Source organism: Rhizobacter sp., from assembly GCF_032229685.1.
GTDB lineage: Bacteria > Pseudomonadota > Gammaproteobacteria > Burkholderiales > Burkholderiaceae_C > LMDS01.
The window spans coordinates 111866-165172 of record NZ_JAVTWP010000030.1 but is presented as its reverse complement, the minus strand read 5'-3'; the positions used below and the strand labels follow the sequence as shown (position 1 = coordinate 165172).

The following is a 53307-nucleotide window of genomic DNA, read 5'->3' as shown; positions in this document are numbered from 1 at the left end:
AGCTGCAGGGCCGGTGGGTGCTGGTGCGCATGAAGGCCCGCGGTGCAAGGCAGGAGCCCTGGCTGCTGATCAAGGAAAAAGACGCCTTCGCGCGCGCGGCCGGCGAGTTCAGCGTGGTCGACGAAAAGCCCGACAGCGTGGGCGCGCAGCCGCTCGCACCGGCAACGGTGGAGCGCGCGCCGACCCTGCCCGAAGACGCGCCGAAGGCCGCCTTGCCGGCTCGCCTGGCGCCGCAACTCGCCACGCTGGTCACCACGCCGCCCGGCGCGGGTGACGAGTGGCTGTACGAGATCAAGTTCGACGGTTACCGCATGCTTGCGCGCATCGAGGGCCGCAGCTTGCAGCTCTTCACGCGCAATGGTCACGACTGGACCGCCAAACTCGCCCCGCTGCGCAAGGCACTGCTGAAGATGAAGCTGCCGAACGGCTGGTACGACGGAGAAGTCGTGGTGATGAACAGCGCCGGCGTGCCCGACTTCGGTGCCCTGCAACAAGCCTTCGACGCGTCGAAGCCGGCGAACGTCGTGTATTACCTCTTCGACTTGCCCTACTGCGACGGGCGCGACCTTCGGCGCTGGCCGCTCGAAGCGCGGCGCGAGGTCTTGCGCCGCCTGCTGGAGCCTGCGGGCGGCGACACCGTGCGCTTCAGCGAGGTTTTCGATGCGCCAGCCGCCAGCGTGCTCGCATCAGCCTGCCGGCTCGGCCTGGAAGGCGTGATCGCGAAGCGCCGCGACTCGGTCTATGCCTCGCGCCGGTCGGCCGACTGGGTCAAGCTCAAGTGCGTGCAGCGCCAGGAGTTCGTGGTCGGCGGGTTCACCGATCCGCAGGGCGCACGCACCGGCATCGGGGCGCTGCTGCTCGGCGTGCACGACGAACACGGCGTGTTGCAGTACGCCGGGCGTGTGGGCACCGGGTTCGACGAGAAGACACTCTCGAACCTGACGAAAGAGCTCGACAAGCTGCGCAGCAAGAAGCGGCCATTCGATACCACCAACACCATCGAAGGCCGACCGCATTGGGTCGAGCCGCGGCTGGTGGCCGAAGTGTCGTTCGGCGAGTGGACGCGCGGGCAGCACATCCGCCACGCCGTGTTCCGCGGCCTGCGTGAAGACAAGAAGCCCGCAGCGGTCGTGCGCGAGAGGCCGGCGCCGGCGATCAGCGGGCCCGGCAAGGGCGCGGCGGCAGGCGGTGCACGTTCGGCCCTGGCGGGTGTGCGAGTGACGCACCCGGAGCGGGTGATCGACGCGGAAAGCGGTGCCACCAAGATCGAATTGCTGCGCTACTACCAACTCGTCGGTGCCTTGATGATGGTGCACCTGAAGGGCAGGCCGGTGTCTCTGGTGCGTGCGCCCGAAGGTGTCGGCGGCCCGCTGTTCTTTCAGAAGCACGCCGAAGCGCAGGCCATGCCCGGCATCCGCCAGCTCGACCCGGCGCTCTACATCAGCCACCCGCCGATGCTCGAGGTCGCCAATGCGCGCGGGCTTCTGTCGGCCGCGCAGTGGAACGTGATCGAGTTCCACACGTTGAACACCGGCACACGTTCTTTCGAACACCCCGACCGCATGGTGTTCGACCTCGACCCGGGTGAAGGTGTGGCCTGGGCGCAGGTCAAAGAAGCGGCTGAACTGGTGCGCGCCTTTCTCGAGCAGCTCGGGCTCACGTCGTTCCTGAAGACCAGCGGCGGCAAGGGCCTGCACGTGGTGGTGCCCTTGCGCAGGGTGCACGACTGGGACACGGTCAAGGGCTTTTCGCAGGGCGTGGTCGCGCACATGGCGCAAACGCTGCCGAAACGCTTCGTCGCGAAGAGCGGGCCGCGCAACCGCGTCGGCAGGATCTTCATCGACTACCTGCGCAACGGCCTGGGTGCGTCGACCGTGTGCGCCTGGTCGGCGCGCGCACGGCCGGGGCTCGGTGTGTCGGTGCCGCTGGGCTGGAACGAGCTGGCCTCGCTGCGCAGCGCGAGCCAATGGCACATCGGCAACATCCACGAGCGGCTGGATGTCGGCAACGCGCCCTGGAGCGCCTACGCCAAGTCGGCCAAGGCGCTGAATGCCGCGATGAAGCTCTTGGGCTGGCGACCTGCCACGGGCTGAGGCGGCGGGGTCAAGCGCGTTTGCGTGCCGGCCGCTTGGCGACGGGCTTCTTAGCCGGCGCCTCGGCCTTGCCCGAAGGCCCTGGCTTGCGTTTGGCCAGGCTGCGTGCGAGCAGCTCGGTCAGGTCGACCACGTTCGAGCTGCCGGCGTCCGGCGCGGCGTCTTGGAGCGCCGTGACCTTCTCAGTCTCGCCGGCTTCGAGCTTCTGGTTGACGAGTGCGTGCACGGCCGCGCTGAAGGTGTCGGCATGGTCTTCCGGCTTCCAGGGCGCCGTCATGTCGCCGATGAGCTGCGTGGCCATCTTCAGCTCGCCGGCATTCAGCTTCGCGGCGCTCTTGCCCGCGGGCGGCAGCTTCAGCTCGTCGGGCGAGCGCATCTCGCTCGCCCAGCGGATCGTGTTCAGCATCAGCGCCGGGCCCGAAGCGATCAGCGCGGCCAGGTGTTCCTTGGTGTGCATCACGACCCGCGCGATGCCGATCACACCGGCTTCCAGCATCGCCTCGCGAAGCAGGGCGTAGACCTTCTCGCCCTTGCCGGTGGGCTCCAGAAAGTACGGCCGGTCGAGCAGCACGAAGGCGATCTCGCCGGCTTTCACGAACGATTCGATCTCGATGGTCTGTGTGGCCTTCGGGTAGGCGGTCTTGATCTGCTCGTCGGTCAGCACGACGTAGTCGCCGTCGTCCTGCTTCACGCCCTTGACGATGTGCTCGCGTGCAATCTCCTTGCCGGTGCGCTTGTTGACGCGCTTGTAGCCCACCGGGTCCATCGAGCGTCCGTCGAGCCAGTCGAAGTCGACGCCGGCTTCCTGCGACGCCGGGTACAGCGCGACAGGCACGTGCACCAGGCCGAAGCTGATCGCTCCTTTCCAGATCGCGCGTTGCATGAAAGCTCCTCGGGTTGTTGTGGCTGCTGATTGTTCCGGCTGCCGTGCACGGCGACCGTAGGAACGCGGCGAAGTCGCTGTAGGAGAGGGCCACGCGTTGCGGGGCGCGTTCCCGAGGCGACACCGCTGTAGGCCGCATCCGACAACAAGACCTGCCTTGCGACGATGGTCTTGCGGGCGGCAGCTGCCTAGCATGCAGCGCATGAAAGCATCTGCCCGATTTCTCGTGTTGCTCGGCGGCTCGCCGCGCGCGCTGCTGCTCGATGCCGACCAGCGCCTGCTCGGCGAAGTCATCGAAGACGACGGCTTCATCGTCGACAGCTTGTTGCGCACCGCCAAGGCGTGCGCCTTGCCCTTGCTTCCTTTGCTGCTCGCCAGCATGTTGCCGCCGCTGGCCGGGCAGGCGGCGCGCTGCTTCGAACTCTGCTGAGTTCGGCGATGAGCGCTGTTGCACCGGCCGAAGACGCTGTGGCCACGCCGCGTGGCCTGGTCTACGTCAACGATCAGGGGCCGGGCATCTGCCGCATGCGGCGTGGCAAGGGTTTCAGCTATCGCGGGGCAGACGGGCGCCGGCTCACCGATGCCGCGCAGCTCGCACGCATCCGCAGCCTGGCGATCCCGCCAGCCTACACCAAGGTGTGGATCTGCCCCGTGCCCGAAGGTCATCTGCAGGCGACGGGGCGCGATGCGCGCGGGCGCAAGCAGTTCCGCTACCACGCCGACTGGCGCCGCGCGCGCGACGAGACCAAGTTCGACCGCATGAGCGCGTTCGGCGCGGCGCTGCCGCGCATCCGGGCGTGCGTGGCGCGTGACCTGGGCTGGCCTGTGGGCCAGCAGGTGCGGCGCGAGACCGTGCTCGCGACGCTCGTGCGCCTGCTCGACACCACGCTCGTGCGCGTCGGCAACGACGAGTACGCGCGCAGCAACGGCTCGTTCGGGCTGACCACCTTGCGCAACGGCCACGCCGTCGTGAAGGGCGGCGCTCTGAGGCTGCGCTTTCGTGGCAAGAGCGGCGTCGTGCACGAGGTGTCCGTGAACGACCGGCGTGTCGCGCGCGTCGTCGCGCGTTGCCAGGCGCTCGCGGGGCAGCAGCTGTTCGAGTATCTCGACGAAACCGGGGCCGTGCGTTGCATCGGCTCGGCCGACGTGAACGACTACCTGCGCGCGGCCAGCGGCGGCGACTTCACGGCCAAGGACTTTCGCACCTGGCACGGCAGCGTGATCGCCCTGGGCCTGGCGATCGCGGACCGTGAGGGCGCGGACTGCGCCGGGCCGCCGAGCGCCGCGCACGTCAAGCGCCTGCTTTCGCAGGTGGCGGCGCGCCTGGGCAACACCGTGGCCGTGTGCCGCAAGGCGTATGTGCACCCGCGCGTGCTGGCCTTGCTGTCGGGCGAAGCGCCGCCGCCCAACCCGCGCGGCCAAGCACCGCGTTCGCGCGCCCGTGGTCTGACCGTGGGCGAACGCGCGCTGCTCGAATTCCTGCGCGAATGAGCTCGAGGCTAGACTCGAGGCCACAGGAGAAAACAATGGCTTCAGTCGAAATCGAGATCGGCGCGCGTCTGTCCATGATGCAGGGCGTGCTGGAGCACATGCTCGCCGGCAGCCTGGCGTCCGACCCCGAAGGTGCGCGCAACCTGCAGTACCTGAAAGACAGCGTGAAGAGCGCGATCATCGACCACGCCCAGCTCAGCCGGACCGTGAGCGAAGCCGAGAAGGCCCAGTACTTCGACGAAGTGGGCAAGGTGACCGAACGCTTCTTCGCACGCACCGAGACCATGCGGGCGCGCCTGGTCGACGCGAAGCAGGCCGGCTGAGAGCCGCCTGCTCGCCGGCATCCGGTAGAGTGACGCCATGTTTGCGCGTTTCAGGGTCTTGATCGTCTGGCTGCTCGCGTTGGCGCTTCCGGTGCAGGTGCTGGCGAGCGCCACGATGCTGCACTGCGGCCCGAGCCACCAGCGCATGCACGCCGTGCAGCTCGGCACGGCGCCGGCGGCATCGGCCCACCACGATCACGCACAGCACCAGGCGATGGCTGCGGCCCAGCCCGCAGGGAAACAGGGCGCGCCATTGGCCGACCTGGGCAAGTACAAGTGCAGCGCCTGCGCCGCCTGCGGCTCGGCGTGTGGCTTGCCGAGCAGCATGCCCGCGGTGGCCGTGCCGCAGTTCGGCACCACGGTGTTCGTGGCCCTGGTGCCTGCCGTCGAGGCTTTCGCCGTCGACGGCCCCGACCGACCGCCTCGAAACCTTCTCGTGTAGCGGCGGCGCGTGCTTTTGCACGCGCATGCGCCGTTCGGTGGCTCCCCGTGCCGCGCTGCCGGCACGGGCCCGTTCTGCCTTCGACACGAGGACACGATGGTTCATTCCCACTTGTGCCGGCGCACGCCGGCAGAGGCCGTGTGCGTACATCGCGCGGCCAGGCGCCAGCGCGTTGCGTCGCTGTTGATTTGTTGCTCGTTGATCGCCGGTTGCGCCACGCCGGCAAGCGAGCTCGGCTTCGGGCCGGTGCAGCAAGCCGCCAAGGAGCGGCTCGGCCAGGACCTGCAGTGGCCGCGCACCGCCGCCGAGCGTGACCGTGTGGACCAGCGCGTGGCCGAGTTGCTTGCCGCGCCGCTGACCGTGGACGCGGCGGTGCAGGTCGCGCTGCTGAACAACCGCGGCTTGCGGGCCGGCTTCCAGGAACTCGGCATCGGCGACGCCGAACGGGTGCAGGCCGGGCGGCTGCCGAACCCCGGCATCAGCGTCGGCCGACTCCGGCGTGACAGCGAAGTCGAGCTCGAGTGGGGCGTGCACTTCAAACTCGCGCGTCTGCTCGCGCTGCCGATGGTCGGCCGCATGGAAGCGCAGCGCTTCGAGCAGATTCAGGGCCGGGTCACGATGAGCGTGCTCACGCTGGCCGCCGAGACCCGCCAGGCCTGGGTGCATGCGCTCGCCGCCGAAGAGACGGTGCGCTATATGCGCCAGGTGAAACAGGTGGCCGATGCGAGCACCGAACTCGCGCGCCGCATGGAACAGGTGGGCAACTTCAACAAGCTGCAGCGCGCGCGCGAGCAGGCCTTCAGCGCCGATGCGGCGTTGAACCTGGCGCGTGCCGAGCAGTGGCAGCGCGGGGCGCGCGAACGGCTGATCCGCCTGCTCGGCGTCTCGGCAGAGCAGACGCAGTTCAAGCTGCCAGAGCGCCTGCCCGACCTGCCGAAGGAAACGCTGGCCTGGCCCGACGTCGAACGCGCCGCGCTCGACCAGCGGCTCGACGTGCAGGGTGCGCGGCTCGACGCCGAGCGCACCGCGAAGAGCCTCGGCCTGACGCGCACCACCCGCTTCGTCAACGTGCTCGAAGCCGGCTATCTGCGCAACACCTCGAACCAGGCACCCGACCAGCGCGGCTGGGAAATCCGCTTCGAGCTGCCGCTCTTCGACTGGGGCGATGCGCGCGTGGCGCGGGCCGAAGCGGTCTACCTGCAGGCCGTGGACCGGGCCGCCGAAACCGCCGTCAACGCCCGCTCGCAAGTGCGCCAGGCCTATGGCGCGTACCGCTCGGCGCACGACATCGCGCGCCACCACGCCGAAGAGATCGTGCCGCTGCGCAGGCAGATCGCCGACGAGAACCTGCTTCGCTACAACGGCATGCTGATCGGCGTGTTCGAGCTGCTGGCCGACGCGCGCGCGCAGATCGCGAGCGTGAACGCGGCCATCGAAGCCAGGCGCGATTTCTGGCTCGCGCAGGCCGAGCTCGACATGGCACTCATCGGCCAACCCGCGCTTGCAGGCACATCGGCCCCGACGATGGCGGCTGAAGCTGCCGCGGCGGCCCACTGAAATTCAAGGAAACACCATGGTCTCGAGACGTTCTCTTCTCGGCGGTGCGGGCGCGATCAGCGCTGCGGTGGCCGCCTCCACGGTCAGTAAGGTGGCGATGTCCGCCTTGCCCGAGCCTGTCACCCAGACCCGGCCCGACACGATGCCGCCGCTCGTGCCGAACACCGGCCGGCCCTACAACCCGGTGGTCACGCTCAACGGCTGGACCTTGCCCTGGCGCATGAACCAGGGGGTGAAGGAATTCCACCTCGTGGCCGAACCGGTGGTGCGCGAGATGACACCCGGCTTCAAGGCCCGCCTGTGGGGCTACAACGGCCAGAGCCCGGGGCCGACGATCGAGGTGGTCGAAGGCGACCGCGTGCGTGTCTTCGTCACCAACAAGCTCGGCGAGATGACCAGCGTGCACTGGCATGGCCAGCGTGTGCCCAACGGCATGGACGGTGTGGCCGGCCTCACGCAGCCCGGCATCGCGCCCGGCAAGACCTGTGTGTACGAGTTCGTGGCGCGCCGCCCCGGCACCTTCATGTACCACCCGCATGCCGACGAGATGGTGCAGATGGCGATGGGCATGATGGGTTTCTGGATCACGCACCCGAAGAAGGCCCACGCGAAGAGCGTGCACCCCCTGATCGACGAGGTCGACCGCGACTACGTGTTCCTGCTCAACGCCTACGACATCGAGCCCGGCAGCTACACGCCGAAGATCATGACGATGCTCGACTTCAACCTGTGGAGCTGGAACAGCCGCGTGTTCCCGGGCATCGATCCGCTGGTCGCGCGCCGGGGCGACAAGGTTCGCATCCGCGTCGGCAACCTGACAATGACCAACCACCCGATCCACCTGCACGGCCACGAGTTTGTCGTGACCGGCACCGACGGCGGGCCCACGCCGAAGAGCGCACGCTGGCCCGAGGTGACGACCGACGTGGCGGTGGGCCAGATGCGCCAGCTCGAGTTCGTGGCCGACGAAGAAGGCGACTGGGCCTTCCATTGCCATAAGAGCCACCACACGATGAACGCGATGGGCCACGGCGTGCCGACGATGATCGGCGTCGACCACCGCGACGTGGCGCAGCAGATCACGAACCTGGTGCCCGACTACATGGTGATGGGCGAGCGCGGCATGCACGACATGGCCGAGATGCAGATGCCCTTGCCCGACAACACGGTGCCGATGATGACCGGCACCGGCCCGTTCGGCGCCGTCGGCATGGGCGGCATGTTCAGCGTGCTGAAGGTGCGCAAGGAGCAGAAGGCGGGTGATTACAGCGACCCGGGCTGGTACAAGCACCCGCCCGGAACGCTCGCCTACGAGTGGACCGGTGCGCTCGACGAGCCGGCGCGTGTGAAGGCCGAAGGCCACGGTGCCATGCCGCCGCTGGCGCGCCCGGCGCAGGACACGGAAGTCAACATCAGGAAGCCCGCCGGCGGGCATGCCCATCACTGACCGCCGCAGCGGCCTTCAGCCCGCGTGCAGCGTGCCGTTGCGTGCGGCGGGCTGCGCGTCTTCGAGTGGCACGAAGATCCAGAGCAGCAGGTAGGCCATGAAGCCGGTGCCGGCGCACAGCGCGAGCAGCGCGAACATCAGGCGCCAGAGCCAGGGCGCCAGGCCCAGCACCTGCGCCAGGCCACCGCACACGCCGCCGAGCCAGCTGTCGCTGCGGCTGCGGCGCAGGCGGTTCATCGCGGCGACGGCCGGGTCGGGCCGGGCAGGGCCGGCATCTGCGAGTACGCGCGCCTTCGCGGCGCGGAATTCTTCTTCACTGAGCACGCCACCCTGTTGCAGCGCGCCGAGCCGTTCGAGTTCTTCGCTGATCGACATGAGGTGCTCCTGGCGGTGGGTGGGGTTCAGCGCGCTTCCTGCGGCAGGCGCTTGCCGGTGACCACGACCGTTTCGAGCTGGACCACCCGCACCGCCTTGGCGGCCGGTGCGTCGTGGCGCGGCGTGGTGGCCACGGCGAGCGACGTGGTCGAGACCACGGCGAACAGGACGGCGATGGTGGTGATGCGGCTGATCATGGTGGGGCTCCTTCGGGTTCGGTGTGTTGCGTTGGAGTGAACTCTAGGCACGACCGGCCCACGCTCCCACCCGATTGCGACGAACTGCAGCGTGTGGCGCATGGGCTGCAGGGGCGGCTGACGATTGGCGCCGGGCAGGGCTCCAAACGCCGCTTGGGTACAGTCGACCCACACCAAACGGAGACCTTTCGATGATTCACGTTCTTGCCATCATCACCGCCAAGCCCGGCATGCGCGATCGCATTCTTGATGCCTACCGCGCCAACGTGGCCGCCGTGCGGGCCGAAGCCGGCTGCATCGCCTACGAGGCGGTGGTCGACGTGGCCGAGGCCAGCACCGGCTTCGCGCAGTTCGGGCCCGACGCTTTCGTGGTGGTCGAAAAATGGGCGTCGATGGACGCGCTGCGTGCGCACGCCGTGGCGCCCCACATGAAAGCCTATGCGAGCCAGGTCAAGGACCTGACCGCGAGCCGCGCGATCCACGTGCTGCAGCCGGCCTGAACGGCCACTGCGTTCAGGGCTGCGCAGGCCCGCGAGCTCCAACCAGTTCGTCGGCCTTCGAGCGGTAGTAGCCGATGCCGGCATCGAGGGCACGCTCGGCGGTGCCGAAGTCGGCTCGTGTGCCGAGGTGGGCGTCGGGCACCGCCACGGCTTCGATTCGCCCGCCCCAGAAGACCTCGAAACCCTGCAGCGCGAGCGCCTCGGGGCCGTGAACGAGTTCGACGCCGGCGGCGTGCATGCGGGCGGCGTCGGGTGCTGCCGTCCCCTGTTTTTGCAGCAGTTCCTGCCGTGTGGTGGCGCCGTGCGCATACATCAGCAGGCGCTCTGAAGCAGCGTGCGGCGCCAGCGGGCTGAAGAACAACGAGGTGATGTGCCGCAGCTTGGCCGCGTCGACCACTTCGGTCACCGCCGTGGTGCGCTCGGGCGCCCACTTCAGTATCGGCTGGTTCGGCTCGGCGTGCGGAGCCAGCCAGAGGTAGCGCAGCAGCGGGTCGCGCGCCTGGGCCTGATGCAACTGCTCGCACCATTCGCGCCGGCCCAGCAGGTTCGCCGCACTGGCCAGGGCGTCGTGGCCGGCGGTGATGGCGTGGAGCGCCGCGAACAACACCCGTTCGGCGTCGGCGGCGCGGGCATGGCGGCCGTGTTCGCGCATTTCGTCCCGCCAGGCACCGGCCCAGCCCAGCAGGCGTTCGGCGGTGTCGAGGTGGGCCTGGCCGGTTTGCTGCATGGTTCCCGAAGTTTCGCCGATGCGCGGGCGCCAGGTGTCGCCACCCGGAGCCGCGGGGCGATGGACAGTCGGAGCCTGAGGCCCGATCTTCCGAGAGCCGAGCCGCGTCGACTCAGTCGTTGCCCGGTGCAGGGCGACCGTCGCTGCGCAGCAGCGGCGCCGGCAAGGTCTCGACCAGAACCTCGCGCAGGTAGTCGGTCAGCGACTCGCGCGTGCCGGTGCGACCGACCGGGCGCCAGCCGGCCGGCGCCCGGCGCGTGATCGGCCACACCGCGAACTGTTCCTGGTCGTTGACGATCAGCTGGTGCGTGACGACCTGTTCTTCGGCTCCGCTCACCGGCCGACCTCGAGGTCGGCGTAGCGCTCGGCCGCATCTTCGGGTTCGAGATCGCACGCCGCTTCGAAGGCGGCGTCGCCGAGCATCACGGCCGAGGTGGTGTCGATCTCGTGCCGAATGAGCATCACGCGGTAGGCGAAGCGGCGTGACCACTCGGGGCGGGGGCAGGTGCGCGAGGCAATGTCAGTTTCCATCAAAGACTCCGGCTGGTGTGATCGCAGTGTCTTTGCAGCAGCGAACGCCGACTGTAGGACGATGTCCAAAGCAGGGTTCGGACTGTTCCGATCGTCGGCGTCTGCAGGAGGCCGTTCCCACACAGCGTGGCGACGCATTCCTACAGCCGGGCCGCACCGCGGCCCGAACAATGCAGGCATGGAACAGCACCAGTCCCACGCATGGATCGAGCAGTTCTGCGTTCAGTTGCTGCGCAGCCGGCCCGACCTGTCATGTCGATTCGTGGTCGCGCGTGCGATCGCGAGCTTCCCGCATGCTGCCGACCTGCACCCCGACGAAGCCGCCAGGCTGTTCGCGGCGGCATTGCCGGGCAGGGACGCTCACCCTCGGAGCGAGCGCGCAGACGAGTGAACGCGGTGGGCCGGCGGACCGCACCAGGCTTTCGAATCAGGCGCCGTGAGGCAGCGGCGCATCGCAATACGAACGCATGAAGCACGTCAACGTGCTGCCGGCAGGCCACCTGCGCGCCGGGCTCTTCCAGGCCCTGGGGCGCCAGCAGCTCAAGCGTGATATCGCCGTGTCGGTGACGCACTTCGTGTCCATCCCGGCCATCGTGGCAGCCACCGACCATTGCGCCACCCTGCCACGCCTGATCTGCCGCCATCTCGAACACGACCCGCGCCTGAAGCGGTTGCCCATGCCGGTCGACCTGGGTGCCTTCCCGATGCACATGGCGTGGCATGTGCGATATCGGCTGGATCCAGCGCACGCCTGGCTGCGCACCCTGGTCGCCGAACTGGCGGGCGCGCTCTGACCCGCGGGGCGCCTCAGGCCGAGGGCATTCTGTCGAACTTCGGCAAGCCTGGGTCGAGCTTGTCCCAAGCGTGTCCACGGACCGCATAGGTCACCACCTGCGGCTGAAAGCGCCCTGGGTCGTCGAGGCTTGCGGCGTGCACCGTGAAGATGTCCGGCATGGCAGAGAAGGTCATGTACACCGGGGACCCGCAGGTCGGGCAGAAGGCCCGGGTCTTGGTGTTGCCGCTGTCACCGCTGAGGTTCCAGAGCGTGGCTTCGCCGCTTTGCCGCACGCCGCCCCGCGCGAAGGTGAGGTACGAGCCGTGGCCCGTGCCGCTTTGGTGCTGGCAGTCGAGGCACTGACAATGATTCTGAAAGAGTGGCTCGCCCGCGATCTCGTAGCGGACCGCGCTGCACGCGCAGCCACCGGTGTAGGTTTGGCTCATCGGAATGACCTGTTTGCTTGACTCGGGTTTCGATCGGTTCTGGGTTTCTCGCCGGCGATGTTGCCCACCGTGTGAACCACCTTGTTCCAGCCTTCGCCCATGACCTTGAGGGCCGATGCATTCTTCGGCACGACGAAGCCGGCGTGGACGAGGCGCAGCTTCGTCCCCTGCTGAACCTTCGACAAGGTCCAGGTCACCACCGTCTGCAGGCGCGAGCCGTAACCCACGTTGGATTCGTGCCCACCCTCCCAGCTGTAGGCAAGGCGCTCGTTGGGAACGACGTCGAGCACGCGGCACTCGATCGTTCCGTCCCACTCGCCGGCGGGCTTGGTCTTGAAGCTGAATTGTTTGCCCGTCACGGGCTCGAAGCCCGTGGGCGCCATCAGCCAGCGGCTGATCAGTTCGCCGGTGGTGAGCACCTTCCAGATGACTTCGGGTGCGTGGGCGAATACCTCCTCGACCACGATGCTTTGAGTGGGCGTCGTCGTTGTTGCGGCGTCGTTCATGGATCCATCTCCTTCAGAAGCGTCTTGAGATTCGCAAACCGTTCGCGCCAGAACACGCCGTAGTGACTCATCCAGTCGATCAGCGGCGCCAGCCCCTTGGGTTGGGCGCGGTAGAACACGTTGCGGCCTTGTGAGCGGTCGGCGATCAGGCCGGCCAGCTTCAACGAACGAAGATGCTGGGAAACCGCCGATTGCGACACACCGCTGCCACTGGCGAGATCGCCAACACTGATTTCGCCCGACTGGATGATTCGCTCGAACACGGCACGTCGGGTGGGGTCTGCGAGTGAACGCATGACGGTGTCGATCGAGGCGGGGCGGGGCATGTCAAAAATATTAGCAGCGGCTAACGTATAAGTCAACACTTCTGGAAAATCGAACCTGCCCTGGATCGCGGATTAATTAAACCAACTGGTTGACAGTTGGAGCGGAGCCCCATACATTCAACAACATGGTTGAACAAAGAGGTCCACATCAAAGTCCCCGGCTCGACGCCGTCTTCCACGCCCTGGGTGATGCCACCCGGCGCCAGATGCTGCGTGATCTGAGCGAAGGCGAACGCACGGTGACGCAGTTGGCCGAGCCCTTCGACATGTCGCTGGCGGCGGCGTCCAAACACATCAAGGCGCTCGAAGGCGCCGGCCTCATCCGCAGGGAAGTGCGCGGCCGAACGCACATCTGCCGCATCGACGCACAGCCGCTTTCAGACGCGAACGAATGGTTGAGGTTCTACGAGCGCTTCTGGAACAGCCGCCTCGATGAACTCGAACGACTCTTGCGCGGTGGCAAACCCCGCACCACCGACCACCCCAAGCCGAAAGGAAAACGATGACGACGACCTGCCAAACCGACGAGTCCTCTTTCGGGGTTCTCGCCAGCCCATCCACCCTCGTGCTCAAGCGCACGCTGCCCGGCCCCGTGGAGCGCGTCTGGTCCTACCTGATCGACAGCGACCTGCGGCAGCAATGGCTGGCCGCAGGGCCCTTGAACCCGCAGCCCGGCGCCTCTTTCGAGCTCGTGTGGCGCAACGACGAGCTGTCGGAGCAGGGCGACGAGCGACCGGAGGGTTTCGGCGCAGAGCACCGGGCCACCTGCCGCGTGACCGAGGTCGACACACTGCGCAAGCTCGGTTATCACTGGCCCGGCGTTGGCGACGTGACGTTCGAGCTCGAGCCGGTCGGCAGCGAGGTCGTGCTGACCGTGACACACCGCCATCTGGCCAATCGCCATTCGACCTTGATGGTCGGTGCTGGCTGGCACACGCACTGCGACATCCTCGTCGCACGCATGAACCGGCAGAAGCCCGGTTCTTACTGGACCGACTGGGTGCGTCTGCGTGATGAATACGACCGCCGGATCCCGGCATGAACGCCTGAATGGAACGCACCATGCGCAAACTGATTGCAGCGATGAAGGTCTCCGTCGACGGCAAGACCGAGGGGCCCGAGGGCTATGCCGACTGGGTCGAAGGCTGGTCCGAAGACTACGGATTGACCGAGCGCATCGACACCTGCCTCCTGGGGGGCCGCATGTACCCGGGCTACGAGCAGTACTGGACAGCGATTCGCGATGCACCCGATCAGCCTTTGCCGATGACGGGCCAACTGCCGCTGCCGGCCGAAGTCGAGTGGAGCCGCTTTGCCGTCCGCACACCGCACTACGTGCTGTCGAAGACCTTGAATGCCGTGAACTGGTCGCACACCCGGATCCTGCGAAGCGTCGAAGAAGTGGCCGCGCTGAAGCAGCAGCCCGGCAAGGCCATCTACCTGATGGGTGGCGCCACCCTGACCGCCAGCCTGATCGATGCCGGCCTGGTCGACGAGATGCACTTCATCACTTACCCGCTGCTGGCCGGGCCAGGGGCGGCGCTGTTCCAGCAGCTGGGGCGCCGCCGGCAACTGCAGATGCTGGACATGCGCCCTTTGAGCGGGGGTCGTTTCAGTACCTCTTACGCGATTGCTTGAGTCACGCTTGCGGCGGACGGCCCGACTGTGCAGACCATCGACGCGGGCTGGCGAAGACCCCGCCACCTACGCGAAGTGGCAATTCGGCGACACACCACTGTCGGCCGCTCGATCGACAAGCTTCACCGCACGGCTGCAGCGCCTCGGCGTGTCGGTTCACCGAAGCGCCTCGTCGACGTGTCTAGGACGCGCTGACGAACGCCACGTCGCACTCCAGGCCTTCCACCGTGGCCAGCGCTCGCAGACGCTGGATGTAGGGTGCGAGGCGCGGGTCCTGGCGAAAGGCGGCGATGTCGTCTGTGCTGCGCCACTGCGAGTAGTTGATGGCGCGCCGCCCATCCCGGGCCGTCAGCACGCTCGACGAAACAAAACCGGGCATCTTGCTGAAGAAGGTCTCCGTGCCGTCGCGCAGAACATCGAGCAGGCTCTGCAAGCTGCCCGGCTCCACCATGAACAGGTTGACCAGCGTGATCACGCGGGCGTCGCTGCGAATCACGGCCTGCATGCTGAGCCCGCCCACGGTTTGAGCACGAACAAGGCTCGCGGTCAGCGCGATGCCGGTCGCAACGGCGCCGGTGGCGACGATGTTTCGGCGAGAAGCCGAATGTTTGGTGTGTGTCATCAGCTGGGCTCCTTGTTGCAATTTTTGCGGCACGCAAGACGGCCAGGCGATCGTTGGAGCCGGGTCCGTCGAGGCTCACCCAGCCCAAGACTTGCCGCATGACGAACCGGCGAAGTTGGACGAAACATTCCCGCGGCTCCTTCAGCCAAGCACCACCCAGTCGACCGACTCGAGCGCATAGGGTGCGAACAGGAAGTCGCGGATGCCTGCGATGTGTGCATCGCGCCAATCGACCAGCACAAAGTGCCCCGGCTTCTGCGCCGCGTCGCCGTCGAACACCAGCATGGCCGGGCGGCCTTCGACCGCGCCGAGCGAAAAGCGCCAGGTCGTCACTTCGGCGTAGCGGGTGAAGTAGGGGGCGATCTTGTCGCGTCCTTCGAGCTGCAGCCGGTTCACCAGGTCGAGCTTCACGTCATCGGCGAGCATGGTGCGTATCGCCTCGAAGTCGCCGCCCTGAAACAGCCGCACAAAGGCGGTGATCTTCTGCCGATCGGCATCGGACATCATGGGCAGCCGGGCATCGCCGGGGGCCCGCGCCAGCTGCCTCAGGGCCGCCCGGCCGCGCTGCAGCGCCGACTTGGCGGCCGCCTCGGAGCAGCCGGCCACGCCGGCGATCTCGTCGACCGAATGCCCGAGCACGTCCTTGAGGATGACGGCGCAGCGTTGCAACTCGGGCAGGCGAAGGAAGGTCTGGAAGCTGATCGCGACGACATGCGCCTCGGGCAGCGGTGCAGCCTCGACATCGTCGGTCAGCGGAACGACCGTGTAGCGGGACCTCTCGCGCAGGAGGTCGAGGCTCGTGTTGTGGGCGATGCGGTACAGCCAAGCCTCGAAGTTCTCTACTTCGAGGCCGGCGGCGCGGGCGTTCAGGGCCTTGACCAAGGTGTCCTGCAAGACGTCTTCGCCGCTCACCGTCGATCCCGTCATGCGGGCACAGTACCGATGCAGCCGCGGGCGCAGCGCCTTCAGGCGAAGCTCGAATTCTTCGTTGTTCATGCGTCGCGGCATCGCGTGGTGGTGTGCCGGGTTCCGCCACGAACCTGCCCCGCAGGCGAAGTCTGCGCCCCGGGCCAGTGCGTTGCGAAAGCCTTCACACCGGAGGGTTCTCTGTGGACCGCGCTCGATCGAGGCATCACTGTTCTCCTGGCTTGCACATGACGCAGCTCGCCCGCAAGCGTCATCAACGGCTGACGCTCCAGACGGCCGAACCTGCCATCGACACCAGACTCGCCAGTTCGGCAATCTTCGGAAAGTAGGCCTGCATGCGAGGGTCGAGGCGCATGGCGTCGATGGCGGCGGGCGTTTCCCACTCGGAGTAGATCGCCACGCCGCTGCCGTCTGCGGCGGCGATCAGCCGGGTGGTCTTCCAGCCATGCAGCGTTCGGACCACGGCGTCGGTATTCTCTTTCAGGAGCGCGAACAACTCGTCCTGTTTGCCCGGCTTGGCCTGGAGCAGATTGATCAGAATGACCGGCTCGTCAGACATGGCAGACCCCTTTTGTGTTTCGGATACGCCATTGACGATTGCGCGACCCAAAACGGATCGGTCGGCCGCACAAATCAGGGCGAGAGCAGACATGCGCCATCGTTCTGACCCCTCTGTTTCGACCTGCGCGGTTGCCTGGGTGCCGCATGAAGGCTTCTCCAAGGGCATGGGAGGCGCCCGCCGTGTGCACAGCCGATGTCCGGGAGAGCGTGTCGGCAGCGTTGCACGGAGTGGGCCCGGTCGAAGTACGGGCCGATGTCCATTCAGCCTGTCTACGTTTTCCCATGACGCCGCACACCACTCGTCGAACGACTTCGAATGCCTTGAAAAGGCTGAGTGCAGTCGGTCTTTGCGTTGCCCTGCTGGACGTTGCGTTGGTGCGCTGCGGTGAGCGACAGGGGTGTGCTGGCGGCGGGGACCGCATTCTGGGCCGCGCGGGCGCCGCGTCTGGGCCTGTTGTGCAGGACAACGCTGGCGTGAGTGCGTGCGAGTTGGCTGTAGGTCCCATCGACACAGGCCCGAAGAACAGGTGGTGCCTGGCACGGCGGCACGCGCAGGCGGGCGCGAAGCGAGCGGACCGCTCAAATTCAGCCTGTCGATAGGACTCGGCGCCGCCGGAAAGACAAAAGCCCCGCGTTCGCACGCGAGGCTTTGTGTTTTTTGGCTCCCCGACCTGGGCTCGAACCAGGGACCTACGGATTAACAGTCCCTGGGGATGGGATTTTCTGGGGTTTCCTGATACAAGTTGCTCCCGACATAGTCTTTACAAATCAATCACTTGCGTCCAAAGTCATTCCAAGCCGTTTCAGACCATCCACGCCAAAACTGGCACCAGACTGGCACCAGAACAGCTACGGACTATGGCAAAAGATCAACTTTCAGGTGCCGCAGCAGCGATCAAATCGCTCGACGGCGGCGCTTTCGTTACTCTTCACAGCAGGCTTGATCGAGGCGGTGCTTTGCAGGCTCGCAAGCTGGCCAACGGAGCGGTTCAGCTCTACTGGCGGTACTCGCACGCGGGCAAGACCAGCCGAGAGCCGATCGGTGTCTACGATCCGGTGGCACCCCCGAAGAAGCTGCAACCGACGCAACGTGGCTACGGCATCGCGGCGGCGCTTGAAAAGTGCAGGGCTCTTGCCGATGTGCACGTCGAGCGCGCCGACACGGGAGGTCTGCAGGAGGTCAAGGCAGAGAAGCGCAAGACATTCCTCGCCCAGAAAGCGGTCGAGACCGAGAAGTCCACGCGGACGCTGCAGAAACTTCTCGACGCCTATGTGGCACACCTGAAGACGCAGGGGCGCCGCAGCCATGTCGACGCGGCACAGATCTTCAAATTGCATATCACCGTCGCGTGGCCTGCCGTGGTGGAGGCGCCAGCTGTCGACCTGACGCCTGACCAGGTTCTCGACATGCTGCGACGGTTGATCGAAGCTGGCAAAGGCCGGACCGCCAACAAGCTGCGTTCCTACATGCGAGCTGCCTACCAGTGCGCGCAGGACGTCAGGACCACGGCGTCGATCCCTGTGGTCTTCAAGGGCTTCGGTATTGTTTTCAATCCAGCCGCCCAGACCCGGCGTTCGCCGCAGTTTGATCGCGCCGACAAGCGCCCATTCTCCAAGCCCGAGCTTCGCACCTATTGGAAGCTGATTCGGGACAGATCTGGAAGCGAAGCTGCGGTCTTGCGTTTGCACTTGCTGAGCGGCGGTCAACGCATTGAGCAGTTCGTGCGGTTGCGCTCAGGTGATGTGACCGATGACTCGGTGACAATTTTTGACGGGAAGGGGCGACCAGGACAGGGCCCGCGTCCCCATCAAATCCCGTTGCTTGACGAGGCACGTCAAGCGCTCGCAGTCTTGAAGCGGGAAGGGGTCTACGCAATCTCGACAACGGGAGGCAAGAAGCCAATCAGCGTTCGCACGATGGCCGGCTGGGCTCGCGCGATCGTCGGGAACGACATCGAAGGCTTCCAGTTGAAGAGGATTCGATCTGGGGTTGAGACGCTCCTTGCCGCAAACGGGGTCAGTCGCGACATCCGAGGCTATCTTCAATCGCACGGTCTGACCGGTGTGCAGGCGCGCCACTACGACGGGCACGACTACATGCCGGAGAAACGAAAGGCGCTGGAAATATTGGTGCGCGAGGTCTGCGCCCCATGAGCTGAAAAGTGCGTTGGACGACGGCGTTCGAATCTCGAATGTCCGTTCCGTCGTGCCCTCGTGTTCGTTCCAGGTATGTCAGCCGCCAAGGGTCGCGGCAAGGCGAACAATAACTCGGCGCGCAGGCAGAAGAGGTAGGCGATCAGCGACAGCGCGAACATGGCGAGCGCTGCGCGGACGGCCGGACGCCGGCCGGGGAGCGCTAGCTGCACGACATGAAACACGAGCACACCGCCTACCGCGCCGCGCAACAGCAGTTCCCAAACCCAGCCACTGTCCGACAGGCTTGTAATGGACGGGATTCTTGCGTGTCACGCGCATCACGACGAAATCCCTAAGAGCGAAGAAGCAGCTCAACTGCGAAAAACCTGCCTGAAAGTTGCACGCTGCACAGCGGCTTCAAAGAGGCGTGGAGAAGTTGAAGGGCCTCCCTCCTGATGATTGCGAAGGTAACTACCGTGCCGCCGGCCGCTTCGTTTTCAGATTCGCCTTCGGTGCCGCCATCCGGTTCTTCTGCGGGCGACGTGCCCCGGTTCGTGTGGCGCGGCGTTCCTCTTTCCACTGAAACCTCCCAGTCAGTGCGCGCCGCGGATGTGGCGGTGAGTCGAGGCCGCAACTCCGCCGGCTGCCGCACTGTCCAGCCCGTTCAGGATGCCGCATTCGTCGATGGAATGCGGTGAAAGACATCGCGCCCGCAGTTCCTTCAAGTCCGCTTCGAGCGCGCGAAGTTCGCGGATGCGGTGGGCGACATGCCCAATGTGAGCGTCGAGAAGCTTGTTCACTTCGCTGCAATCCACTGGCGGCGCATCCTTGAACTGAAGCAGCGAGCGAATCTCGTCGAGCGTCATGTCCAGATTGCGGCAATGCCTGATGAACGACAGCCGCTCGGTGTGCGCCGTCGTGTACAGCCGGTAGTTGTTGTCGGCCCGCTCTGCGGCAGGCAACAAGCCCTCGCGCTCGTAGAAGCGGATCGTCGCGATCGGTGTGCCGGTTATCTCCGCCAAGTGGCCGATTCGCATGTCCCTACTTCCAGAAAATCAACCGCTTGACTCTACACCGGCTTCAGGGTTCTTAATGGGCGTTCTCATGCGCAAGGACCCGCCGATGAACACCCCCGACACCACCACCAAGGCGACGCAGGCCGCTGGCGGCGACGCCTGCGACGCTTGTTGCGGGGCGCCAGCTGCAGCCCCAATTCCCGACGCGACTCTCCTGCCGGATGGTAGGGCGCGCGCGCGATTCAAGATACCGACGATGGACTGCGCGAGCGAGGAGTCCGAGATCCGCCGCGCCGTCGCGGGCATCGCCGGCATCAGGTCGATGACCTTCCAGCTTGGCGAGCGGACCATGGCCCTCGACGCCGCACCCGCGATCGTCGAACAAGCCCTCGCGGCGATTCGAAAGACAGGCTTCGATCCGCAGCCATTGGCTGCCGCAGCAACTACCGGCCAACCATCGGCAGCGACCGGTGAAGACGAACACGATCACGCGGCCGATGCTGGCGGGATTCGACGCCTTGGGTTCGCGCTGGCGGTGGCCGTCGGCGCCGAGCTCGTCGGTTTCTTTGCGCCTGACACCCGCATCTGGCAGGGCCTCGGGCTGGCGGTCGCCGCCGTCGCGATCTGGATGGCGGGCATCGATGTCTACAAGAAGGGCCTGACGGCACTGCTTCGCGGGCGCCTCAACATCAACGCCTTGATGACGGTCGCGGTCACCGGTGCCTTCGCGATCGGGCAGTGGCCCGAGGCTGCGATGGTGATGGTCCTGTACGCCATTGCCGAAGCCATCGAGGCGAAAGCTGTAGATCGGGCACGCAATGCCATCAAGGGCCTGCTGGCGATGGCGCCCGAGGAAGCCGCCGTTCGGCAGGTGGATGGTTCGTGGTTGACCGTGCCGGTGGCCGATGTTCCGCTGGGCGCGGTGGTGCGCGTTCGACCCGGCGAGCGGGTGCCGATGGACGGCACCATCACCGCCGGCACCACCAGCATCGACCAGGCGCCGGTCACCGGCGAGAGCATCCCGGTCGACAAGGCGGTGGGTGACCCAGTGTTCGCCGCCACGATCAATGCGACTGGAAGCTTCGAGTTCGAGGTCACATCCCCGGCTTCGAACTCCACTCTCGCGCGCATCATTCACGCGGTCGAAGAGGCACAGGGCGCACGTGCGCCGACCCAGGGATTCGTCGATCGCTTCGCGGCCGTCTATACCCCGGGCGTATTCGTGCTTGCCCTCGTGGTGGCCCTGCTCGGGCCCTGGTTGCTCGACTGGACCTGGATGCAGGCGATCTACAAGGCGCTGGTGCTGCTGGTCATCGCCTGCCCGTGCGCGCTTGTCATCTCCACACCCGTCACTGTGGTCAGCGGTCTTGCGGCGGCGGCGCGGCGCGGCATCCTGATCAAGGGCGGCATCTACCTCGAAGGCGCGCGCAAGCTCAAGGCGATCGCGCTCGACAAGACGGGCACGATCACCGAAGGCAAGCCCAAGCTGGTAGCGACGGAAGTGCTCGCCGCTGCGGCGAACACCCAACTTGCCGAAGGGGTAGCCGCTGCGCTGGCCGGCGAATCCGACCACCCTGTGTCGCGTGCCATTGCCCAAGGGCTGTCTTCCTCAACCTTGCCGGTCAGCGGCTTTCAGGCGCTTGCTGGTCGGGGGGTCGAGGCCGACGTAGACGGGATCCGCTACGTGCTGGGCAACCACCGCCTGATCGAAGAGCGCGGCCAGTGTTCGCCCGCACTGGAGGCCACCTTGAAGACACACGAGGAGGCCGGCCGCACCGTGACGTTGCTCGCCTCGAAGGACGGTGTACTGGCGTTGTTCGCGGTGGCCGACACCATCAAACCATCGTCGCGCGAGGCGGTCGCGTCGTTGAAAGCGCTGGGCATCACCCCAGTGATGCTGACCGGAGACAACCAGGCCACAGCGAGCGCCATTGCCCACGAAGCCGGCATCGATGAGGCACGCGGCAACCTGCTGCCGGAAGACAAGCTCGAAGCGATCAAGGCCCTGCAGGCACAGCATGGGCCGACAGCGATGACCGGTGACGGTATCAATGATGCACCAGCGCTGGCGCAGGCTGACATCGGCGTGGCCATGGGCGCGGCCGGCACCGACACCGCAATGGAAGCGGCCGACGTGGTCGTCATGAATGATGACCTGCGCCGCATTGCGGAGACCGTGCGCTTGTCGCAAGCCACACATGCCATTCTCTGGCAGAACATCACGCTGGCGCTCGGAATCAAGGCGGTGTTCCTGGTGCTGGCGGTGTTCGGCAACGCGTCCATGTGGATGGCGGTGTTCGCCGACATGGGCGCCAGCCTGCTGGTGGTGGGCAACGGCCTTCGACTGCTGCGCAAAGGAGTCAAGACACCATGAAAACAGTCTCGCCCCGGGTTGCGGCCTTCGAGGCCGCCCTCGCCGAGTCGGGCCAGCGCTGGGCCGCTGGCGATGCCGCTGCCGCGTTCGCGTCGCTGGAGCGCGCGCATGTGCTGGGGCAGCGTGACTTCGGGCCTCACCTGAAGGTCCACCTGCGCATGCTTTCAATCGCCACGTCGCTGCGCGACTGGCGCGAAGTGCGCGGCCAGGTGCTGCGCGTAGCGCTCGTTCCCCTCGGTCATCTGCTGGCGCGGCTGCCACGCGGCAACACGGGAGCAGCGAACGTCAGTGCCTTCGCGCCCATGGCCATCCCCCCAGATATCGAGTCCCTGCTGGACGACAAGGGGCCCTGAGATGAATGGTCCGGTCCATGCTGGTGGCCAAAACCGCAAGTCGCACTTGCAGGAACTGTTCGCTTGAATCCGCAACCATTCAATTCTCGCGATCACCGGCCGGTGATGCTGCTGCTGGCGGCGGGCCTCGTCGTGCTGGACCAGGGGATCAAGGGGGTCGTGGCGGACCAGTTGCCGCTGGGGCTCAGCGTGGCGCTGACGTCCTGGTTCAACATCGTCCACGTACTCAATCCCGGCGCGGCCTTCTCCTTCCTGGCCGACGCTGGCGGCTGGCAGCGTCATGCCCTCAGTGCCATTGGCATCGTGGTCAGCCTGGCGCTCGCCGGCATGTTGTGGCGTGGAGTACGAAGCCGATTGGAAACGGCGGGGTTCGTTGGAATGATCGGCGGCGCCATGGGCAACGTCATCGATCGGATACGCATCGGTGCGGTGATCGACTACCTCGACCTCTACTGGGGCCGCCTGCACTGGCCGGCGTTCAATCTGGCCGACGTTTTCGTGGTGGGCGGTGCGGGACTGTTGCTGCTCGCGTCATTCCAACCTGACCCAGCCGCAGAGCCGAGGGGGCGAACCGATGTCAGCTGAGGCTTTCGAGCTTGTAGGCCCGCGAGGCCGCTCTTTTTGGGTGCCCTTGTTCGGGGCCTGGCTGATTGCCCTTGTCGCGACGGCAGGTGCGGTCTTCCTGGGCGAAGTGATGGGCATGACTCCCTGTGTGCTGTGCTGGTATCAGCGCATTGCCATGTTCCCGCTGGTGTTGATACTGGGCATCGGACTGTTCGGAGCCGACGCTCGCAGCGTTCTATACGCCTCGCCGCTCGCAGGGCTCGGATGGGGCATAGCGGCCTATCACTGCCTGATCTTCTGGGGCGTGGTGGCCGAGGGGTTGATCCCTTGCGGCAAGGGTTCGTCTTGTGCCGACGCCGACGTTCAGGTAGCGGGTTTCGTACCGATCCCGTTGCTGTCGTTGATCGCGTTCACGGCAATACTTGCGTTGTTGTGGACTGCTGGAAGAAGGATGAAGACATGAACAAGAAGTGGATCGTCCTTTCCACGGTTGCGGCCGTGCTGCTGTCCTTTGTTGCTGGTGCCTTGGTCTACAAAGATCGTTCCCGGCAGGAAGTCACCCAGGCCGCGCTGACAAACAACGAGGCTTTGGTCCGAGCGCATTCGCCGGTCTTCGGCAATCCCGCCGCCAAGGTCACGATCGTGGAGTTCTTCGATCCGGCGTGCGAGACCTGCCGCGCTTTCTATCCGATCGTCAAAGGCATCGTCAACGCGAGTTTTGGTCAGGTCAAGCTGGTGGTTCGCTACGCGCCGCTGCACCAAGGTTCGGACCGGGCGGTTCAGATTCTGGAAGCTGTCAGGCTTCAAGGAAAGTATTGGGAAGCCCTCGAACGGACGATGGCCTTGCAGCCCCGCTGGGCTGCGCACGACAATCCGCAGCCCGAGCTGATCTGGGAACTGATCTCTGACATCGGAGTGGATGTGGCGAGGGCCAAGTCAGAGGCCGGCAGCGCTGCCATCGCGCAGTCACTGCGGCAGGATGTGGCGGACATGAAAGCCTTGAAGGTGGACAGGACACCGGGCTTCTTCGTGAACGGTACGCCACTGCGTGAGTTCGGTGAGGCGCAGTTGAAGGCGTTGGTCGATCAGGAGATCAAAAAGGCGAAGGCGCAGTAGCGCGAGCGGCACCGGCGGCTGCAACGAGAGCCGCCGTCCGGCAGGGCGGCATTGGTGCGCGCCGAGTCCGTGCGACCGGCGCAGTTCACGGGCCGAGCCGGACTCGAATGTTCAGTGCGGCTGGTGTCGGGTTGCTCCACATCCAGCAGAATTGCTGGTCGCTGCTCGGCACGAAGGTGCCCTGCGCAGCTCGCATCGCGGTCATCCGTTCGGGGTACTTCACCTCGTCTGCGACATGAAAGTGCGTGTTGAAGTCCAGTGGCCCGTCGGCTGCAAATGTCCAGGTCAGCGCACGGCCTCTCCGTAGCCCGGTGCACAGTTCGACAAACCCTCCCGGCAACGCGACGAGTTGACGAATCAGTTCGGGTCCGGCGATCGGCGGAAGCGGAACGATTTCGGGCAGGGCATGGCTCGTCAGGGGCAGGGTTCCGATGACGAGAGCTGCCAGTGTTCGTTGGCGAGTACCAGGCATGACTCTCTCCTTGCAAGCGCTGGCTGTCGCCCAAGTCGACGGGCCCGCGGCCTATTGGAGTCCGCGCTCGCAAGGATGTTCCCGATCGCGGCCTTGCGCCGTGTTCGGAATCCGCCGTTGGTTGGTGCTTTTTGGTCTACGAACGGGCGAGCGTCAATCCGATCGTGGTGAAGCCATCGGCAGACGCCGCGAATGGTCGCCCTCCATGCATGCGCGCGATCGCTGCCACGATCGACAATCCAAGCCCATGATGCTGAGCGGCATCACTGCGGGAGTGCTCGCTGCGAAAGAACCGATCGAACAAACGCGGCAGGTCCTGGGGTTTGATCGAGGGGCCCTGGTTCGATACCGCGATGCGTACTTCACCGGCCAGCGGCGTGTCGATATCGACGCGAACCACGGTAGCGCGTTGCGCGTACTGCGTGGCGTTGCCCACCAGGTTCGACAAGGCCCGTCGAAGCAGTTGAATGTCGAAGTCGCCGGACGCATCTCCCACGATGTCGAGTCGAAGGCCGGCCTCTTCCAGCGCTGCCTCGTGGTACTCCGCGACCGTGCCGACGAGCACTGCCAGGCTCGGCGTGGGCGCGCGGCGCGCGACCGACCCTCGATCTGCCTGCGACAGGAACAGCATGTCCTGAACGATGCTTGCGATCCGATGCAACTCTTCCAGGTTGGACCCGAGCACGTCGCGCAGGTCGTCGGCCGTGCGGGGTCTGCGCATCGCCAGTTCGGTGCTGCTGACCAGCGTGGCCAGCGGGGTGCACAGTTCATGCGCGACATCGGCATTGAAGCCTTCGAGCTGTTCGTATGAGTGGGCGAGGCGGCCGAGCAGCGCGTTGAACTGCGCGATCAAGGGCTGCAATTCCTCGGGCTGGGCCGACCCGTCCAGCGGCTGGCGCAAGTTGTCCGCGGCCAGTCGCCGCGTCTGCTCGACGAGGTGGTGCAATGGCTTGAGTCCGAGCCTGACCAGCAGGAACCCGCCGGCGGAGACGATCAGTGCGCCGACGATGGCCGCTGCGAACAGCGTGAAGGCAAGGCGTCGCAGCAGCACGGTGTCATCGTGGGTGTCCAGTGTCAGCATCGCCGTTACCTGCGGCGCAGACAGCATCGCGCGGGGCGCGTCGAACAGCGCCTCCAGTCGATCACGCGCTGATCCGTTGGCCACGGCACTTTGATAGAGCACGGTGCCGTCGCGTTGCCGCAGCACAAGAGTCATATCCTGGTGCCCGACGAAGTAGTCGTCGAGCTTGTGCTTTAACGTCGTCAGGTCGTGGTTACGCGCGGTTTCGTTGAGCAGGTGCAGTACCTGCTGCTGCTTCTGCGTCAATGTGTCCTGTTGCCGTTCGGTCAGGCTCAGCGCGGTGGCCGCATACACGGCCAGGCAGACGGCCATGAGCCCGCCAAAGCTCTGCCACGCAAGCCACCACGACAGACGGCGTCCCAGCGAACTCCCGCGTCTGTTCATTCGGCGCGCACCTCCAACACGTAGCCCATGCCTCTGACGGTGTGTAGCAGCGAGCGCTCGAACGGCACGTCGAGCTTGGCGCGCAGGCGGCGAATCGCCACCTCGACCATGTTGGTCTCGGTGTCGAAGTTCATGTCCCAGACCTGCTCCGCGAGTTCGGTGCGGGAGAGCACCTCGCCCTGTCGGCGGATGAGTAGCGTCAACAACACGAACTCCTTCGCTGTGAGGTCCAGGCGCTGACCGGCGCGTGTCGCCTTTCGGCGCAGCAGGTCGAGTTCGAGATCGGCGAGGCTCAGGACCATCGAGCCGGCAGCTTCGGCACGGGGCTGCGTGCGTCGCAACAACACTTCGATGCGCGCGAGCAGTTCAGAGAACGCGAAGGGCTTGATCAGATAGTCGTCGGCGCCTCCCTGCAACCCTCGCACGCGGTCTTCGACCTTGATCCGCGCGGTCAGCATCAGCACCGGCGTCTGCTTGCTTTGGCGCAGCGCAGCCAGCAGCCCCAGGCCGTCGATGCCGGGCAGCATGCCGTCGAGCACCAGAAGGTCGTAGCTGCCCTCCATGGCCATGTGCAGGCCGTCCACGCCGTTGTGGACCACGTCGACCACGTAGCCCTCTTCGGTCAGGCCCCTGCGCAGGTATTCAGCGAGCTTGACCTCGTCCTCGATGACCAGAAGCTTCATTGAGACAGTTCGTGGGGCAGGCTTCGCCACGATGACCAAATCGTCATATTTCGGGTGGGCTTTCGTCGGGGGTGAATTTCTAAAGTTCTCTCTGTGCCGCAAGGCATGACCCCGGCGGTTCGCCGCGGGCCGAACCCGAGACAAGGAACCATCCCATGAACTTCCGCAAATCTTTCCTGGCAGCTGCGTGCGCGGCAGCACTCGTCGCACCGGCCGTGTCTTTCGCCTCGTCGGAATTCCATCCCGCCAATGGCGAGATCGGCTACACCCAGCACCCCGACCATGTTGCAAAAAGCAGCCTGAGTCGCGATCAGGTGGCGGCCGAGGTCGAAGCCGCCCGCAAGGCGGGGTGGTTGTACTCGGCCAACCGCACCGGGATCTTTCCGATGAAGAATTCGGGCGCCGCCAAGACCCGCGACCAGGTGATCAACGAGCTGCGCAACGAAACTGCTGCTGAGCGCCGAACGCGGATGGAGCAGAACACTGGCGGCTGAAACGGCGCGTCGGTCCGCCGCCGACCAATGCCTCACCATGTGTCGGCCTGCACCGCGCGCAAGGGGACGGGTGCGTTGCAGTCATTGACCTTCACGTAGACAAGGTCGCCGGCCTTGAGGTTCGCGTCGGCTGCAAGCGGCACGATGCGCGAGGTGAGTCGACTGATGCCGCGGTACTGGACGTAGGCGTATCGCGTGTCGGCAGGTCGGGTCGTCGCGTCCTTGCGGCAATCCTGTGGCGAACTGCGGCGAAGCCCTTGAGCGGTTTCGACTTGGACGACTTTCCCCTTTCGCCAGGCATCGTAGAAATCGTAGCGTCCCTCGAACGGTGTCGTGCAGCCGACGCTCGCCGCACCGGTGCTCAGTAGAAGCAACACGCGCCACCGCGACCGATCGGTCGCGGTCATCCGCGTTCCACATGCCTTGGCGGGCGGCATCACCGGCGCGGTCATGGCGTCGCCCCGCTGGGGGGCCGAACCGCCGACCCTTCGTGGGATTCATTGCCGTGCGGCCGGGCCACATAGTTACAACCGTCGTCGGTGTGCTGGCATGGTGTGAATTCCAGTTGCAGCGTCGTGTGGAACACCTTGAACCGCTCGGCCAGAACTTCTTGAATGCCAGAGCGGATTGTCTCGGGACGACTCGACTCGGTCTGCACCACATGCGCGGTCAAGCTGTTCTTGCCGCTCGTCAGCACCCAGATGTGCAGGTCGTGAACGCCGGTCACGCCGGGCACCGAAAGGATCGCGCGCCCGACCTCGTCAACGTCTACACCGTCGGGTGCGCCTTCGAGCAGGATGTTCAGGCTCTCCTTCAGAAGAACCCAGGTTCGCGGCAAAACCCACAAGCCGATGCCGACGGCAACCACGGTGTCGACCCAGGCCCAGCCGGTGAAACGGATCACGAGCGCAGCGACGATGACGCCGATCGATCCGAGCATGTCGGCCCACACCTCGAGATAGGCGCCCTTGACGTTCAGGCTGCTGTCCTTGCCACTCTGCAGGAACCGCATGCTGAGCAGGTTGACCGCCAAGCCCAGCACGGCGACGATGAGCATGCCCGTCGGCTGCACTTCGGCAGGCGCACTGAATCGGCGATAGGCCTCATACAGGATGTAGATGGCCACGCCGAACAGCAGCACAGCGTTGAACGCGGCGGCCAGGATCTCGAAACGGTGATAGCCGTAGGTGCGTTTGGCGTCGGCCGGGCGCCGCGCGATGCGAACGGCCGCGACCGCAATCGCCAAGGCCGCCACATCGGTGAACATGTGCGCTGCGTCGGCCAGGAGTGCCAGGCTCTGGAACACGATGCCGGCGATGACCTCGGCGACCAGAAAGATCGACGTCAAGCCCAGCGCCATCCACAGCGCGCGCTCGTTGCCCGATTCCGGAATCGCGTGGCTGTGACCGGCACTCATCGCTGCGCCCGGGGGTGAGGCAGGAGGGAAGCGGGTCGGTCGTGCATCGTCGAACTCCTCAGTGCTTGTGGTGTTTGCCTGGCTTCTCGGCATCGGACGGGGCAGCGCCGAGGCGCTGCTTGTTCATCCTTTGCTGGAGGCGCTGCGTGTACGACTGCACCGGTTCTGGCTTCGGTTTCGGCAAGGGGTGACGTTGTCTCCACCACCGAAAGAGCCAGTAGGCCGCGAATGCCAGCACCACAAGGCCAACCCACATCAGCACGATCGTCAGGCCAATCGGCGAATCTGGGAGATGCTTTCGCACGGGGCTGTTTCCCAAAAGCGCGGCAATGGGCGGGGAACGTGTTCAGGCGGAGCGCAAGTGGTGCGCAGGGCGTCTTCGACCACTTGCCCCGCGACACTGCGACGTGCGTCTTACTTCAGCGTGAAGCGCGCCGACACCGCCGGCTTGCCGTTCAGCGAAACCTCGGCCAGCACCTTGCTGCCCGCGGTGAACTTGAAGCTGCCTTTGGCTTCGAGCTTGTCGCCGACGAGCGCGAGCGCTGCCTCGGTCTTCTCGTTGCCGTTGAAAACGGTCAGCTTGCCGCTGGCGCTGGTCAGCTTCATCGCCTTGCCGTGGTCGCTGACGTGAAGGACCATCAAGTCGGGCTTAGCCACCAGTTCGAGGTCACCCGCCTTGGTCTCGACGACCACGCCGCCGTGTTTCGGAACATGGTCTTCTGCGGCAAATGCCGGCAGTGCGATGGCGGATGCGAAGAACAGGGGGAGGAGGAATCGTTTCATGGTGTTGTCCTTTCGGGTTGGGAGAAGCTGGGGCATGAACTCAGTGGATCGCAATGGCTTGAGCGACTTCGGTGACGGTGATCCAACCGGCGACCGGTTGGCCCGTGCGGGCCGATGCCTGGACGGCGGCGACGATCTCGGCGACCTCGGTGTCTTCGCACAGCAGCTCGAGCTTGTATTCGTTGACGACCTCGTCGCCGAGGTCCATCGAGTAGTGCTGCTCGTTGGGGTCGAGCGGCAGCAGCGAGCCCTTCACCACATAGACCGCCAGGTTGTGCCGGCGGCCGGCGCGCACGCTGCCCCACGCCGGGCAGTCCTTCAAAGCCGCGATCACGTCGGCAACGCGGCTGCTGTGTACGTAGGCCTTGATTTCTTTCATGGTGTCTCCTTGGCAAGGGGTGGCAGTGCTGCGGCTTCGGCCGCGTCTTCAGACTCCGTGCGCGCGCGTTCCTTCGCTTCGGCGCGTGACTCGGACCATTCGTAGATCAGGGGCAGCAGCAACAGCGTCAGCAGCGTCGAGGTGATCAGGCCGCCGACGACCACCGTGGCGAGCGGTCGCTGCGTCTCCGCGCCCACGCCGGTCGAGATCAGCATCGGCACGAGGCCGAGGATCGCGACCGACGCCGTCATCAGCACCGGCCGCAGCCGCATCGCTGCGCCTTGGCGCACCGCGTCGCGGATCGCCAGCCCGCGTTTTCGCAAGTCGTTCAGGAAGGTCACCATCACGATGCCGTTCAGCATCGCCACCCCGAACACCGCGATGAAGCCGATGGCCGAAGGCACCGAGAGGTACTGCCCCGTGGCGAACAAACCGATGATGCCGCCGATGATCGCGAACGGCACGTTGGCGATGATCAGCGTGGCGTGGCGCACCGAGTTGAACGCGGTGTAGAGCAGGATGAAGATGAGGCCGATCGTCAGCGGCACGATCACTCCCAGCCGCGCCATCGCACGTTGCTGGTTCTCGAACGCGCCGCCCCACGTGACCCAGTAGCCCGTGGGCAGCTTGACCTTGGCGGCGATGGCGGTGTTGGCGTCCTTGACGAAGCTGTCGATGTCGCGCCCCTGCACATCCATCTGCAGCACCGCATAACGCTGCAGCGATTCGCGGCGCACGAAGGTGTAGCCCTCGTCGAGCTCGATCGTTGCCACGCTCGAGAACGGCACGATAGCGCCTTCGGCCGTGCGGATCGGGATCGCCGCGATGGCGGCCGGGCTGCCGCGGAACTCGTCGGCCAGCCGCACCGCGATGTCGAAACGGCGCGTGCCGTCGATCAGTGTGGACACCGTTTCTCCGCCGATGCCGGCTTGCACGATCGACAAGATGTCGTCGGCGTTGAGACCGTAGCGCGCCGCGGCCTGGCGGTCGACCTTGATCACCATCTGCGGCTTGCCCTTGTTGGCCTCGGCCGCCAGGTCGGCCACGCCCGGAACGGCGCCGATCACGCCCTTGATCTGCGCCGACAGTTCTTCGAGCTTGTCGAGGTCTTCGCCATAGATCTTCAAGGCCAGCGTGGCGCGAACGCCGGAGATCAGCTCCTCCACCCGCATCTGGATCGGCTGCGTCGCACCGAACACGGCGGTGGCGACCTCGCCCTCCAGAAACTCCTGCATCTCTCGGCCGAGTGCCGAATACGACTGCTTGACCGGCCATTCGTCCTTGGGTGCAAGGTCGAGCAGCACCTCCATGTAGTTGACGTCGGCCGTTTCGCCCTTCTCGGCGCGGCCGATGGTGGCCAGCACCGAATTCACCTGCGGGTACTTCTTGCGCAGGCTCGCGTCCATCACGTTGGCCACACGAATCGACTCGTCGAGCGAGGTCGAGGGAATGCCAACGACGCGGAACATGATGGCGTCTTCCTGCAGCGTGGGCATGAACTCCTTGCCCAGGAACGGGAACAGCGCCAGCGAGCCCAGCAGCAGCGCCACGGCAGCGCCGACGACGACCTTCTTGCGGTCGAGCGCCCAGTCGAGCAGGGGCAGGTAGAGCTTCTTCGCGCCGCGGACCAGCCAGGTGTCTTTCTCTTCCTTGGGCTTGAGGATCAGCGCCGCCAGCACCGGAACGAGGGTCAGCGACAACAGCAGCGAGCCCGCCATCGCGAAGGTGATGGTCAGTGCCATCGGCTTGAACAGCTTGCCTTCGAGCCCGGTCAGCGAGAACAGCGGCAGGAACACCACGATGATGATCATGATGGCGAAGGCGATCGGGTTGGCCACTTCGCGAGCCGCTTCCAGCACCACGTGGGTTCGGTTCACAGGGCGCCCCGATTCGCGCGCGTGCGAGAGCAGCCGGAACGCGTTTTCCACCATCACCACCGCACCGTCGACCATCATGCCGATGCCGATGGCCAGGCCGGCCAGCGACATCAGGTTCGCCGACATGCCGAAGCGCTGCATCATGATGAAGGCGAACAGCATGGCCAGCGGCAGCGTCACGATGACGACGATGGCCGAGCGGAACTCGCCGAGAAACAGGAACAGGATCACCGCCACCAGGATCGAGCCTTCGATCAGGGCGTTGGTGGACGTTTTCAGCGCCTTGTCGACGATCTCGGTGCGGTCGTAGGCGGCCTTCAGCACGATCCCTTTGGGCAGCGCGGACTGTGCGATGGCGAGCTTCTCCTTGACCGCCGCCACCACCGTGGCCGCGTTTTCGTTGATGCGTGCGAGCGCGATGCCGAGCACCGTCTCCTGCCCGTTGCGTGTCACGGCGCCGAAGCGAACAGCCGGCGCTTCCTTGACCTCGGCTACGTCGCGCACATAGACCGGCGATCCGTTGCGTTCGGCGACGACGATGGTGCCGATGTCGGCCGCGTTGCTGACGAGCCCGAGCCCGCGCACGAGGTATTGCTCGACACCGATGTTCAGGTACTGGCCGCCGACCTGCTTGTTGTTCGCCGTCAGCCGCTCCATCACCTCCTTGAACGACAGGCCGTACTTGACCAGCTTGCGCGGGTCGATCTGCACCTGGAACTGCTTCTCGTGGCCGCCCCAGGTGGTTACGTCGTCCACGCCCGCTGCGGTGCGCAGGATCAGGCGCACGGTCCAGTCGTGCAGCGTGCGCAAGTCCATTGCACTGAGCTTCTTGTCGGCGTCTTCGATCGTGTACCAGAACACCTGGCCCAGGCCCGAGCTGTTCGGCCCGAGTTCCGGCTCGCCGTAGCCGGCGGGCAGTCGGCCCTTTACCTCCTGCAACTTTTCACCGACCAGACGGCGTGCGAAGTAGATGTCGACGCTGTCCTTGAAGTAGACGCCGACGTAGGACAGGCCGAACAGCGAGACCGAACGCACCACTTCCACATCGGCCAGGCCCGCCATCGCGGCTTCGATCGGCACCGTGAGCAGGCGCTCGATGTCTTCGGCGGCCACGCCGGGCGACTCGGTGTAGATGTTGACCTGGGCCGGCGTCACATCGGGAAAGGCATCGACCGGCACCTGCTTGTAGGCCATCACGCCCAGGCCGATCAGCACGGCGAAAGCCACCATCACCAGCACCTTGTAGCGCAGCGAGGCATCAACGATTGCATTGAGCATGGTCAGTGGTCCTTCTCAATGACCGTGGCCGAGCTGAGACTTCAGCTTCCGGGCCTTGAGGGCATAGGTGCCAGACGTGACGACCTCGTCGCCCGCCTTCAGGCCCGACTTCAATACCGTGCGCCCGCCGATGCGTTCGCCGGGTTCGACCTCGCGTGCTTCGTAGGCGCCTTGCTCCAGCACGAATACGGTCGGTTTGCCTTCGAGCAATACGACCGCGGCGTCGGGCAGCGAGATCGCCTCGCGCTTGTCGCCGGTGGCCTCGATGCGCGCGGTGGCGAACATCTCGGGCTTCAGGCGGCCGTCGGCATTTGCCACCTCGATGCGGGCCGCGACGGTGCGGCTGTCCTTGTCGAGCGCGGCGCCGATGTGGCCGACCTTGCCGTTGAAAGTTTCGTTCGGATAGGCGGGCACGCTGACCTTGGCGTTGGCGCCGATCCTGATCTTCGCGAGTGCGGCTTCCGGCAGATCGGCCTGGATCCACACGCGGCTCAGGTCGGCCACGCTGAACAGCGGTGTGCTCGGGCTCGCCAACTCGCCCAGCGTCGCTTTCTTCTCGATCACGGTGCCGGCGAAAGGCGCGGTTACGGCGAATGTGGACACGGCGTTGCCACGCGCGTTCGGCGAACCGCCAAGCAGTCGGAGGCGGTCGGACGCCGCGCGCACGCCAGCGGCGGCCTTGTCGCGCTCGGCCTGAGCACGCAGAAAGTCCTTGCGCGGAATGATCTCGTCGGCGATCAGCGCTTGGGCCCGCTTGAAGTCGGCCTCGGCGATGCCGAGCTCGGCTTGCGCCTGGTTCAGCGCCGCGTGCGCTTCGCCCACCGCCACGCTGTCGAGCACCGCAAGCGTCTGGCCGGCGCGCACCTTGTCGCCCAGCTTCGCGGGCACCGAGGTAATGCGGCCTTCGATGCGTGCTGCCACATGCGCGAGCCGGTCCTGGTCAGGGCGGATCGTCGCGGTGACGACGACGGTTTCGCCGAGCGGCATCGGCTTGACTTTCTCGACCTTCACGCCCGCGCGCTCGGCCTCTTCGCTGGTGAGCGTCAGTTCCGCTTCACCTTCTTTGTGTTCGCCTTCCTTCTCACCCGCGTGATCGTCCTTCTTGGCGGCCGCTTGTTCGGCGGGCTTGCCGCCTTCGGCGGCAGGTGTGCCACCACCGCACGCGGACAGGGCGATGACCACGGCCAGGGCCGTCGTCAGCGTGGTGGCGCGCCGCGGGCGCACCATTTCTTCATGCAGGCTGTTCATCGTGCGTTTCCTTCTTGCGGCCAGCCGGCCGCGTGTTCGAGTTCGATTCGGGTTACTTGCAGTTCGGCTAGCAGCTCGTTCAGGTCACGCTCGGCGTCGAGCGCCTGACGGTTGACGATGAGCTGCTCGAGCAGGCCGATCTGCCCGGCCTGGCGTGACTTGACCGAAAGCTGCTGGTTGTCGGTGGCGGCCGGCACCAGTACGCGCTGCAGGCGCAGAAAACGGTCGCGCTGGCTGCCGAGCCGGCTCCAGAGCTGGCGTACCCGCGCCTGTGCATCGCGGCTCGCGCTAGTGCGCTCGATCTCTGCCTGGCTCATGTCGGTCAGCGCCTGGCCGATCGCCGCGTCGTTGCGCTTGAAGATCGGCAGTGGCACCGAGAGCGACAAAGTCGTGACCCGCTCGCGTTCGGTGCCCGGTCCTTCGCGGCCGACCTGCAGGCCGACCGTGACATCCGGATAGCGACCGCCGCGCTCGACGCCGAGCCGGGCCCGCGCTGCCTCTTCGCGCGCCGCCAGGGCGCGTTGTTTCGGCAGGTTCTGCACCGCCGCCAGCAGCTGTTCCAGGCTGTAGGGTGGCGTGTCGCCCACGGTCGTGCCGAGTTCGCCGGCCACCTCGGGCAACGCGGACGCCGGCAATTGAACGGCGGTGGCCAGTTCGCTGCGCGCCTCGATCAGCTTTTCGCCCGCCAGCGCCAGCGCGTTGCGTGCGCGTTCGGCTTCGACCAGCGCGACGTTGGCGTCGAGCCGCGTGTCTTCCCCGGCCGCACGCCGTTTGGCGATGGCCTGTGCGCTGCCGTCGAACAGGTCGAGCGAGCGTTGTTCCAACTGCACGCGCCGCTGCGCTGCCAGCACCGCGAAATAGCGTGCCGCGGCATCGGCGCGGGCTTGCCGGCGCACGTCTTCGATTTCGGCGCGCAGCGCGTCCAGGCCAGCGGCGGCGGCTTCACGGCGGCGCGACTGCTGCCCGCCGGTCTCGAAGGGCTGGCTCAGGCCGACGCTCCATTCGTTGGCGCGGCCGTCGGGCCCGCCAGCGCGGCGCCGGGTTCGGTCGGTGCTCAGCTCGGGGTTGTTGAAAAGCAGCGCCGAGGCTTCGCGCCGGCTGCCTTCGGCGGCGGCCAGTTGCGCTTCGCGGGCCCGCACCGAGGGGTGCGTCGTCTCGGCGAGGCGCATGGCCTCGGCCAGCGTCAGCGGGGCGGTGCCGGTCGCACTTTGTGCAAGGGCGGAGTGGGTATGGGCGGCCAGCGCAAAAGCCAGCGCCACCAATGGGAATCGCATCGAATCATCCTTCTCGTCTCACAGAGAAGCGATTCGACGGTGACGTCGGGTGTCGTCAGGCGGGATGCAGACTGAACTCGACGCCGCCGCCGAAGCGCACGGCAGCAGTGAGTTCAAGTCGATCGGGACGTTCGAGTCCGGAGGGAATGTGCGATCGGTACATGCTGCCGTGGTTGCCGTGGACGGCGCCGTGTGGCAGGGGGATGACGACCGGCGCTGGCGAGGGCACGGCCGCGCTGGTGCCGAGGTGGCAGGTTTCGCAATCGGCGTGATAGGTACCCGATCCGGTGCCACTGTCCGCAGCACCGTCGTTGTCGGCGATTGCCGATGTCGAGCCCTGATGCTGGTGTTCGTGGTGCCCGAAGTGCTTTTTGGCGGCCGCCTGGGTTTCATGCGCGCACACAGGCGCTGCAGCCGCCCAGACCAACTGGAACGGCAGAACGAGCAACATGAAAGCGATGATGGACCAGCGACGCATTGGGGAGGGATTCTATGGGATCAGAACGCGGTTCTCAGACTCAAGAGGTCATTGACCCTGAGCGTCCAAGGAAGAGGGCGCCATCGCGTCCTGCGAAGCCAGCGGTGCCTACCTCACCCGCAGCACGTTCGTGCGACTTGGACGGGCGGGCACTTCACCGAGCCGAACGAGCAGAACACGCAGCAATCGCCCGGCGCAGGGCGCAACAGCTCATTGCAGTTCTCACACTCGTAGAAGAACTGGCAGGCGTTCTCCGACATGGTCTCGCGCTTGACGTGACCGCATTTGGGACACGTCAGCTCCGACTCAAGCGCGGGACCCTTCATCGCTCCCTCTCGCGTCGTGTGTGGATCGCTCGCGACTGCACCACCGTGACCCTGCGAGCAGTGCCTGGGCCGCGGTCTGATCAACCGGCGTATGCGAGCGCGCAGCCGGATGGGGCGGTCGTCGGTACCTTCACGGCTCGGCCGGCCAGCACGTCATCCAGCGCGGCCCTCACGTAGTTGTGAGCGCGAAGCACCTTCTTGGCGTCCATGCTCTCGCCATCGTCGATGCCACCCGCATAGATCAGGACACCGGACCCATTGACGACGAACATGTGATTCGCGGTCTTGGCGCCATAGGCATGGCCGACATCACCACTGGCGTCGATGAGCAACGCCGTCGGCGAAGCGCCACGTGCGCGGTTGAACGTTTCCGCCCTTGCAGGTTCGAGGTAGTCTGAGCGGGACGGATGACTTGAGAGCACGCTGAGCCAGACCATGCCGTTCTTGGCCGACCACTTTTGCAGCTCCTGCATCCTTCCGCTGTCGTACTGCGCTTTGGCGAATGGACAGGACGGGCTTGTCCATTCCAGCACCACCGTCTTGCCCTTGAACTCGGCCAGGCTGCGCTTGTTCTTCGCGGCATCGATGACCTCGAACGCCGGCGCGGCTTTGCCGATCGCGGCCTGGGGCGCCGTGTTCGTGCCGGCGAAGGCTCGGCTCCAGGGCATCAACGTTGGAAGCGAGACCGCGGCCGCGACCAGGGCGCCTCTTCTGTTCAGTCGTATGGAGTTCATTGCACAGGTTCCTTTGTCGGGCTGCAGCAGGCGGCGGGCTTCGATGCCGCGGCTTGTTCTGCGGGATGTGTGAGGTCTTCAAGACTGGTGCAGTCCACGACCGTACCGCCTGCACAGGCGGCGCTGCAGCTCTCTACGAAAGCGGACAAGTTCGCCTCGAAGGCCTGCAGCTCGGCCAGCTTGTCGCGCACCTTCACGAGCTGCGCGGACGCGATGTCTCGGGCTTCGGCACAGGGTCGTTCCGGGTGATCGACAAGGCCCACCAGTTCACGCACCTGCTCGATCGAGAAACCGAAGTCGCGGCAGCGTCGGATGAAGGTCAATCGACGGACGACATCGTCCCCATAGTGCCGATGCCCCGTGTCCGAGCGCGCGACCTCTGGCAGCAGGCCGATCTCTTCGTAGTAGCGAATCGTCGGAACGGTGCAGCCGGTCTGCCTGGCGACGAATCCGATGGAAAGCGAGGAACCCACGGGTCATTCCTTTGTCGAGTGGACGCGCGTCAGCCGCATCTTGCGCCAGCCGTACAGCCGCACGTCGATGGCTTGAATTCGGCGACCGCCGTTGCCGGCAGAAACTGCGCAAACAGCCAACCCGACGCCTCGTCGGTTCCGCCCGGCGGGGTGATGGTCAACCGAACTTCTGCCGGCGTCGCTTCGATGGCAAAGTCGAGGAAGGCGCAGCAGCGCTGTTCGAGTTCGACGATGTGATGCACCTCGACAAGGGCGTCACCGCTGTAAACCAATTGCAGCGCGGAGCCGACAAGCTCGTGCGAGATCAAGCGGCGCTCGGTCAGCGCATGGATCTCTGCGAGGCGCAGGTTGAGGTCATTGCCTTCGAGCGTGCACGCGATCGGCGGGGCTTCGGTCATTTGCATGGCGTTCCTTCGACCGTGCAATGGGGCGGAGTTCCCTCGTCGACCCTGGCACACCCGCAGGCCGACCGATTGGCGGCCAGGCGACGCCGCCACCACCACACGCCGCCGGCCACGGCCGCGAGCGCGGCGGCGGCCCAGGCGATCGGCAGCAGTTCGTCGGCGCAGGCAAGCAGTGCTGCCGAGCCCGCACTCAAGGCGGCCACGCCGCCGACGAGGGGCAGTGCACAACATGCTGCACATGCGCCGCCAAATCCCAAGTGCACCTTCCAAGATTTCATGTCTAAGGTTCCAGAGAGGGCAAAACGCCCACCCACCGACAGTAATACCTCAAGTCACTTGAGGTGCAAGCGAAATCTTCCGGGTCCGGCGACAGCGGATCGCGCGGGCCGTGTTGCGCACAATGCGGACCATGGACTCGTACAAGACTTTCGGGCTGTTCGCGGCCACTGCCGTGGCGGAGATTCTTGGTTGCTACCTTCCCTACCTCTGGCTGAGACAGGGCGCCTCCGTGTGGCTGCTGTTACCCGGCGCGGCAAGCCTGGCGTTGTTCGCCTGGTTGTTGTCGCTGCATCCGACGGCGGCGGGCCGCGTCTATGCCGCCTACGGCGGCGTTTACATCGGGGTCGCGATCTTGTGGTTGTGGATTGTCGATGGCGTTCGGCCCAGCGTCACCGACGCGGTGGGTGTTGCCGTGAGTCTTCTGGGCATGGCAATCATCATGTGGGGGCCCAAATTCGTGCGATAGAAGCGGCGCCTGCGGCTGCAACATGAAGTCGCAGCGCAGGCGAGCCCTCCTGGTCGCACTGCGTTCGATTATTCATGCGCTTGCTTCGGATTGACCGTTTGTCCGCCAGAATCTGCGTGACCGCACGCAAGGTCATGCGCATGTCCTCCCTTTCGATTCGCTTTACACGTCTGCGACGTGTTTCCCGGTTTCGAACTGCGTTGATGTGACTGATGCTGCTCGCGTCGCCCACGCAGGGCTTAGCGGCTGCCACCCTGGTTAACTGCGGTCCGAACCACCACCGGCTGGCTGCTGTCGCCGATGAGCGCGGCGCTGGCAATGAGCATGAGTTCGGTGTGGGTGATCCGCGGCGGCTGAGAGGATTGAAGCACGCTGGCATCAGTGTGAAGAGCCTGCTGTGGACGCCTCCGGCGTCGGGGGGCGGTGGTGGTCATCGCCATTGATGCGCGACCCTCCCGAACGGAGGCTGGCGGCCTTTTCGTCACGGAGTCCAAGCCCCTGCTGTAGGGAATTCGGCGCGCGAGCGACTAAACTCGAAACGCGTCTGCGTTGAAATCCCCCTCGCTTCCGGTCAAACTCCAACGCCATGTTCAATCACCCGATCACAGCCGACGAACGTACCGATGCCTCGTGCGTCGACGTTGTTTCGGCCGTGGTGTGCGTCGACGAGAGCGGACGGGCGTCATGACGCGCCACTTCCCGAAAAGGGTCTGCCGCGCGGTGATCGGCGTGGTGTTTTTCGCGCAGTTGGCGGTTTCGGCTTATGCCTGCCCGGGGTTGGCGCGTGCGGTCGACATGCAGGTGGGCGCCACAGCTGTAGCAGATGCCAATTCGAACGATGACACTTCCGCGACGGCTGATTCACAGCCCATGGACTGCGCAAGCATGGCCGGTCCGATGGATCCGGAGTTCGCCAATCTCTGCGCCGAGCATTGCCGTCATGGCCAGCAGAGCGACCAGGCCGGAACGCTGACAGTGCCGACGGTATTGCTGACTGCGCTCTACTTCACTCCGCTGGCACCCGAGCCAGTTGTCGCGCCGCGCCCCGCAGCCGACACGACCAGTGCACTGGCTGTGGCGTCTCCGCCGCTCGCCATCCTGCACTGCTGTTTCCGAATCTGATTCTCCAGACGACGTTGCGCCGACGACCGAACAGGTCGGTCCGGCGCATCGGTCGCGCTCGTCTGCGCTTGCCGGCTGTTCGCAGCCGCAGCAGGTCGAGCCGACACGAAGCCCTCGTTTCGTTGTCTGGAGAAGTCATGTTTTCTGCCCCATCTCAACGGCTGCCACGTCAGCCGCGCAGCCACACTTTGACCTGCCTGGCCGTGCTGTGCGCTGCCTTGGCCAGTGCCAACAGCCACGCAGAACGAGTCTTGACGCTGGATCAGGCGCTGCGTGCTGCGCAGGACCGTTCGCGGCAACTCGTGGCCCAGGATTCCGTCGCGTCGGCGTCGCGCGAGATGGCCATCGCTGCGGGCCAGCTTCCCGATCCGACGTTGAAGGCGGGCATCAACAACCTGCCGATCAACGGCCCCGACCGTTTGAGCCTGACGCGCGACTTCATGACGATGCGTTCGATCGGCGTGGCGCAGGAAATCACCCGCAGCGACAAGCTCAAGGCACGCTCAGCGCGCTTCGACCGCGAGGCCGAAACCGCTGAGGCCGCGCGCGCCGTGACGCTCGCGGGCTTGCGCCGCGATACCGCCAAGGCCTGGCTCGACCGCCACTACCAGGAGCGCATGCTCGACCTGCTGCGCACCCAGAGGGCCGAGGCCGGTTTACAGATCGAAGCGGCGGACTCTGCGTATCGCGGCGGGCGAGGGTCGCAGGCGGACGTGTTCGCTGTGCGCTCCGCCGTCGCGCTGATCGACGACCGCATCCGCCAGACCGAGCGACAGGTCGCCACGGCCAAGATCAAGCTGGCGCGGTGGGTCGGCGTTGACGCCAATCAGGCCCTGGGATCACCGCCGCCGGTGACTGCCATTTGCCTTGATGCGGCAGCACTGGAGAGCCAGCTGGCGCACCACCCGCAGATCGCGCTGATGGTGAAGCAGGAAGCGATGGCGCGGGCCGATGCCGACATCGCGCAGAGCAACAAGCGCGCGGACTGGAGCGTCGAGCTGATGTACAGCCAGCGCGGCCCGGCCTACTCAAACATGGTGTCGGTCAACGTCTCGATTCCGTTGCAGTTCGATCAGAAGAACCGGCAGGACCGTGACGTGGTCGCGAAGCTCGCCGTGGTCGAGCAGATGCGCACACAGCGCGAAGAGGTCACCCGGGAGCACGTCGCCGAAACACTTGGCTGGCTGCAGGAGTGGCAGAGCGACCGGGACCGGCTGGCGCACTACGACAGCGAGCTGATCGTGTTCGCCGCCGAACGCACGCGGGCGGCGATGGCTGCATACCGCGGGGGCAGCGGCGCGCTGAACGCGGTGCTCGATGCGCGACGCATGGAGATCGACACGCGCATGGATCGGCTGCGCCTGGAGATGGAAGCCGCCGCCCTGTGGGCGCAACTCGAGTACCTCATTCCGCCCGAACACGAAGCGACTGCAACGTCACGCCCGACCACCCGCTCGGCCGATATCTCGGAGAAGTGAACATGAAACCCAAAGTTCTCACGACTGTCGTCATTGCCGTCGCGCTCGTCGTCGCAGGCGCCTATGGCGTCTACCAGCTCGGCATGCATCGCGGCATGGGCATGGGTGGTGCCCCATCGGCCGTGGCGCCAGGCGCGCCGGCCGCCGAGGCGATGGCCGCCAGTGCTGCCATCGAGGCCGTGCCGCAGAGCATCGCGCAAGGAGAAGACGCGACCCGTCGCCACATCACCTCCGGGATCAAGGCCGGCGATGTCGATCCGATGACCGGCAAGAAGGTCTTGTACTACCACGACCCCATGGTGCCGGGAAACAAGTTCGACAAGCCGGCCAAGTCGCCGTTCATGGACATGATGCTGGTGCCGGTCTATGCGGACAGCGACGGTGACGGCAGCAAGGTGACCGTGAGCCCGCGCATCCAGCAGAACCTGGGTGTGCGCACGGCCACGGTCACCGAAGGCACGCTGTCGCCGCAGGTGGCCGCCGTCGGCAGCATTGCCTTCAACGAACGAGACCAGGTGATCGTGCAGGCACGGGCGATCGGCTATGTCGAGCGCCTGCATGTTCGCGCCACGCTGGATCGCGTGGCCAACGGCCAGGCACTGGCCGAGCTGTACGTGCCCGACTGGATCGCGGCGCAGGAAGAGTTCCTGTCGGTGCGCCGGATGCAAGGCACTGACCTCGCGCCGCTCGTCGACGGCGCGCGCCAGCGGATGCGCCAGATCGGCATGAGCGACGCGCAGATTGCGCTCGTTGACAGCAGCGGTCGGACGCAACCGCGCATCACCCTGGTGGCACCGATCAGCGGTGTCGTCACCGAGCTGATGGCGCGCGAAGGCATGACGGTGGCGCCGGGCGCCACGCTGTTCCGCATCAACGGCCTGTCCACGGTGTGGGCCAACGCCGAGGTGCCCGAGAGCCAGTCGGCGCTGTTGCGCCCAGGTGCGAAGGTGCAGGCCAGGAGCCCGGCCGCGCCGGGTGCGATCTTCGACGGCAAGGTGCAGGCCATCCTGCCCGACGTCAACCAGACCACCCGCACGCTGAAGGCGCGGGTCGAGTTGGCGAATGCCAAGGGCACGCTGGTGCCAGGCATGTTCGTGCAGATGCAGTTCATGGACATGCGCAATCAGAAGTCGTTGCTGGTGCCGACCGAAGCCATCATCCAGACCGGCAAGCGCACGGTGGCGATGCTGGCCGAGGAGAACGGCCGCTTCCGACCCGTCGATGTCGAAATCGGAATCGAGAGCGGCGGGCAGACCGAGGTGAAGAGAGGGTTGCAACTCGGCCAGCGTGTCGTGGTCTCGTCACAGTTCCTGATCGACTCCGAGGCCAGCCTCAAAGGGGTCGAAGCGCGTCTAAACGTCGAGCCACCGCCGACGGCCGCGAACACCGCCCCTCGGCACATCGGCACCGCCAAGATCGAAGCGATCGGCCGCGACACGATGACCTTGTCGCATGGCCCCATCGCCTCGCTCAAATGGCCCGCGATGACGATGGACTTCAAGCTGCCGAAGGGCGGTGCCCCGCGCGGCCTGGAAGCGGGCGACCGCATCGACTTCGAGTTCTACATGGACGCGGAGAACATGGCGCAGCTGACCGCCACGACGCTGCTCCAGCCCGAACCGAAGCCGGCCGCCGCCGCAGCATCGCGGAGCAAGCCATGATCGCGAAGCTGATCCGCTGGTCTATTGCCAACCGCTTCCTCGTCCTGCTGGCCACGCTGATGCTCAGCGCCTGGGGTGTGTACTCGTTGCAGCGCACGCCGCTCGACGCGCTGCCCGACCTGTCGGACGTGCAGGTGATCATCCGCACGACCTACCCGGGCCAGGCACCGCGCATCGTCGAGAACCAGATCACGTACCCGATGACGACGACGATGTTGTCGGTGCCGGGTGCCAAGACGGTGCGCGGCTATTCGTTTTTCGGCGACTCGTTCGTCTACGTGCTGTTCGAGGACGGCACCGACTTGTACTGGGCGCGTTCGCGCGTGCTGGAGTACCTGAACCAAGTGCAGGCCAAGCTGCCTCCCGGCGCGAAGGCGACGCTCGGACCCGACGCGACCGGTGTGGGCTGGATTTACCAGTATTCGCTGGTAGACCGCAGCGGTACGCAGGACGCCGGGCAACTGCGCGCCTTGCAGGACTGGTTCCTGAAGTTCGAGCTGAAGACGGTGCCCAACGTGGCCGAGGTGGCCTCGGTCGGCGGCATGGTTCGGCAATACCAGATCCTGCTCGACCCGGACAAGCTGGCGGCCTACGGTATCGCACACACCAAGGTGGTCGAGGCGATCCAGAAGTCGAACCAGGAGGCCGGTGGCTCGGTGCTCGAACTCGGCGAGGCCGAATACGTGGTGCGGGCCTCGGGCTACCTGCAGTCGCTGGATGACTTCCGCAAAGTGCCGCTGGTCAGCACCGCCGCAGGCGTGTCGGTGCGCCTCGGTGATGTGGCCCGCATCCAGGTCGGGCCGGAGATGCGGCGCGGCATCGGTGAGCTCGACGGTGAAGGCGAGGCGACCGGCGGTGTGATCGTAATGCGCTCGGGCAAGAACGCCTTGGAGACCATCGCGGCCGTCAAAGAGAAGCTCAAGACGGTGCAGGCCAGCCTGCCAAAGGGCGTCGAGATCGTGCCGGTCTACGACCGCTCGGGGCTAATCGAACGGGCCGTGGACAACCTCGGCCACAAGCTGCTCGAAGAGTTCGCCGTCGTCGCTGTGGTGTGTTTCATCTTCCTGTTCCACCTGCGCTCGGCCTTCGTCGCCATCGTGTCGTTGCCGCTGGGCATCCTGATGGCGTTCATCGTCATGCACTACCAGGGCGTGAACGCCAACATCATGTCGCTGGGCGGCATCGCGATCGCGATCGGCGCAATGGTCGATGCGGCGGTGGTGATGATCGAGAACGCGCACAAGCACCTGGAGCGCTGGAGTCACGAGCATCCGGATCAGAAGCTGGAGGGCGAGGCGCGCTGGAAGGTGATCGGTGATTCGGCCGCCGAGGTCGGACCCGCGCTGTTTTTCTCGCTGCTCATCATCACGCTGTCCTTCATTCCGGTGTTCACGCTGGAGGCTCAGGAAGGACGGCTGTTCTCGCCGCTGGCGTTCACCAAGACCTATGCGATGGCGGCGGCGGCGGGGCTGTCGGCCACGCTGATCCCGGTGCTGATGGGCTACCTGATCCGGGGCCGCATCCCCGACGAGAAGACCAACCCGCTGAATCGCCTGCTGATCGCGATCTATCGGCCCATGTTGGACGTGGTGCTGCGCGCGCCGAAGACGACATTGTTGGTTGCTGCGGTGGCCCTGGTGCTGAGCTTGTGGCCGCTCCAGCACATTGGCGGCGAGTTCATGCCCAGGCTGGACGAGGGTGACCTGCTGTACATGCCGTCGGCGCTGCCGGGCCTGTCGGCGGGCAAGGCGGCCGAGTTGCTCCAACAGACCGACCGCCTGATCAAGACTGTGCCCGAGGTCGCGAGCGTGTACGGCAAGGCCGGCCGCGCCGAGACGGCGACCGACCCGGCACCGATGGAGATGTTCGAGACCACGATCCAGTTCAAGCCGAAGAGCCACTGGCGCGCCGGCATGACACAGGACAAGCTGGTCGATGAACTCGACCGCATCGTCAAGGTGCCCGGTGTGGCCAACATCTGGGTGCCACCGATCCGCAACCGCATCGACATGCTGGCCACTGGCATCAAGAGCCCGGTGGGGGTCAAGGTGGCCGGCACCGACCTTGCCGTGATCGACCGGGTAACTGGCGAGATCGAGAAGACGTTGAAGGACGTGCCGGGGGTCAGCAGCGCGCTCGCCGAGCGTCTGACCGGTGGCCGCTACGTCGATGTGACGATCAACCGCGACGCCGCCGCGCGCTTCGGCATGAACATCGCCGACGTGCAGTCGGTCATCACCTCGGCGGTCGGTGGCGACAACATCGGCGAGACGGTGGAGGGGCTGCAGCGCTTCCCGATCAATCTGCGCTACCCGCGCGAGCTGCGCGACTCGCTGGAGAAGCTGCGCGTGCTGCCCATCGTCACCGAGAAGGGCGCGCGACTGGTGCTGTCCGACGTGGCCGATATCCGCATCACCGACGGGCCACCGATGCTGCGCAGCGAAAATGCGCGGCTGTCGGGCTGGGTCTACGTGGACATCCGCGGCCGTGACCTGAAATCGGCCGTGCAGGACATGCAGCGCGTGGTTGCCGAGAAGGTCGTGCTGCCGGCGGGCTATTCGATCTCATGGTCCGGTCAGTTCGAGTTCCTGGAGCGAGCGACCGCGAAGTTGAAGGTGGTGGTGCCGTTCACACTGATGATCATCTTCGTGCTGCTGTACCTGACCTTCAAGCGCTTCGACGAGGCGCTGCTGATCATGGCGACCTTGCCGTTTGCGCTGGTGGGCGGTATCTGGCTGCTGTACCTGCTCAGCTATAACCTGTCGGTTGCGGGCGCGGTCGGATTCATTGCGCTCGCGGGAGTGTCGGCCGAGTTCGGCGTGATCATGCTGCTGTACCTCAGGCAGGCGTGGGACGTGCGCATCGCCCAGGGCACGACCAGCACGGCCGACCTGCTCGACGCGATCCGCGAAGGCGCGGTGCTTCGGGTTCGGCCGAAGGCGATGACGGTGGCGGTGATCCTCGCCGGCCTGCTGCCGATCATGTGGGGCACGGGCACCGGCTCGGAAGTCATGCAGCGCATCGCCGCGCCGATGGTCGGCGGAATGATCACGGCACCGCTGCTGTCGATGTTCGTGATCCCGGCGGCCTATCTGTTGATGCGGCAACGGCGGCAGCGCCGCTCGAACGGGTGGGCATTCTGGCGATCGTCGGGGCAAGCGGTGTGAGGCTGTCGCTGGCCCTCAGCGCCATCGCCGTTCGCCGGCCTTCCATGCGGCGGTGGCGCCGTCGTTTCTGGCGGCCACCTGGCTCGCTGGCCACAACAGTGTGAGCAGCAAGCTGACGGTCTCGGGCAGGCCGCCGGCGGCGATGCGATTCTTCCGCAGGAAGGCATGCCACTGGCGTTGCTTGCCATCGTCGTCACCGAACTCGCGAGTTAACGCCACCGGAGGCTGTTTCGGCACGCCGGTGCCGCGTCGCGCGAAGGTGGCTGCAATGGCTTGCGCCAGTGTCGTGCCGTCCAGGTCGGTTCGCTGCGCGATGGTGGCAATGTCGAAGAAGTCCTTCATGCGGGTGTTGGCCAGGCCCAGGATCACCATCGCGTGATATTTCTCGGCGATCACGGTGTAGACCGGATAGACCCTGAGCGTCGGCGCGGCGAGGTCGTCGAGCAGCACGGGAAACACGACGGTCTGCGGCGCAGGCGTGACGGCGTCGCCGAATCCAACGTCAATCTGCAGCGCGCAGCGCACGTTGGCGATGCGCCCGTTCAGGCGCACGCGCAGCCCGCCGTAGCGGTTGTCTTCGCGGATCGTGTCAGCGCGCACGGACTCGGGTTCGAAAGCAATGCCGTCGTCCAGGTCGATGGCGGCGATCTCACGGAACGCGGCGCTCAAGGTCACGGCGTCGTCGGGGCCGAATCCCAGCAGGTCGGCGTCGCGCGTGGGGCGGTGAGGGTGGTCGTACCAGAGCGAGAACAGCAGCGCTCCTTTGAGCAGGAAGCGGTCGGCGTGGGGTGAGGCGGCGACGCGACACAGCAGCCGTTCGAGCGCGAAACGGTTCAGCAGCAGGTTGTAGTCGTCGCCGCGCTGCTTGGCGAGGTTCAGCAACCGGGCCAGAACCGAGGCGCTGCGGTTCGACGTCATGCGGTGCCTATGCGACCACGGTTTCAAGGTAGGGCTGCATGACCTTCTCGACGCGGTTGATCCTGGCGAAGTGGGTGACCTGGTTCATATCGATCTTTCGTTGCTGCCAGGCATCCTTGAGCGCTTCGAGGGCCACGTCGAGGCCGACCTTGTGGCGGAACTTGAAGCAGTCGGTGATGGTCTTGGCCACGCTGTAGACGCGGATCGTTGAGCCATGTTCAACGAGAGTCTCGATGCCTTCGCTGTAGGCCTCGCCACGCAGGCGCGCGATGCGCAGCGCGGGGTTGTCCAGGGCGGGCGTCTGCGTCGCCTCGGGCAGGGCGATCCAGACTTCGAAGGGAAGCTGGGTGCCGATCTCGTGGAATTGAAGTGCGGAGAGCAGGCAGATGACGGCCTTGGGCACGCGTCGGCAGACTTCGATCAGGCTCTGGTGCTCGGTGATCGGGCTGTCCGGCAGGCTGTAGAGGCCGCGGGTGACGCGCTGCAGTTTGCCGCCTTGTTCGAGCTTGAAGAGCAGCTGTGGTGACCAGCCTCGTGCTCGCAGGTCGGCCGCGCTCAGCAGCGGCAGGCGCTGGGCGAGTTCGAGGATTTGTTGGGATTGTGTGAGTGCCACCCCGTCAGTTTAATACACGCATTACTTATTGGCAAGTCATGCGTCATTTCGCCAGCCAGAGAAAGGTGCCGATCAGCCCGAGTGCAACGGCGCCAGTCACCTGTGGGCTCTTTGGTTCTTCGCCCATCAGCCAGGTGGCGTAGTGCTCGCAGTTGCGATTCCACAGGTCATACGGCGCAGTGCGCCCAACCGACTGGTGAGCGCGCCAGTGAAGCTGATGATGGCACTCGACCGGTGCCGGTTTGTCGAACTGGACCGGGCGTCCTTGTGAGAACGCATTCAACGTGACGATCGCGGCTCCGTCAGGCGTCATGTGAGCGACTTGGCCATCGGGCAGCAGGACGCCTGCGTGCCTGCCGGCACCCGACAGCTTGACGCGGGAGACAAGCCCGACGAAGCGGGGTGGCTGTTGAAGGTACATCGCGATGCTCACTTTCCGGAACCCAGCAGCCAGACCAGGGCTGCCACCACACCGGCGCCGACCAGCAGGTTCTTCACCTTGTCCTGGTCTTGCGCCTTTTGATCGTCGGCTGTTCGCCGAAACTGCTGCATCAGCGCCTGCTGATAGGCGCTGGGCGACAGGACGGCGCGCTCCCATTTGCTGACCGTCATCGAATGGGCACCGAAGAGTTGACCGAACTCGCTTTGCGAGAGTCCGAGGTCGCGTCTGAGCGCCGCGATGAGCAATGAGTTCATAAGCTGAATAGTAACCCGTAAACTAAGCGAAAGCTTAGTTTTGTCCATTGGCAAAGTGTGGTTCGAGGCCATTGCTGCTGCCACCGAGGGTGTGCTGTCGGCCTCGCGCGGGGCGACGGGATTGGGCGTGTCCCCCGCTGCACGGGGCCGGGCTGTTGCGCTGCGCGTCGAGCCGCTGTCAAAAGCCCAGCGTCTCGCCCCTTCGGGCGGCCATCCCTCACGCGGGCTCGCCGCCACCCAGCGCGCTCGCTGGCGCGCAGCGTGGCGCCGGACTGCGGCCCTGTGGGCCTGACCGGTACGCTCGCCGATGCAGCGATCAAGGCTGCGCCTTCATCGCGACGCGAACAGCCAGGCCAGGCCGGCTGCGCCTGCGGAGTTGACGACAGCGGCCCGTTCCCGTGCCCGGGGATCGCGGGCCTTGTCTCCTTCACGGGTACGTGAACGCGAGGCCCGCTTGACGAACTGACCCGGTGCTCGCGTGCTGCGCGCCACTTCGCTGCGCTGCGTTCTGCTCCGCAAGCTGCGCCCGTGCCAGATCGTCACCCCGGTCACCCGCCACGCCCGATGCCGGGCCGCTGAATGCATTGAATGCAATGAAGTGATCGGCCCGGCTCGACCGCCGCGCCAGTCGCTGCGCTTGGTGTCACGTCGGCCGCAGGGGCGCCGGGACCTCAGAGGCTGGGCGTTCGTCTTCGCTGCAACCGCCGCGCCAGGCAAGCTGGCACATCGGCCGCGAAGCTGCGTCGCCCGAACCCGGGGCAGCGCGTGCGCCAGTCGTCCCACCGCGCTCCCCCCAGCTGCGCCCCCGTCAAGTGTGAGGGGGACTTGTGGGGGGATCTTCAAGCGGTGGGCCGGCGAACTGGCTCACTGCTTCGGCTGCTGAAGAACCCCACCCATCCCCCACCCCTTCCCGTGAGGGAAGGGGCCGTGCCCACCCCCCGCCCGCCCGTGGGCGGGAGCGAGGAAGTCCGAGCAGAAGGATCAGTTTCCAGCAGCCCAAGACGGGATGCGGCTGGTCCTTCCGATGAGGAGTTCCATCATGGCTTTCGTTCGTGTCGAGCAACGCAATGCACACCTGGCCGGCACCGTCCGGCTGCACACCGTGGAGGGCCGCGACGGCCCGATCAGCAAGGCCACGCTGACCGCGATCAGCAACACCCGGCGCGGGTCGGGCGACAACCGGGGCGAGGAGGCGACCGCGATCCAGTGGACGCTGTGGGGCAAGCAGGCCGAGAACGCGGTGCAGTACCTGGGCAAGGGCAGCCATGTCAACGTGGTGGGCCGGGTGCAGAACAACAACTACGACAAGGACGGGGAGACGGTCTACACGATGGCTTTCACGGCCGAAGAGATCGACTACCTCGACACCAAGGCCGAAGGCGAGGCGATCCGTGCGAAGCAGGGTTCGGCACCCGATGACGGTGCGCCCGTGCCGCAGGCGAAGCCGGCCCCGCGCGCCAGTTCGACGAAGCCGGCCCGCAGCCGCAAGGCCGCCGCGAAGGCGCCCGCCGCTGAGGAAACCGACGACATCCCGTTCTGACCACACCGGGCGGGACGCCTCGCGTTCCGCCCCTTCACATCCATTCCATTGATTGAAGGAACCGACATGTACTCAACACCCACACTCGCCACGCGCTTTACCCGCAACACCCGCGTGCTGCGCGCCGACGCGCCGCTGTCCGAAGACCAGATGCGCAACGCGGCACCGTCCGTGTTCGCCGAAGGCAAGCACGCCAGCCGTTCCGAGCGCTACACCTACATCCCGACCATCGACGTGCTGCGCGGGCTGCGCAAGGAAGGTTTCGAGCCCTTCATGGTGGCGCAGGGACAGAGCCGCGTCGAAGGCAAGGCCGAGTTCACCAAGCACATGATCCGCATGCGCCACGCGGGCCACGTCAGCACCAAGCCCGAGGCGAACGAAATCATCCTGATCAACAGTCACGACGGCGCCAGTTCGTACCAGATGCTCGCTGGCGTCTTTCGCTTCGTCTGCTGCAACGGTCTTGTCGTCGGCAACGTGTCCAACGACATCCGCATTCCGCACAAGGGCAACATTCAGGGCGAGGTGATCGAAGGCGCGTTCCGCGTGCTCGAAGACTTCGAGGCCGTGGACGCTTCGACCGAAGGCATGAAGGCGCTGACGCTGCAGCCCGAAGAGGAACACGCTTTCGCGACGGCTGCGCTGGCGCTGCGCTTCGGCGAACGCACCGAGGACCAACCGCCGCCACCGATCACGGCCGAGCAGCTGATCGAGGCGCGCCGACCCGAAGACCTGGGGCACAGCCTGTGGACGACCTTCCAGCGCGTGCAGGAGAACACGCTGCGCGGCGGCCAGCCCGGCCGAAGCGTGCAAGGCCGGCGCATTCATACCCGTGCTGTCGGCAGCATCGACCGGGGCGTGAGCCTGAACCGCGCGCTGTGGGTGCTGGCCGAAGAGATGCGCAAGATCAAGCGCTGACCTTGCCGTTCCACGCGATGATTTTTAGCAAAAAGTCATCGCGTCACCGGACCGACGCCGGCCCGATCATGGGCCGGCGTCCGACCCTTGTCGTTCGCAACAGGAGTCACGCGATGACCCAACCCGACGCCCTCATCGACGCGCTGGATTCGTTCGAGCCGCGTTCGCGCGACGCCACCGCCACCGGCGCGCAGGCTTTCGCCCGCTTGCTGGCGCTGGCCGAGCAGCGCAACTCGGGCCAGATCGTCCGCGTCGTGCAGTTCATCGCCGCGACCTATAACGGGCAGGCGTTCGCCTTCGACCTGTTCGACCTTCGCGCGCTCGACATCGAGATCAGCGACGACATGCTGCGCTGTCTCGATGCGCTGCGCTGGGCCCGCGCCGACCTGTACACGCTCGTGCCTGACGGCGAGGCGCGTGTGCGGTCTGTCATCGACCGCTGGGGCCTGCAATGGCCGGACGACGGCTGACACGCCGCCGGTCCGCATGCCGGCCCCTCGACTTCCCCACACCGCGCCGGCTCGATCCTCGGGCCGGCGTTTGCGTGTCTGGGCGCGTTTGAGTTTGAGGAGACCGACCCATGAAGACGCTCGTTCTCGCGAACCTGAAAGGCGGCGTCGGCAAATCCGCCGTCGCCACGCTGCTGGTTCACTACTTCGCGCAGCACGGCCAGCGCGTGCTGGCGATCGACCTCGACCACCAGGGTAACTTCAGCAAACCGCTGCGCATGTCCGAGCGCACCGCCGTGGCTGCGTGCACGGCCGACGTGTTGATGACCGGCAGCGTCAGCAGCTTGCCGCCGAAGCCGTTCGTGTTGGTGCCCAGCGACCGGGCGCTGCTGGGATTGGAACGCCAGCCCGCCATGCACACGCCGTTCGCGCGGGCCTTCCGCGCATTCTTGGCGAGTGTGGATGCGCAGTTCGACGTGTGCGTGATCGACACGAATCCGAATCCCGACATCCGGCTGATCGCTGCGCTTGCATCGGCCGACTTCGTGTTGTCGCCGATCCAGCTTAACCAAGAGGCGATGGACGGCGTGCATTGGCTGCTGAATCACGACCGCGTCGGTGTGCGCAAGATCAAGGCGGTGCTGAACCCGAAGCTGCAACTCATCGGCCTGCTGCCGACGATGGTGGAGCCGACGCCGTTTCAGAAGGCCAACTTCGTGCAGGTGATCCAGCAGTACCGCCCGCTGATGATCCAGGTCGGCACCGGCCCCGGTGAGTTCGCGTTCGTGCCCCGGCGCTCGGCCATCGCTGAAGCCCAGGCGAGCGGCGCCGTGCTGTGGGAAATGAAGAAGACCGCCGCGCGCGATGCGTGGAAAGAGATCGAGCCCGGGATCGCGCGAATCGCTGCGGTGCTCACCGCGCGGGAGAACGAACATGCCCCTGCAGCTTGACGATCTGGCCGCGCTGGACGAGCCCGCGCCGGATGCGACCGGACGGCCGATGCTGCTGCCGCTCGATTGCATTGACGAAGACCCCGAGCAGCCGCGCCACGAGTTCGATGCGAACGGCTTGCTGGAACTGGCCGCAACGATCCGTGACCGTGGCGTGCGGCAACCGATCTCGGTGCGCCCAAGCACACAGCAACCCGGCCGATGGGTGCTCAACTTCGGCGCCCGGCGTCTGCGCGCATCCAAGCTGGCCGGCCTGACAGAGATTCCGGCCTTCATCGACACGACCGCCGACAACTACGACCAGGTGATCGAGAACGAACAGCGTGAAGGGTTGAAGCCGCTGGAGATCGCGTTGTTCGTGCAGAAGCGCCTGGCGAGTGGCGACAACCAGGCCGAAATCGCGCGACGACTCGGCAAGAGCCGTCAGTACGTGACGCTCGCCACTGCACTGATCGAGCCGCCCGACTGGCTGCTCGATGCGTACCGGCAAGGCCGCTGCAAGGGGATGACCGAGCTGTACGAGCTGCGCCGCTTGCACGGTGAGCATGCCCAGCGCGTCGAGGCCTGGGCCTCGGGGCCTGAGCCGCTGTCACGCGAGCGCATCGCCACGTTCAAGGCCGAACTGTCGCAAGCTGTCGGCGACGTTCCTGGCATCAGTGCACCGGTGTCGTTGGAGGCGACCAGGAGTGACGAACCCGCAGCGCCGCTCGACGCGCTTCCGTTGCCTTCGTCCACTGACCGGCGCGTGCGACATCAGCAGACGAACCAGCGTCTGCACGTCGAGTTCGACGGTCAGGACTTCCAGCTCGTCGTATCGGTGGCCCCGGCCCAAGAGGGACACCTGTACGTGCGACCGCTCGCGGGTGGCCCGCGCCGTCTCGCGCCTGCCTCGGCCTTGAAGCTGCGCGGTTTTGTCGGTCGCTAGTGTGACGGCCGGGTTGCCCGGCTCTGACCAGAGAACGACCGAAGTTCCGACGCTGATAGAAAGGTTGGGAGTCTGCTTTCGGCAGGTGAGGCGAACAGCAGCAAGTGAGCCAAAGTTGACGGTCGACACTTGGTGTATGGCTCCGAAAAGCGGTCGCACAAGGCACGCCGCAGGCGCCGATCGCCAGCACTTGCAATGGGAAGCGCCCAATCCAAGTGGCGTTCGTGCCGAGGGTAGCGATCAATGTCGCGCAGCTCCGGAGACCGACTGTGAAGCGCTGGACTCGCCTTCGCGAATGGCGGCCAGCAACGTCTCTTTCTTGTCTGGCTCGCCCGCATGACGGGTCGGCTCACTTCGCAGCTTCGATGGCCGTGACGGCGATGACGCCGTTGACGCGCTCCGCAGTGAACTTGA

General features: G+C 65.9%; 63 protein-coding genes (2 of these 63 only partly in view). 30 read left to right on the top strand and 33 right to left on the bottom strand.

The window, feature by feature from the left end; all coding sequences use genetic code 11:
- On the top strand, positions 1-2093 hold the 3' portion of the coding sequence (gene ligD / locus AC30PD_RS11570; RefSeq protein WP_489535800.1) for a DNA ligase D. The gene continues 418 nt to the left of window position 1, outside the view; the window shows 2093 of its 2511 coding nt (coding positions 419-2511); its start codon lies off the left edge, out of view; it ends in the stop codon at positions 2091-2093.
- A gap of 10 nt (positions 2094-2103) precedes the next feature.
- On the opposite strand, the gene ku is transcribed toward ligD, so the two are convergent.
- Positions 2104-2976 carry a non-homologous end joining protein Ku gene (ku, locus tag AC30PD_RS11565; RefSeq protein ID WP_489535799.1) on the bottom strand — a complete coding sequence of 291 codons (873 nt, stop codon included), beginning with the start codon at positions 2974-2976 and terminating at the stop codon, positions 2104-2106.
- A gap of 202 nt (positions 2977-3178) precedes the next feature.
- Between ku and AC30PD_RS11560 the strand changes: the two genes are divergently transcribed.
- The 6 genes from AC30PD_RS11560 to AC30PD_RS11535 all read left to right on the top strand — a co-directional run bounded on the left by AC30PD_RS11560 (position 3179) and on the right by AC30PD_RS11535 (position 8236).
- The gene (locus tag AC30PD_RS11560; protein WP_489535798.1) at positions 3179-3406 is read left to right on the top strand and encodes a hypothetical protein; all 228 of its coding nucleotides are present in this window, start codon (positions 3179-3181) and stop codon (positions 3404-3406) included.
- Between the two features lie 8 nt (positions 3407-3414).
- Positions 3415-4467 carry a DNA topoisomerase IB gene (locus tag AC30PD_RS11555; protein ID WP_489535797.1) on the top strand — a complete coding sequence of 351 codons (1053 nt, stop codon included), beginning with the start codon at positions 3415-3417 and terminating at the stop codon, positions 4465-4467.
- A 35-nt stretch (positions 4468-4502) separates the two neighbouring features.
- The gene (locus AC30PD_RS11550) at positions 4503-4790 is read left to right on the top strand and encodes a hypothetical protein (protein ID WP_489535796.1); all 288 of its coding nucleotides are present in this window, start codon (positions 4503-4505) and stop codon (positions 4788-4790) included.
- Between the two features lie 37 nt (positions 4791-4827).
- Complete coding sequence (locus tag AC30PD_RS11545) at positions 4828-5232, top strand: hypothetical protein (protein ID WP_489535795.1); 405 nt, start codon at positions 4828-4830, stop codon at positions 5230-5232.
- A 198-nt stretch (positions 5233-5430) separates the two neighbouring features.
- Positions 5431-6789, top strand: coding sequence for a TolC family protein (locus tag AC30PD_RS11540; RefSeq protein ID WP_489535794.1), 1359 nt, complete (start codon positions 5431-5433; stop codon positions 6787-6789).
- Positions 6790-6805: 16 nt separating this feature from the next.
- Positions 6806-8236, top strand: a complete 1431-nt coding sequence (locus AC30PD_RS11535; RefSeq protein ID WP_489535793.1) for a multicopper oxidase family protein — start codon at positions 6806-6808, stop codon at positions 8234-8236.
- A gap of 15 nt (positions 8237-8251) precedes the next feature.
- Here the strand turns inward: AC30PD_RS11535 and AC30PD_RS11530 are convergent, their stop codons facing one another.
- Both AC30PD_RS11530 and AC30PD_RS11525 read right to left on the bottom strand, forming a co-directional pair.
- Positions 8252-8611: a PspC domain-containing protein gene (locus AC30PD_RS11530; RefSeq protein ID WP_489535792.1), complete on the bottom strand. Its 360-nt coding sequence runs from the start codon at positions 8609-8611 to the stop codon at positions 8252-8254.
- Positions 8612-8637: 26 nt separating this feature from the next.
- The gene (locus AC30PD_RS11525; protein WP_489535791.1) at positions 8638-8808 is read right to left on the bottom strand and encodes a hypothetical protein; all 171 of its coding nucleotides are present in this window, start codon (positions 8806-8808) and stop codon (positions 8638-8640) included.
- A 191-nt stretch (positions 8809-8999) separates the two neighbouring features.
- Here AC30PD_RS11525 and AC30PD_RS11520 point away from each other — a divergent pair, with 191 nt between their 5' ends.
- Entirely contained in the window at positions 9000-9308 is a 309-nt protein-coding gene (locus tag AC30PD_RS11520; protein ID WP_489535790.1) for a putative quinol monooxygenase, read from the top strand.
- Positions 9309-9321: 13 nt separating this feature from the next.
- Here the strand turns inward: AC30PD_RS11520 and AC30PD_RS11515 are convergent, their stop codons facing one another.
- From AC30PD_RS11515 to AC30PD_RS11505, 3 genes are all read right to left on the bottom strand, one after another.
- Complete coding sequence (locus AC30PD_RS11515; protein ID WP_489535789.1) at positions 9322-10035, bottom strand: hypothetical protein; 714 nt, start codon at positions 10033-10035, stop codon at positions 9322-9324.
- A 112-nt stretch (positions 10036-10147) separates the two neighbouring features.
- Positions 10148-10372, bottom strand: a complete 225-nt coding sequence (locus tag AC30PD_RS11510) for an MbtH family NRPS accessory protein (RefSeq protein WP_489535788.1) — start codon at positions 10370-10372, stop codon at positions 10148-10150.
- A complete protein-coding gene (locus AC30PD_RS11505) occupies positions 10369-10566 on the bottom strand; it encodes a hypothetical protein (RefSeq protein ID WP_489535787.1) in 198 nt (65 codons plus the stop codon). The genes AC30PD_RS11510 and AC30PD_RS11505 overlap by 4 nt, the downstream gene beginning before the upstream one ends.
- A gap of 178 nt (positions 10567-10744) precedes the next feature.
- Between AC30PD_RS11505 and AC30PD_RS11500 the strand changes: the two genes are divergently transcribed.
- A complete protein-coding gene (locus AC30PD_RS11500) occupies positions 10745-10957 on the top strand; it encodes a hypothetical protein (protein WP_489535786.1) in 213 nt (70 codons plus the stop codon).
- A gap of 76 nt (positions 10958-11033) precedes the next feature.
- Positions 11034-11360, top strand: coding sequence for a LysR substrate-binding domain-containing protein (locus tag AC30PD_RS11495; protein ID WP_489535785.1), 327 nt, complete (start codon positions 11034-11036; stop codon positions 11358-11360).
- A gap of 13 nt (positions 11361-11373) precedes the next feature.
- On the opposite strand, the gene AC30PD_RS11490 is transcribed toward AC30PD_RS11495, so the two are convergent.
- The 3 genes from AC30PD_RS11490 to AC30PD_RS11480 are packed head-to-tail and all read right to left on the bottom strand — an operon-like array spanning position 11374 to position 12619.
- A complete protein-coding gene (locus AC30PD_RS11490) occupies positions 11374-11787 on the bottom strand; it encodes a GFA family protein (RefSeq protein ID WP_489535784.1) in 414 nt (137 codons plus the stop codon).
- The gene (locus AC30PD_RS11485) at positions 11784-12293 is read right to left on the bottom strand and encodes an SRPBCC family protein (RefSeq protein WP_489535783.1); all 510 of its coding nucleotides are present in this window, start codon (positions 12291-12293) and stop codon (positions 11784-11786) included. The genes AC30PD_RS11490 and AC30PD_RS11485 overlap by 4 nt, the downstream gene beginning before the upstream one ends.
- Positions 12290-12619 carry an ArsR/SmtB family transcription factor gene (locus AC30PD_RS11480; RefSeq protein ID WP_489535782.1) on the bottom strand — a complete coding sequence of 110 codons (330 nt, stop codon included), beginning with the start codon at positions 12617-12619 and terminating at the stop codon, positions 12290-12292. The genes AC30PD_RS11485 and AC30PD_RS11480 overlap by 4 nt, the downstream gene beginning before the upstream one ends.
- A 125-nt stretch (positions 12620-12744) precedes the next feature.
- Between AC30PD_RS11480 and AC30PD_RS11475 the strand changes: the two genes are divergently transcribed.
- The 3 genes from AC30PD_RS11475 to AC30PD_RS11465 are packed head-to-tail and all read left to right on the top strand — an operon-like array spanning position 12745 to position 14257.
- The gene (locus AC30PD_RS11475) at positions 12745-13125 is read left to right on the top strand and encodes an ArsR/SmtB family transcription factor (protein ID WP_489535781.1); all 381 of its coding nucleotides are present in this window, start codon (positions 12745-12747) and stop codon (positions 13123-13125) included.
- Positions 13122-13661 carry an SRPBCC family protein gene (locus AC30PD_RS11470; protein WP_489535780.1) on the top strand — a complete coding sequence of 180 codons (540 nt, stop codon included), beginning with the start codon at positions 13122-13124 and terminating at the stop codon, positions 13659-13661. The genes AC30PD_RS11475 and AC30PD_RS11470 overlap by 4 nt, the downstream gene beginning before the upstream one ends.
- Before the next feature lie 20 nt (positions 13662-13681).
- Positions 13682-14257: a dihydrofolate reductase family protein gene (locus AC30PD_RS11465; protein ID WP_489535779.1), complete on the top strand. Its 576-nt coding sequence runs from the start codon at positions 13682-13684 to the stop codon at positions 14255-14257.
- Between the two features lie 181 nt (positions 14258-14438).
- Here the strand turns inward: AC30PD_RS11465 and AC30PD_RS11460 are convergent, their stop codons facing one another.
- From AC30PD_RS11460 to AC30PD_RS11450, 3 genes are all read right to left on the bottom strand, one after another.
- Positions 14439-14879: an antibiotic biosynthesis monooxygenase family protein gene (locus AC30PD_RS11460; protein ID WP_489535778.1), complete on the bottom strand. Its 441-nt coding sequence runs from the start codon at positions 14877-14879 to the stop codon at positions 14439-14441.
- A 141-nt stretch (positions 14880-15020) separates the two neighbouring features.
- The gene (locus AC30PD_RS11455) at positions 15021-15875 is read right to left on the bottom strand and encodes a sigma-70 family RNA polymerase sigma factor (protein ID WP_489535777.1); all 855 of its coding nucleotides are present in this window, start codon (positions 15873-15875) and stop codon (positions 15021-15023) included.
- A gap of 184 nt (positions 15876-16059) precedes the next feature.
- Positions 16060-16365, bottom strand: coding sequence for a putative quinol monooxygenase (locus AC30PD_RS11450; protein ID WP_489535776.1), 306 nt, complete (start codon positions 16363-16365; stop codon positions 16060-16062).
- Between the two features lie 860 nt (positions 16366-17225).
- Between AC30PD_RS11450 and AC30PD_RS11445 the strand changes: the two genes are divergently transcribed.
- Positions 17226-18521, top strand: a complete 1296-nt coding sequence (locus AC30PD_RS11445) for a tyrosine-type recombinase/integrase (protein ID WP_489535775.1) — start codon at positions 17226-17228, stop codon at positions 18519-18521.
- Between the two features lie 575 nt (positions 18522-19096).
- Here the strand turns inward: AC30PD_RS11445 and cadR are convergent.
- A complete protein-coding gene (cadR, locus tag AC30PD_RS11440; protein ID WP_489535774.1) occupies positions 19097-19540 on the bottom strand; it encodes a Cd(II)/Pb(II)-responsive transcriptional regulator in 444 nt (147 codons plus the stop codon).
- An 85-nt stretch (positions 19541-19625) separates the two neighbouring features.
- On the opposite strand from cadR, the gene AC30PD_RS11435 reads away from it, so the two are divergent.
- The 5 genes from AC30PD_RS11435 to AC30PD_RS11415 all read left to right on the top strand — a co-directional run bounded on the left by AC30PD_RS11435 (position 19626) and on the right by AC30PD_RS11415 (position 23926).
- On the top strand, positions 19626-21893 hold the full coding sequence (locus AC30PD_RS11435; protein ID WP_489535773.1) for a heavy metal translocating P-type ATPase: 2268 nt from the start codon (positions 19626-19628) through the stop codon (positions 21891-21893).
- Positions 21890-22246, top strand: coding sequence for a DUF3703 domain-containing protein (locus tag AC30PD_RS11430; protein WP_489535772.1), 357 nt, complete (start codon positions 21890-21892; stop codon positions 22244-22246). Before AC30PD_RS11435 ends, AC30PD_RS11430 begins: the two co-directional genes overlap by 4 nt.
- A gap of 63 nt (positions 22247-22309) precedes the next feature.
- On the top strand, positions 22310-22831 hold the full coding sequence (lspA, locus tag AC30PD_RS11425) for a signal peptidase II (protein ID WP_489535771.1): 522 nt from the start codon (positions 22310-22312) through the stop codon (positions 22829-22831).
- Positions 22832-22871: 40 nt separating this feature from the next.
- Positions 22872-23273: a disulfide bond formation protein B gene (locus AC30PD_RS11420; protein WP_489535848.1), complete on the top strand. Its 402-nt coding sequence runs from the start codon at positions 22872-22874 to the stop codon at positions 23271-23273.
- Positions 23270-23926 carry a DsbA family protein gene (locus AC30PD_RS11415; protein ID WP_489535770.1) on the top strand — a complete coding sequence of 219 codons (657 nt, stop codon included), beginning with the start codon at positions 23270-23272 and terminating at the stop codon, positions 23924-23926. Before AC30PD_RS11420 ends, AC30PD_RS11415 begins: the two co-directional genes overlap by 4 nt.
- An 85-nt stretch (positions 23927-24011) precedes the next feature.
- Here AC30PD_RS11415 and AC30PD_RS11410 read toward each other — a convergent pair whose 3' ends face one another.
- The 3 genes from AC30PD_RS11410 to AC30PD_RS11400 form a co-directional block, all read right to left on the bottom strand.
- Positions 24012-24398, bottom strand: a complete 387-nt coding sequence (locus AC30PD_RS11410; protein WP_489535769.1) for a hypothetical protein — start codon at positions 24396-24398, stop codon at positions 24012-24014.
- A 136-nt stretch (positions 24399-24534) separates the two neighbouring features.
- Positions 24535-25863, bottom strand: coding sequence for a heavy metal sensor histidine kinase (locus tag AC30PD_RS11405; protein WP_489535768.1), 1329 nt, complete (start codon positions 25861-25863; stop codon positions 24535-24537).
- Entirely contained in the window at positions 25860-26546 is a 687-nt protein-coding gene (locus AC30PD_RS11400) for a heavy metal response regulator transcription factor (RefSeq protein WP_489535767.1), read from the bottom strand. Before AC30PD_RS11400 ends, AC30PD_RS11405 begins: the two co-directional genes overlap by 4 nt.
- A gap of 155 nt (positions 26547-26701) precedes the next feature.
- Here AC30PD_RS11400 and AC30PD_RS11395 point away from each other — a divergent pair, with 155 nt between their 5' ends.
- Positions 26702-27040, top strand: a complete 339-nt coding sequence (locus AC30PD_RS11395; protein ID WP_489535766.1) for a DUF4148 domain-containing protein — start codon at positions 26702-26704, stop codon at positions 27038-27040.
- A 32-nt stretch (positions 27041-27072) separates the two neighbouring features.
- Here the strand turns inward: AC30PD_RS11395 and AC30PD_RS11390 are convergent, their stop codons facing one another.
- From AC30PD_RS11390 to AC30PD_RS11335, 12 genes are all read right to left on the bottom strand, one after another.
- Positions 27073-27492, bottom strand: coding sequence for a hypothetical protein (locus AC30PD_RS11390; RefSeq protein ID WP_489535765.1), 420 nt, complete (start codon positions 27490-27492; stop codon positions 27073-27075).
- Positions 27489-28457, bottom strand: coding sequence for a cation diffusion facilitator family transporter (locus AC30PD_RS11385; RefSeq protein ID WP_489535764.1), 969 nt, complete (start codon positions 28455-28457; stop codon positions 27489-27491). Before AC30PD_RS11385 ends, AC30PD_RS11390 begins: the two co-directional genes overlap by 4 nt.
- A 414-nt stretch (positions 28458-28871) precedes the next feature.
- On the bottom strand, positions 28872-29240 hold the full coding sequence (locus AC30PD_RS11380) for a hypothetical protein (protein WP_489535763.1): 369 nt from the start codon (positions 29238-29240) through the stop codon (positions 28872-28874).
- 40 nt (positions 29241-29280) lie between these two features.
- Positions 29281-29619, bottom strand: a complete 339-nt coding sequence (locus AC30PD_RS11375; RefSeq protein WP_489535762.1) for a P-II family nitrogen regulator — start codon at positions 29617-29619, stop codon at positions 29281-29283.
- Positions 29616-32774, bottom strand: coding sequence for an efflux RND transporter permease subunit (locus AC30PD_RS11370; RefSeq protein ID WP_489535761.1), 3159 nt, complete (start codon positions 32772-32774; stop codon positions 29616-29618). The genes AC30PD_RS11375 and AC30PD_RS11370 overlap by 4 nt, the downstream gene beginning before the upstream one ends.
- A gap of 15 nt (positions 32775-32789) precedes the next feature.
- Complete coding sequence (locus AC30PD_RS11365) at positions 32790-34022, bottom strand: efflux RND transporter periplasmic adaptor subunit (protein ID WP_489535760.1); 1233 nt, start codon at positions 34020-34022, stop codon at positions 32790-32792.
- The gene (locus AC30PD_RS11360; RefSeq protein WP_489535759.1) at positions 34019-35296 is read right to left on the bottom strand and encodes a TolC family protein; all 1278 of its coding nucleotides are present in this window, start codon (positions 35294-35296) and stop codon (positions 34019-34021) included. Before AC30PD_RS11360 ends, AC30PD_RS11365 begins: the two co-directional genes overlap by 4 nt.
- A 55-nt stretch (positions 35297-35351) precedes the next feature.
- Complete coding sequence (locus AC30PD_RS11355) at positions 35352-35747, bottom strand: hypothetical protein (protein WP_489535758.1); 396 nt, start codon at positions 35745-35747, stop codon at positions 35352-35354.
- Between the two features lie 140 nt (positions 35748-35887).
- Positions 35888-36100 (bottom strand): GDCCVxC domain-containing (seleno)protein, encoded by a 213-nt coding sequence (locus AC30PD_RS11350; protein WP_489535757.1) that lies wholly within the window; start codon positions 36098-36100, stop codon positions 35888-35890.
- 80 nt (positions 36101-36180) lie between these two features.
- Complete coding sequence (locus AC30PD_RS11345; RefSeq protein ID WP_489535756.1) at positions 36181-36834, bottom strand: redoxin domain-containing protein; 654 nt, start codon at positions 36832-36834, stop codon at positions 36181-36183.
- Positions 36831-37307 (bottom strand): MerR family transcriptional regulator, encoded by a 477-nt coding sequence (locus AC30PD_RS11340; protein WP_489535755.1) that lies wholly within the window; start codon positions 37305-37307, stop codon positions 36831-36833. The genes AC30PD_RS11345 and AC30PD_RS11340 overlap by 4 nt, the downstream gene beginning before the upstream one ends.
- Before the next feature lie 29 nt (positions 37308-37336).
- On the bottom strand, positions 37337-37711 hold the full coding sequence (locus tag AC30PD_RS11335) for a hypothetical protein (protein WP_489535754.1): 375 nt from the start codon (positions 37709-37711) through the stop codon (positions 37337-37339).
- Positions 37712-38120: 409 nt separating this feature from the next.
- Between AC30PD_RS11335 and AC30PD_RS11330 the strand changes: the two genes are divergently transcribed.
- The 5 genes from AC30PD_RS11330 (at position 38121) to AC30PD_RS11310 (ending at position 45884) form a co-directional block, all read left to right on the top strand.
- Positions 38121-38456 carry a YnfA family protein gene (locus tag AC30PD_RS11330; protein WP_489535753.1) on the top strand — a complete coding sequence of 112 codons (336 nt, stop codon included), beginning with the start codon at positions 38121-38123 and terminating at the stop codon, positions 38454-38456.
- Positions 38457-39140: 684 nt separating this feature from the next.
- Complete coding sequence (locus AC30PD_RS11325; RefSeq protein WP_489535752.1) at positions 39141-39578, top strand: hypothetical protein; 438 nt, start codon at positions 39141-39143, stop codon at positions 39576-39578.
- 251 nt (positions 39579-39829) lie between these two features.
- A complete protein-coding gene (locus tag AC30PD_RS11320) occupies positions 39830-41056 on the top strand; it encodes a TolC family protein (protein ID WP_489535751.1) in 1227 nt (408 codons plus the stop codon).
- A gap of 2 nt (positions 41057-41058) precedes the next feature.
- The gene (locus AC30PD_RS11315) at positions 41059-42717 is read left to right on the top strand and encodes an efflux RND transporter periplasmic adaptor subunit (protein ID WP_489535750.1); all 1659 of its coding nucleotides are present in this window, start codon (positions 41059-41061) and stop codon (positions 42715-42717) included.
- Complete coding sequence (locus AC30PD_RS11310; protein WP_489535749.1) at positions 42714-45884, top strand: efflux RND transporter permease subunit; 3171 nt, start codon at positions 42714-42716, stop codon at positions 45882-45884. Before AC30PD_RS11315 ends, AC30PD_RS11310 begins: the two co-directional genes overlap by 4 nt.
- A gap of 15 nt (positions 45885-45899) precedes the next feature.
- On the opposite strand, the gene AC30PD_RS11305 is transcribed toward AC30PD_RS11310, so the two are convergent.
- Genes AC30PD_RS11305 through AC30PD_RS11290 form a run of 4 tightly spaced genes read right to left on the bottom strand, consistent with a single transcriptional unit; the run spans position 45900 to position 48159 of the window.
- Positions 45900-46802, bottom strand: coding sequence for a nucleotidyl transferase AbiEii/AbiGii toxin family protein (locus AC30PD_RS11305; RefSeq protein WP_489535748.1), 903 nt, complete (start codon positions 46800-46802; stop codon positions 45900-45902).
- Positions 46803-46809: 7 nt separating this feature from the next.
- A complete protein-coding gene (locus AC30PD_RS11300; RefSeq protein WP_489535747.1) occupies positions 46810-47415 on the bottom strand; it encodes a type IV toxin-antitoxin system AbiEi family antitoxin domain-containing protein in 606 nt (201 codons plus the stop codon).
- Between the two features lie 43 nt (positions 47416-47458).
- Positions 47459-47836: a lecithin retinol acyltransferase family protein gene (locus tag AC30PD_RS11295; protein ID WP_489535746.1), complete on the bottom strand. Its 378-nt coding sequence runs from the start codon at positions 47834-47836 to the stop codon at positions 47459-47461.
- A gap of 8 nt (positions 47837-47844) precedes the next feature.
- Complete coding sequence (locus tag AC30PD_RS11290; RefSeq protein WP_489535745.1) at positions 47845-48159, bottom strand: hypothetical protein; 315 nt, start codon at positions 48157-48159, stop codon at positions 47845-47847.
- Positions 48160-49150: 991 nt separating this feature from the next.
- Between AC30PD_RS11290 and AC30PD_RS11285 the strand changes: the two genes are divergently transcribed.
- The 5 genes from AC30PD_RS11285 to AC30PD_RS11265 all read left to right on the top strand — a co-directional run bounded on the left by AC30PD_RS11285 (position 49151) and on the right by AC30PD_RS11265 (position 52893).
- Positions 49151-49651 carry a single-stranded DNA-binding protein gene (locus AC30PD_RS11285; protein WP_489535744.1) on the top strand — a complete coding sequence of 167 codons (501 nt, stop codon included), beginning with the start codon at positions 49151-49153 and terminating at the stop codon, positions 49649-49651.
- A 66-nt stretch (positions 49652-49717) separates the two neighbouring features.
- Positions 49718-50569: a DUF932 domain-containing protein gene (locus AC30PD_RS11280; protein ID WP_489535743.1), complete on the top strand. Its 852-nt coding sequence runs from the start codon at positions 49718-49720 to the stop codon at positions 50567-50569.
- A gap of 113 nt (positions 50570-50682) precedes the next feature.
- Positions 50683-51039: a DUF7673 family protein gene (locus tag AC30PD_RS11275; RefSeq protein ID WP_489535742.1), complete on the top strand. Its 357-nt coding sequence runs from the start codon at positions 50683-50685 to the stop codon at positions 51037-51039.
- A gap of 110 nt (positions 51040-51149) precedes the next feature.
- On the top strand, positions 51150-51968 hold the full coding sequence (locus AC30PD_RS11270) for a ParA family protein (protein WP_489535741.1): 819 nt from the start codon (positions 51150-51152) through the stop codon (positions 51966-51968).
- The gene (locus AC30PD_RS11265) at positions 51952-52893 is read left to right on the top strand and encodes a ParB/RepB/Spo0J family partition protein (protein ID WP_489535740.1); all 942 of its coding nucleotides are present in this window, start codon (positions 51952-51954) and stop codon (positions 52891-52893) included. Before AC30PD_RS11270 ends, AC30PD_RS11265 begins: the two co-directional genes overlap by 17 nt.
- Before the next feature lie 349 nt (positions 52894-53242).
- On the opposite strand, the gene AC30PD_RS11260 is transcribed toward AC30PD_RS11265, so the two are convergent.
- Positions 53243-53307, bottom strand: partial view of a copper-binding protein gene (locus AC30PD_RS11260; protein WP_489535739.1) — the final stretch only. It continues 277 nt past the right edge of the window; the window shows 65 of its 342 coding nt (coding positions 278-342); the start codon falls outside the window, past its right edge; its stop codon occupies positions 53243-53245.

Bases quoted from the DNA above. Each gene is read 5' to 3' on its own strand.
- AC30PD_RS11415 (WP_489535770.1), top strand. From the start codon at position 23,270: ATGAACAAGAAGTGGATCGTCCTTTCCACGGTTGCGGCCGTGCTGCTG.
- AC30PD_RS11520 (WP_489535790.1), top strand. From the start codon at position 9,000: ATGATTCACGTTCTTGCCATCATCACCGCCAAGCCCGGCATGCGCGAT.
- AC30PD_RS11265 (WP_489535740.1), top strand. From the start codon at position 51,952: ATGCCCCTGCAGCTTGACGATCTGGCCGCGCTGGACGAGCCCGCGCCG.
- AC30PD_RS11330 (WP_489535753.1), top strand. From the start codon at position 38,121: ATGGACTCGTACAAGACTTTCGGGCTGTTCGCGGCCACTGCCGTGGCG.
- ku (WP_489535799.1), bottom strand. From the start codon at position 2,976: ATGCAACGCGCGATCTGGAAAGGAGCGATCAGCTTCGGCCTGGTGCAC.
- AC30PD_RS11310 (WP_489535749.1), top strand. From the start codon at position 42,714: ATGATCGCGAAGCTGATCCGCTGGTCTATTGCCAACCGCTTCCTCGTC.
- AC30PD_RS11280 (WP_489535743.1), top strand. From the start codon at position 49,718: ATGTACTCAACACCCACACTCGCCACGCGCTTTACCCGCAACACCCGC.
- AC30PD_RS11285 (WP_489535744.1), top strand. From the start codon at position 49,151: ATGGCTTTCGTTCGTGTCGAGCAACGCAATGCACACCTGGCCGGCACC.
- AC30PD_RS11480 (WP_489535782.1), bottom strand. From the start codon at position 12,619: ATGCCCCGCCCCGCCTCGATCGACACCGTCATGCGTTCACTCGCAGAC.
- AC30PD_RS11430 (WP_489535772.1), top strand. From the start codon at position 21,890: ATGAAAACAGTCTCGCCCCGGGTTGCGGCCTTCGAGGCCGCCCTCGCC.
- AC30PD_RS11435 (WP_489535773.1), top strand. From the start codon at position 19,626: ATGAACACCCCCGACACCACCACCAAGGCGACGCAGGCCGCTGGCGGC.
- AC30PD_RS11400 (WP_489535767.1), bottom strand. From the start codon at position 26,546: ATGAAGCTTCTGGTCATCGAGGACGAGGTCAAGCTCGCTGAATACCTG.
- AC30PD_RS11465 (WP_489535779.1), top strand. From the start codon at position 13,682: ATGCGCAAACTGATTGCAGCGATGAAGGTCTCCGTCGACGGCAAGACC.
- AC30PD_RS11405 (WP_489535768.1), bottom strand. From the start codon at position 25,863: ATGAACAGACGCGGGAGTTCGCTGGGACGCCGTCTGTCGTGGTGGCTT.
- cadR (WP_489535774.1), bottom strand. From the start codon at position 19,540: ATGCGAATCGGCCACTTGGCGGAGATAACCGGCACACCGATCGCGACG.
- AC30PD_RS11455 (WP_489535777.1), bottom strand. From the start codon at position 15,875: ATGAACAACGAAGAATTCGAGCTTCGCCTGAAGGCGCTGCGCCCGCGG.
- AC30PD_RS11525 (WP_489535791.1), bottom strand. From the start codon at position 8,808: ATGATCAGCCGCATCACCACCATCGCCGTCCTGTTCGCCGTGGTCTCG.
- AC30PD_RS11335 (WP_489535754.1), bottom strand. From the start codon at position 37,711: ATGCAAATGACCGAAGCCCCGCCGATCGCGTGCACGCTCGAAGGCAAT.
- AC30PD_RS11515 (WP_489535789.1), bottom strand. From the start codon at position 10,035: ATGCAGCAAACCGGCCAGGCCCACCTCGACACCGCCGAACGCCTGCTG.
- AC30PD_RS11390 (WP_489535765.1), bottom strand. From the start codon at position 27,492: ATGACCGCGCCGGTGATGCCGCCCGCCAAGGCATGTGGAACGCGGATG.
- AC30PD_RS11325 (WP_489535752.1), top strand. From the start codon at position 39,141: ATGACGCGCCACTTCCCGAAAAGGGTCTGCCGCGCGGTGATCGGCGTG.
- AC30PD_RS11500 (WP_489535786.1), top strand. From the start codon at position 10,745: ATGGAACAGCACCAGTCCCACGCATGGATCGAGCAGTTCTGCGTTCAG.
- AC30PD_RS11505 (WP_489535787.1), bottom strand. From the start codon at position 10,566: ATGGAAACTGACATTGCCTCGCGCACCTGCCCCCGCCCCGAGTGGTCA.
- AC30PD_RS11350 (WP_489535757.1), bottom strand. From the start codon at position 36,100: ATGAAGGGTCCCGCGCTTGAGTCGGAGCTGACGTGTCCCAAATGCGGT.
- AC30PD_RS11345 (WP_489535756.1), bottom strand. From the start codon at position 36,834: ATGAACTCCATACGACTGAACAGAAGAGGCGCCCTGGTCGCGGCCGCG.
- AC30PD_RS11530 (WP_489535792.1), bottom strand. From the start codon at position 8,611: ATGTCGATCAGCGAAGAACTCGAACGGCTCGGCGCGCTGCAACAGGGT.
- AC30PD_RS11360 (WP_489535759.1), bottom strand. From the start codon at position 35,296: ATGCGATTCCCATTGGTGGCGCTGGCTTTTGCGCTGGCCGCCCATACC.
- AC30PD_RS11395 (WP_489535766.1), top strand. From the start codon at position 26,702: ATGAACTTCCGCAAATCTTTCCTGGCAGCTGCGTGCGCGGCAGCACTC.
- AC30PD_RS11445 (WP_489535775.1), top strand. From the start codon at position 17,226: ATGGCAAAAGATCAACTTTCAGGTGCCGCAGCAGCGATCAAATCGCTC.
- AC30PD_RS11555 (WP_489535797.1), top strand. From the start codon at position 3,415: ATGAGCGCTGTTGCACCGGCCGAAGACGCTGTGGCCACGCCGCGTGGC.
- AC30PD_RS11475 (WP_489535781.1), top strand. From the start codon at position 12,745: ATGGTTGAACAAAGAGGTCCACATCAAAGTCCCCGGCTCGACGCCGTC.
- AC30PD_RS11550 (WP_489535796.1), top strand. From the start codon at position 4,503: ATGGCTTCAGTCGAAATCGAGATCGGCGCGCGTCTGTCCATGATGCAG.
- AC30PD_RS11370 (WP_489535761.1), bottom strand. From the start codon at position 32,774: ATGCTCAATGCAATCGTTGATGCCTCGCTGCGCTACAAGGTGCTGGTG.
- AC30PD_RS11560 (WP_489535798.1), top strand. From the start codon at position 3,179: ATGAAAGCATCTGCCCGATTTCTCGTGTTGCTCGGCGGCTCGCCGCGC.
- AC30PD_RS11490 (WP_489535784.1), bottom strand. From the start codon at position 11,787: ATGAGCCAAACCTACACCGGTGGCTGCGCGTGCAGCGCGGTCCGCTAC.
- AC30PD_RS11380 (WP_489535763.1), bottom strand. From the start codon at position 29,240: ATGAAACGATTCCTCCTCCCCCTGTTCTTCGCATCCGCCATCGCACTG.
- AC30PD_RS11460 (WP_489535778.1), bottom strand. From the start codon at position 14,879: ATGACACACACCAAACATTCGGCTTCTCGCCGAAACATCGTCGCCACC.
- AC30PD_RS11290 (WP_489535745.1), bottom strand. From the start codon at position 48,159: ATGGACAAAACTAAGCTTTCGCTTAGTTTACGGGTTACTATTCAGCTT.
- AC30PD_RS11470 (WP_489535780.1), top strand. From the start codon at position 13,122: ATGACGACGACCTGCCAAACCGACGAGTCCTCTTTCGGGGTTCTCGCC.
- AC30PD_RS11375 (WP_489535762.1), bottom strand. From the start codon at position 29,619: ATGAAAGAAATCAAGGCCTACGTACACAGCAGCCGCGTTGCCGACGTG.
- AC30PD_RS11495 (WP_489535785.1), top strand. From the start codon at position 11,034: ATGAAGCACGTCAACGTGCTGCCGGCAGGCCACCTGCGCGCCGGGCTC.
- AC30PD_RS11365 (WP_489535760.1), bottom strand. From the start codon at position 34,022: ATGAACAGCCTGCATGAAGAAATGGTGCGCCCGCGGCGCGCCACCACG.
- AC30PD_RS11410 (WP_489535769.1), bottom strand. From the start codon at position 24,398: ATGCCTGGTACTCGCCAACGAACACTGGCAGCTCTCGTCATCGGAACC.
- AC30PD_RS11355 (WP_489535758.1), bottom strand. From the start codon at position 35,747: ATGTTGCTCGTTCTGCCGTTCCAGTTGGTCTGGGCGGCTGCAGCGCCT.
- AC30PD_RS11545 (WP_489535795.1), top strand. From the start codon at position 4,828: ATGTTTGCGCGTTTCAGGGTCTTGATCGTCTGGCTGCTCGCGTTGGCG.
- AC30PD_RS11295 (WP_489535746.1), bottom strand. From the start codon at position 47,836: ATGTACCTTCAACAGCCACCCCGCTTCGTCGGGCTTGTCTCCCGCGTC.
- AC30PD_RS11450 (WP_489535776.1), bottom strand. From the start codon at position 16,365: ATGTCTGACGAGCCGGTCATTCTGATCAATCTGCTCCAGGCCAAGCCG.
- AC30PD_RS11315 (WP_489535750.1), top strand. From the start codon at position 41,059: ATGAAACCCAAAGTTCTCACGACTGTCGTCATTGCCGTCGCGCTCGTC.
- AC30PD_RS11535 (WP_489535793.1), top strand. From the start codon at position 6,806: ATGGTCTCGAGACGTTCTCTTCTCGGCGGTGCGGGCGCGATCAGCGCT.
- AC30PD_RS11270 (WP_489535741.1), top strand. From the start codon at position 51,150: ATGAAGACGCTCGTTCTCGCGAACCTGAAAGGCGGCGTCGGCAAATCC.
- AC30PD_RS11485 (WP_489535783.1), bottom strand. From the start codon at position 12,293: ATGAACGACGCCGCAACAACGACGACGCCCACTCAAAGCATCGTGGTC.
- AC30PD_RS11275 (WP_489535742.1), top strand. From the start codon at position 50,683: ATGACCCAACCCGACGCCCTCATCGACGCGCTGGATTCGTTCGAGCCG.
- AC30PD_RS11305 (WP_489535748.1), bottom strand. From the start codon at position 46,802: ATGACGTCGAACCGCAGCGCCTCGGTTCTGGCCCGGTTGCTGAACCTC.
- AC30PD_RS11385 (WP_489535764.1), bottom strand. From the start codon at position 28,457: ATGAGTGCCGGTCACAGCCACGCGATTCCGGAATCGGGCAACGAGCGC.